The organism is Nocardia sp. NPDC004604, assembly GCF_040609795.1.
GTDB lineage: Bacteria > Actinomycetota > Actinomycetes > Mycobacteriales > Mycobacteriaceae > Nocardia.
The window spans coordinates 1-55,656 of the sequence record NZ_JBEXLC010000026.1 but is presented as its reverse complement, the minus strand read 5'-3'; the positions used below and the strand labels follow the sequence as shown (position 1 = coordinate 55,656).

General features: G+C 66.4%; 54 protein-coding genes and 4 pseudogenes. 22 read left to right on the top strand and 36 right to left on the bottom strand.

Features of this window, described 5'->3' with window-relative positions:
• Positions 1-303 precede the first annotated feature (303 nt).
• The gene (locus ABZW16_RS12490; RefSeq protein WP_354955135.1) at positions 304-570 is read left to right on the top strand and encodes a hypothetical protein; all 267 of its coding nucleotides are present in this window, start codon (positions 304-306) and stop codon (positions 568-570) included.
• A 452-nt stretch (positions 571-1,022) separates the two neighbouring features.
• On the opposite strand, the gene ABZW16_RS12485 is transcribed toward ABZW16_RS12490, so the two are convergent.
• Positions 1,023-1,352 carry a hypothetical protein gene (locus tag ABZW16_RS12485; RefSeq protein ID WP_354955133.1) on the bottom strand — a complete coding sequence of 110 codons (330 nt, stop codon included), beginning with the start codon at positions 1,350-1,352 and terminating at the stop codon, positions 1,023-1,025.
• A gap of 507 nt (positions 1,353-1,859) precedes the next feature.
• Here ABZW16_RS12485 and ABZW16_RS12480 point away from each other — a divergent pair.
• Positions 1,860-2,570 (top strand): SDR family NAD(P)-dependent oxidoreductase, encoded by a 711-nt coding sequence (locus ABZW16_RS12480; protein ID WP_354955131.1) that lies wholly within the window; start codon positions 1,860-1,862, stop codon positions 2,568-2,570.
• A 25-nt stretch (positions 2,571-2,595) separates the two neighbouring features.
• On the opposite strand, the gene ABZW16_RS12475 is transcribed toward ABZW16_RS12480, so the two are convergent.
• From ABZW16_RS12475 to ABZW16_RS12465, 3 genes and pseudogenes are all read right to left on the bottom strand, one after another.
• Positions 2,596-3,396 carry a class I SAM-dependent methyltransferase gene (locus ABZW16_RS12475; RefSeq protein ID WP_354955129.1) on the bottom strand — a complete coding sequence of 267 codons (801 nt, stop codon included), beginning with the start codon at positions 3,394-3,396 and terminating at the stop codon, positions 2,596-2,598.
• A 244-nt stretch (positions 3,397-3,640) separates the two neighbouring features.
• Positions 3,641-5,800 (bottom strand): annotated as a pseudogene (locus tag ABZW16_RS12470) (MMPL family transporter); the annotation flags it as partial.
• 553 nt (positions 5,801-6,353) lie between these two features.
• A complete protein-coding gene (locus tag ABZW16_RS12465; protein ID WP_354955127.1) occupies positions 6,354-6,833 on the bottom strand; it encodes a MarR family winged helix-turn-helix transcriptional regulator in 480 nt (159 codons plus the stop codon).
• A gap of 91 nt (positions 6,834-6,924) precedes the next feature.
• Between ABZW16_RS12465 and ABZW16_RS12460 the strand changes: the two genes are divergently transcribed.
• From ABZW16_RS12460 to ABZW16_RS12445, 4 genes are all read left to right on the top strand, one after another.
• Complete coding sequence (locus ABZW16_RS12460) at positions 6,925-7,254, top strand: rhodanese-like domain-containing protein (RefSeq protein WP_354955125.1); 330 nt, start codon at positions 6,925-6,927, stop codon at positions 7,252-7,254.
• Between the two features lie 211 nt (positions 7,255-7,465).
• Entirely contained in the window at positions 7,466-7,639 is a 174-nt protein-coding gene (locus tag ABZW16_RS12455) for a hypothetical protein (RefSeq protein WP_354955123.1), read from the top strand.
• A gap of 434 nt (positions 7,640-8,073) precedes the next feature.
• A complete protein-coding gene (locus ABZW16_RS12450) occupies positions 8,074-10,353 on the top strand; it encodes a molybdopterin-dependent oxidoreductase (protein ID WP_354955121.1) in 2,280 nt (759 codons plus the stop codon).
• 114 nt (positions 10,354-10,467) lie between these two features.
• On the top strand, positions 10,468-10,944 hold the full coding sequence (locus ABZW16_RS12445) for a nitroreductase family deazaflavin-dependent oxidoreductase (RefSeq protein ID WP_354955119.1): 477 nt from the start codon (positions 10,468-10,470) through the stop codon (positions 10,942-10,944).
• A 331-nt stretch (positions 10,945-11,275) separates the two neighbouring features.
• Here the strand turns inward: ABZW16_RS12445 and ABZW16_RS12440 are convergent, their stop codons facing one another.
• Positions 11,276-11,620, bottom strand: a complete 345-nt coding sequence (locus tag ABZW16_RS12440) for a hypothetical protein (RefSeq protein ID WP_354955117.1) — start codon at positions 11,618-11,620, stop codon at positions 11,276-11,278.
• A complete protein-coding gene (locus ABZW16_RS12435; RefSeq protein ID WP_354955115.1) occupies positions 11,617-12,255 on the bottom strand; it encodes an MspA family porin in 639 nt (212 codons plus the stop codon). Before ABZW16_RS12435 ends, ABZW16_RS12440 begins: the two co-directional genes overlap by 4 nt.
• A gap of 144 nt (positions 12,256-12,399) precedes the next feature.
• On the opposite strand from ABZW16_RS12435, the gene ABZW16_RS12430 reads away from it, so the two are divergent.
• The gene (locus tag ABZW16_RS12430) at positions 12,400-13,797 is read left to right on the top strand and encodes an amidase (protein WP_354955113.1); all 1,398 of its coding nucleotides are present in this window, start codon (positions 12,400-12,402) and stop codon (positions 13,795-13,797) included.
• Positions 13,798-13,829: 32 nt separating this feature from the next.
• On the opposite strand, the gene ABZW16_RS12425 is transcribed toward ABZW16_RS12430, so the two are convergent.
• The 4 genes from ABZW16_RS12425 to ABZW16_RS12410 form a co-directional block, all read right to left on the bottom strand.
• On the bottom strand, positions 13,830-14,381 hold the full coding sequence (locus tag ABZW16_RS12425; RefSeq protein WP_354955111.1) for a DUF402 domain-containing protein: 552 nt from the start codon (positions 14,379-14,381) through the stop codon (positions 13,830-13,832).
• 53 nt (positions 14,382-14,434) lie between these two features.
• Positions 14,435-14,614: a DUF397 domain-containing protein gene (locus ABZW16_RS12420; protein WP_354955109.1), complete on the bottom strand. Its 180-nt coding sequence runs from the start codon at positions 14,612-14,614 to the stop codon at positions 14,435-14,437.
• A gap of 94 nt (positions 14,615-14,708) precedes the next feature.
• Positions 14,709-14,924 (bottom strand): DUF397 domain-containing protein, encoded by a 216-nt coding sequence (locus ABZW16_RS12415; protein ID WP_354955107.1) that lies wholly within the window; start codon positions 14,922-14,924, stop codon positions 14,709-14,711.
• Positions 14,921-15,808 carry a helix-turn-helix transcriptional regulator gene (locus tag ABZW16_RS12410; protein ID WP_354955105.1) on the bottom strand — a complete coding sequence of 296 codons (888 nt, stop codon included), beginning with the start codon at positions 15,806-15,808 and terminating at the stop codon, positions 14,921-14,923. Before ABZW16_RS12410 ends, ABZW16_RS12415 begins: the two co-directional genes overlap by 4 nt.
• Positions 15,809-16,070: 262 nt before the next feature.
• Here ABZW16_RS12410 and ABZW16_RS12405 point away from each other — a divergent pair.
• Positions 16,071-16,259 (top strand): annotated as a pseudogene (locus tag ABZW16_RS12405) (hypothetical protein); the annotation flags it as partial.
• A gap of 160 nt (positions 16,260-16,419) precedes the next feature.
• On the opposite strand, the gene ABZW16_RS12400 reads toward ABZW16_RS12405, so the two are convergent.
• The 3 genes from ABZW16_RS12400 to ABZW16_RS12390 form a co-directional block, all read right to left on the bottom strand.
• On the bottom strand, positions 16,420-16,830 hold the full coding sequence (locus tag ABZW16_RS12400; RefSeq protein ID WP_354955103.1) for a nuclear transport factor 2 family protein: 411 nt from the start codon (positions 16,828-16,830) through the stop codon (positions 16,420-16,422).
• Positions 16,831-17,431: 601 nt separating this feature from the next.
• A complete protein-coding gene (locus tag ABZW16_RS12395; protein ID WP_354955101.1) occupies positions 17,432-17,608 on the bottom strand; it encodes a hypothetical protein in 177 nt (58 codons plus the stop codon).
• A 9-nt stretch (positions 17,609-17,617) separates the two neighbouring features.
• Positions 17,618-17,962, bottom strand: a complete 345-nt coding sequence (locus ABZW16_RS12390; protein WP_354955099.1) for a hypothetical protein — start codon at positions 17,960-17,962, stop codon at positions 17,618-17,620.
• Between the two features lie 380 nt (positions 17,963-18,342).
• Between ABZW16_RS12390 and ABZW16_RS12385 the strand changes: the two genes are divergently transcribed.
• The 3 genes from ABZW16_RS12385 to ABZW16_RS12375 all read left to right on the top strand — a co-directional run bounded on the left by ABZW16_RS12385 (position 18,343) and on the right by ABZW16_RS12375 (position 20,542).
• Positions 18,343-18,978, top strand: coding sequence for a winged helix-turn-helix transcriptional regulator (locus ABZW16_RS12385; protein ID WP_354955097.1), 636 nt, complete (start codon positions 18,343-18,345; stop codon positions 18,976-18,978).
• A gap of 153 nt (positions 18,979-19,131) precedes the next feature.
• Positions 19,132-19,983: an alpha/beta hydrolase gene (locus tag ABZW16_RS12380; RefSeq protein ID WP_354955095.1), complete on the top strand. Its 852-nt coding sequence runs from the start codon at positions 19,132-19,134 to the stop codon at positions 19,981-19,983.
• Positions 19,970-20,542, top strand: a complete 573-nt coding sequence (locus ABZW16_RS12375) for a WHG domain-containing protein (RefSeq protein ID WP_354955093.1) — start codon at positions 19,970-19,972, stop codon at positions 20,540-20,542. Before ABZW16_RS12380 ends, ABZW16_RS12375 begins: the two co-directional genes overlap by 14 nt.
• A gap of 72 nt (positions 20,543-20,614) precedes the next feature.
• On the opposite strand, the gene ABZW16_RS12370 is transcribed toward ABZW16_RS12375, so the two are convergent.
• Positions 20,615-21,310 (bottom strand): lysophospholipid acyltransferase family protein, encoded by a 696-nt coding sequence (locus ABZW16_RS12370; protein WP_354955091.1) that lies wholly within the window; start codon positions 21,308-21,310, stop codon positions 20,615-20,617.
• 225 nt (positions 21,311-21,535) lie between these two features.
• On the opposite strand from ABZW16_RS12370, the gene ABZW16_RS12365 reads away from it, so the two are divergent.
• Positions 21,536-21,865, top strand: a complete 330-nt coding sequence (locus ABZW16_RS12365) for a hypothetical protein (RefSeq protein WP_354955089.1) — start codon at positions 21,536-21,538, stop codon at positions 21,863-21,865.
• Between the two features lie 387 nt (positions 21,866-22,252).
• Here the strand turns inward: ABZW16_RS12365 and ABZW16_RS12360 are convergent, their stop codons facing one another.
• The 3 genes from ABZW16_RS12360 to ABZW16_RS12350 form a co-directional block, all read right to left on the bottom strand.
• Positions 22,253-22,777, bottom strand: a complete 525-nt coding sequence (locus tag ABZW16_RS12360) for an AAA family ATPase (protein WP_354955087.1) — start codon at positions 22,775-22,777, stop codon at positions 22,253-22,255.
• 371 nt (positions 22,778-23,148) lie between these two features.
• Positions 23,149-24,006: a type II CAAX endopeptidase family protein gene (locus tag ABZW16_RS12355; RefSeq protein WP_354955085.1), complete on the bottom strand. Its 858-nt coding sequence runs from the start codon at positions 24,004-24,006 to the stop codon at positions 23,149-23,151.
• 679 nt (positions 24,007-24,685) lie between these two features.
• Positions 24,686-25,687, bottom strand: a complete 1,002-nt coding sequence (locus tag ABZW16_RS12350; protein WP_354955084.1) for a helix-turn-helix transcriptional regulator — start codon at positions 25,685-25,687, stop codon at positions 24,686-24,688.
• A 138-nt stretch (positions 25,688-25,825) separates the two neighbouring features.
• Between ABZW16_RS12350 and ABZW16_RS12345 the strand changes: the two genes are divergently transcribed.
• Together ABZW16_RS12345 and ABZW16_RS12340 are read left to right on the top strand one after the other, a co-directional pair.
• Positions 25,826-26,731: an MBL fold metallo-hydrolase gene (locus ABZW16_RS12345; RefSeq protein WP_354955082.1), complete on the top strand. Its 906-nt coding sequence runs from the start codon at positions 25,826-25,828 to the stop codon at positions 26,729-26,731.
• A gap of 21 nt (positions 26,732-26,752) precedes the next feature.
• Complete coding sequence (locus ABZW16_RS12340; protein ID WP_354955080.1) at positions 26,753-28,192, top strand: carboxylesterase family protein; 1,440 nt, start codon at positions 26,753-26,755, stop codon at positions 28,190-28,192.
• Positions 28,193-28,378: 186 nt separating this feature from the next.
• Here the strand turns inward: ABZW16_RS12340 and ABZW16_RS12335 are convergent, their stop codons facing one another.
• Positions 28,379-29,104 (bottom strand): helix-turn-helix domain-containing protein, encoded by a 726-nt coding sequence (locus ABZW16_RS12335; protein WP_354955078.1) that lies wholly within the window; start codon positions 29,102-29,104, stop codon positions 28,379-28,381.
• A 103-nt stretch (positions 29,105-29,207) separates the two neighbouring features.
• On the opposite strand from ABZW16_RS12335, the gene ABZW16_RS12330 reads away from it, so the two are divergent.
• Positions 29,208-30,332 (top strand): FAD-dependent monooxygenase, encoded by a 1,125-nt coding sequence (locus tag ABZW16_RS12330; RefSeq protein WP_354955076.1) that lies wholly within the window; start codon positions 29,208-29,210, stop codon positions 30,330-30,332.
• A 75-nt stretch (positions 30,333-30,407) separates the two neighbouring features.
• Here the strand turns inward: ABZW16_RS12330 and ABZW16_RS12325 are convergent, their stop codons facing one another.
• The 3 genes from ABZW16_RS12325 to ABZW16_RS12315 form a co-directional block, all read right to left on the bottom strand.
• Positions 30,408-31,616: a site-specific integrase gene (locus ABZW16_RS12325; protein WP_354955074.1), complete on the bottom strand. Its 1,209-nt coding sequence runs from the start codon at positions 31,614-31,616 to the stop codon at positions 30,408-30,410.
• An 86-nt stretch (positions 31,617-31,702) separates the two neighbouring features.
• Complete coding sequence (gene fetB, locus ABZW16_RS12320) at positions 31,703-32,479, bottom strand: iron export ABC transporter permease subunit FetB (protein WP_354955072.1); 777 nt, start codon at positions 32,477-32,479, stop codon at positions 31,703-31,705.
• The gene (locus tag ABZW16_RS12315) at positions 32,476-33,123 is read right to left on the bottom strand and encodes an ABC transporter ATP-binding protein (RefSeq protein ID WP_354955070.1); all 648 of its coding nucleotides are present in this window, start codon (positions 33,121-33,123) and stop codon (positions 32,476-32,478) included. Before ABZW16_RS12315 ends, fetB begins: the two co-directional genes overlap by 4 nt.
• A gap of 274 nt (positions 33,124-33,397) precedes the next feature.
• On the opposite strand from ABZW16_RS12315, the gene ABZW16_RS12310 reads away from it, so the two are divergent.
• A complete protein-coding gene (locus ABZW16_RS12310) occupies positions 33,398-34,288 on the top strand; it encodes an RNA polymerase sigma-70 factor (protein ID WP_354955068.1) in 891 nt (296 codons plus the stop codon).
• Between the two features lie 85 nt (positions 34,289-34,373).
• Here ABZW16_RS12310 and kstD read toward each other — a convergent pair whose 3' ends face one another.
• Together kstD and ABZW16_RS12300 are read right to left on the bottom strand one after the other, a co-directional pair.
• On the bottom strand, positions 34,374-36,089 hold the full coding sequence (gene kstD / locus ABZW16_RS12305) for a 3-oxosteroid 1-dehydrogenase (protein WP_354955066.1): 1,716 nt from the start codon (positions 36,087-36,089) through the stop codon (positions 34,374-34,376).
• Between the two features lie 47 nt (positions 36,090-36,136).
• Positions 36,137-36,733, bottom strand: coding sequence for a helix-turn-helix domain-containing protein (locus ABZW16_RS12300; protein ID WP_354955065.1), 597 nt, complete (start codon positions 36,731-36,733; stop codon positions 36,137-36,139).
• Positions 36,734-37,002: 269 nt separating this feature from the next.
• Here ABZW16_RS12300 and ABZW16_RS12295 point away from each other — a divergent pair, with 269 nt between their 5' ends.
• From ABZW16_RS12295 to rox, 3 genes are all read left to right on the top strand, one after another.
• Positions 37,003-37,617, top strand: coding sequence for a TetR/AcrR family transcriptional regulator (locus tag ABZW16_RS12295; protein WP_354955063.1), 615 nt, complete (start codon positions 37,003-37,005; stop codon positions 37,615-37,617).
• 203 nt (positions 37,618-37,820) lie between these two features.
• Complete coding sequence (locus ABZW16_RS12290; protein ID WP_354955061.1) at positions 37,821-39,002, top strand: acyl-CoA dehydrogenase family protein; 1,182 nt, start codon at positions 37,821-37,823, stop codon at positions 39,000-39,002.
• A gap of 407 nt (positions 39,003-39,409) precedes the next feature.
• Complete coding sequence (gene rox, locus ABZW16_RS12285; RefSeq protein ID WP_354955059.1) at positions 39,410-40,837, top strand: rifampin monooxygenase; 1,428 nt, start codon at positions 39,410-39,412, stop codon at positions 40,835-40,837.
• 229 nt (positions 40,838-41,066) lie between these two features.
• Here the strand turns inward: rox and ABZW16_RS12280 are convergent, their stop codons facing one another.
• From ABZW16_RS12280 to ABZW16_RS12255, 6 genes are all read right to left on the bottom strand, one after another.
• A complete protein-coding gene (locus tag ABZW16_RS12280; protein WP_354955057.1) occupies positions 41,067-42,212 on the bottom strand; it encodes a sigma-70 family RNA polymerase sigma factor in 1,146 nt (381 codons plus the stop codon).
• 6 nt (positions 42,213-42,218) lie between these two features.
• Positions 42,219-42,626 carry a YciI family protein gene (locus ABZW16_RS12275; RefSeq protein ID WP_354955055.1) on the bottom strand — a complete coding sequence of 136 codons (408 nt, stop codon included), beginning with the start codon at positions 42,624-42,626 and terminating at the stop codon, positions 42,219-42,221.
• Between the two features lie 403 nt (positions 42,627-43,029).
• Positions 43,030-43,524 (bottom strand): carboxylesterase family protein, encoded by a 495-nt coding sequence (locus ABZW16_RS12270; protein ID WP_354955053.1) that lies wholly within the window; start codon positions 43,522-43,524, stop codon positions 43,030-43,032.
• A gap of 380 nt (positions 43,525-43,904) precedes the next feature.
• A complete protein-coding gene (locus ABZW16_RS12265; RefSeq protein ID WP_354955051.1) occupies positions 43,905-44,846 on the bottom strand; it encodes a sigma-70 family RNA polymerase sigma factor in 942 nt (313 codons plus the stop codon).
• A 10-nt stretch (positions 44,847-44,856) separates the two neighbouring features.
• Entirely contained in the window at positions 44,857-46,047 is a 1,191-nt protein-coding gene (locus tag ABZW16_RS12260) for an FAD-dependent oxidoreductase (protein WP_354955049.1), read from the bottom strand.
• Positions 46,048-46,126: 79 nt separating this feature from the next.
• Complete coding sequence (locus ABZW16_RS12255) at positions 46,127-46,366, bottom strand: hypothetical protein (protein WP_354955047.1); 240 nt, start codon at positions 46,364-46,366, stop codon at positions 46,127-46,129.
• 242 nt (positions 46,367-46,608) lie between these two features.
• Between ABZW16_RS12255 and ABZW16_RS12250 the strand changes: the two genes are divergently transcribed.
• Positions 46,609-47,001 carry a DoxX family protein gene (locus ABZW16_RS12250; RefSeq protein ID WP_354955045.1) on the top strand — a complete coding sequence of 131 codons (393 nt, stop codon included), beginning with the start codon at positions 46,609-46,611 and terminating at the stop codon, positions 46,999-47,001.
• 70 nt (positions 47,002-47,071) lie between these two features.
• On the opposite strand, the gene ABZW16_RS12245 is transcribed toward ABZW16_RS12250, so the two are convergent.
• On the bottom strand, positions 47,072-47,665 hold the full coding sequence (locus ABZW16_RS12245; protein ID WP_354955169.1) for a helix-turn-helix domain-containing protein: 594 nt from the start codon (positions 47,663-47,665) through the stop codon (positions 47,072-47,074).
• A 76-nt stretch (positions 47,666-47,741) separates the two neighbouring features.
• On the opposite strand from ABZW16_RS12245, the gene ABZW16_RS12240 reads away from it, so the two are divergent.
• Complete coding sequence (locus tag ABZW16_RS12240) at positions 47,742-48,635, top strand: NADP-dependent oxidoreductase (protein ID WP_354955043.1); 894 nt, start codon at positions 47,742-47,744, stop codon at positions 48,633-48,635.
• 178 nt (positions 48,636-48,813) lie between these two features.
• On the opposite strand, the pseudogene ABZW16_RS12235 reads toward ABZW16_RS12240, so the two are convergent.
• From ABZW16_RS12235 to ABZW16_RS12210, 6 genes and pseudogenes are all read right to left on the bottom strand, one after another.
• Positions 48,814-49,011: pseudogene (locus tag ABZW16_RS12235) on the bottom strand (MerR family transcriptional regulator); the annotation flags it as partial.
• Between the two features lie 35 nt (positions 49,012-49,046).
• On the bottom strand, positions 49,047-50,423 hold the full coding sequence (locus ABZW16_RS12230; RefSeq protein WP_354955041.1) for a serine hydrolase domain-containing protein: 1,377 nt from the start codon (positions 50,421-50,423) through the stop codon (positions 49,047-49,049).
• 1,831 nt (positions 50,424-52,254) lie between these two features.
• Positions 52,255-53,490, bottom strand: a complete 1,236-nt coding sequence (locus tag ABZW16_RS12225; RefSeq protein WP_354955039.1) for a DUF6596 domain-containing protein — start codon at positions 53,488-53,490, stop codon at positions 52,255-52,257.
• A 2-nt stretch (positions 53,491-53,492) separates the two neighbouring features.
• Complete coding sequence (locus tag ABZW16_RS12220) at positions 53,493-53,822, bottom strand: YciI family protein (RefSeq protein ID WP_354955037.1); 330 nt, start codon at positions 53,820-53,822, stop codon at positions 53,493-53,495.
• 43 nt (positions 53,823-53,865) lie between these two features.
• A complete protein-coding gene (locus tag ABZW16_RS12215) occupies positions 53,866-54,732 on the bottom strand; it encodes an alpha/beta hydrolase (protein WP_354955035.1) in 867 nt (288 codons plus the stop codon).
• A gap of 176 nt (positions 54,733-54,908) precedes the next feature.
• Positions 54,909-55,532: an LLM class flavin-dependent oxidoreductase gene (locus ABZW16_RS12210; protein WP_354955033.1), complete on the bottom strand. Its 624-nt coding sequence runs from the start codon at positions 55,530-55,532 to the stop codon at positions 54,909-54,911.
• A gap of 31 nt (positions 55,533-55,563) precedes the next feature.
• Here ABZW16_RS12210 and ABZW16_RS12205 point away from each other — a divergent pair.
• Positions 55,564-55,656, top strand: a pseudogene (locus ABZW16_RS12205) (methionine gamma-lyase family protein); the annotation flags it as partial.

Here is a 55,656-nt window from a genome sequence, read left to right as displayed (position 1 = left end):
GTGCCGCCAGCTTCCCAGCAACTAACCACGCTGTCGCCTGTGCCTTGGATTTCGTTACCGTTGTACGGTGGATTGAGACCGCCACATTTGGCGTAGGCGTGAATGCGGAAGTCGCAGGTGTTCTGCCGGACATGGAGGGTGAAGGTCATCGTCCCGGGGCTACCATCCGCGTCGATGCTGCATTGCCTGGCTGCCTGTGCTTGCGGGAGCCCTGGGCCCCACATAGCCAGGGCACCCGTCAATGTTGTAGCGGCGAGGGCGGCGACGGCGAGGGTTCTGCGCGCGGACTGGAACATCTGATTGATGAGCATGCCGTCGATCGTTTCCTGCGTCGGTCGTCGTACGCGAGATCGGCATTCCGATCTGCCGCAGTTTCACCTGATCATGGATGGTTTTCACGTGCGATGGCGGTTCGACGCGATGACCGACGTCCTTGAACTCGATCGGGAGCGGGCGAAGGCGTGGACGCTGGGGCGTGTATTGCAGGACTCCCTCTGGGAAATCCAGGACAGCCGCCCCTTGGTGCCAGACCATCTGGAAGTGGCTCGACAGTTGTTGAGTGGCAAGTAATTAGGTAGGTCGCCGCAGCATCTTCGCCATAGGCGCTCGAAGGTGGCGTCACCGCACCCTGAACCTCGACATCCACGGCAAGAGCCTTAGCAGCTCGCTACTCGACCTCGAACTGCCGGGGCGACCCGCATAACACCTGGAAAGGCCTGACCGACAAGGTATCCGGTCGACCCAACACCGGGTGCCTACGTGGGGCCGCCGCAGACGGACACGTCCACACCTACCTGTTCGCCACGGAACCATTCGGCCCGGAACTCGGCGCTTGCCACGGCGCCGATCTCACTGCGGTGTTCGACACCTCGGCCAGATCGGCGCCGCCACTCCACAAACGCTCCGCGCACCACCGCCAGCTGACCCCACCTGTGCACACGAGTGCGGACATCGGTGCAGTCGACTTCGAAAATCGACAGATATGTCTGCCGCACCTGCCACGATCGCGCACTTATGGGCGGTCAGGAAACGAGCGGATATTCGGTAATCTGACGGCCGTGCGTTACGAAGTCCACCGGACCGGGGTGCCCGGAAGCCTTCCCTGTCGGGTGATCGCAAAACTGCAGCCACTGAGATGGCGTGTGATCGTGGGTGACGGCGTCGGACATCTCGATGGGGGCGTCGAGCAGGACTGGTTGGATGACGAACTGCCGCTCGAATTCCGCAGACCGAATGCGGTTTTCTTCGCCACTGGCCCCTACTGAGCCAGGGGCGTGCGAGCCGATCCGCGCCGCGCCGCTGTCGCCACCGACTACCGGTGCTCGCGCCGCAGATGCGAGGACAAGCTTCATGCCCGTCGTCTCTGCACTCGCTGCCCGCCCGGTTGTCGCCGATGCTCTCGGCTACCACCACGTCACCACAACCAAGCTCGCAGCCGCCTGGATCCGCTACGTCACCGCCCCGCGGTTCCGGTCACCCGCCGGCTGCATCGACCACCCGCGACAGTTGAATACGCGACCTCACCAGTCCGGGGACCCCCGTGTTGGGGGGAGTGGATGTAGCGGGGGACTTCTGGAGCAGGCGGGGGAGCGGGCGTGGACGCGAGGGGGGCGACTATCCGAAGGGGGAGCGGGCCAACGGGATTCGCATCCGACACATGGGTGCTGGGTGGACAAGGCCCATCGAATTTGGATTCTAAACATTATGTTAGGTAGATATGCGCATCTATGCATGCTATCTTTATACAAACCGATCACCACAAATCACCTCCCAACATCCACGCAAGACTCAAACAATCACCAACAGCTCAGAGGGGAAAGCCTTGACTTCGAGCGCGCTCTAAAACCTAGCGTGAAGGCATGACAGCAACATTGATCACCGGAGCGAACAAAGGTCTCGGCTTCGAGACCGCCCGCCGACTCGTTACCGCGGGCCACACCGTCTACATCGGCAGCCGCGACATCGAACGCGGTCGCCGGGCCGCCGAGCAGTTGGGCGCGCGGGTGGTTCAGCTCGACATCACCGATGACGCGTCCGTGGCGGCCGCGGTCGAGACCATAGCCGCCGAGGGTGGGCTGGATGTGCTGATAAACAACGCGGGCATCCAGGCAGAGATGAGTGAGAGCCATGAAGTGGTCGGTGCCGCGGACGTGACGGCCGACTTGATGCGAAAGACATTCGACACGAACGTCTTCGGCACGGTGCGCGTCCTACACGCATTCCTTCCGCTGCTCCAGCGTTCCACCGCCGCGGTCGTGGTGAACGTCAGCAGCGGTCTGGCCTCACTGACCAGAGTCGCCGCTGCGGGCACCCCGGCGTACGCCTACCCCGGCGTGGCCTATCCCGCGTCGAAGACGGCGGTCAACATGATCACTGTCCAGTACGCGAAGGCATTCCCGAACATGCGGATCAATGCGGTGGAGCCGGGCTTCACGAAGACCGATCTGAATGTGAATACCGGCATCCAGACCGTCGAAGAGGGCGCCGAAATCATTGTGCGCATGGCGCAGATCGGGCCCGACGGCCCCACCGGCGGCTACTTCGATGCCGAAGGCGTACTGCCCTGGTGATGCGAAACCGGCTGCCGCGTCGCGACTATTCCGGCTCGACCACGGCCGTTGCGACTATGTAGCCCTTCGGATCGCGCCACGTGTGTCCCGGATGATGGGTGAACCAGTCCTCGACGTCCTCACGCAGATCGGTGAGGATGGCCTGCCGCCGTGGGTGGTTCGGTGTCACGCCGTACAACGTGAACAGTGCCTCGGCGAACCGCACCAGCGGTTCGGGCGTATCGAAGACGAGAGCGTTGTCGGACCGGTGGATCCGGACATCGCCGAAGACCTGGGTCATCATCTCCGGCAACGTATCGGAGTCAACGGTCATGGTGACCGCGGAGCCCACGCCGTAGGTCGTGGCATGCGCGGCCACGAGTTCGCTGGTGTGCGGGTAGGTTCCGGGATGATTGACGACCACGCTGACCGACCCGCCGGGTTTGGTGATGCGCCGGAAGTCCCTGAGTGCGGCGGTCGGATCGGGCACGTGGTAGAGCATGTGGCGCGCGGTGACCACATCGAAACTGTTGTCATCGAACGGGATACGCTCCGCACTGCCGAACACCCCGCGTACCCCGGGTATCGCATCGGCCGCGGCGACCATGGCGGGGGAGGTGTCGATGCCGACGAGGGGACCCTGGTGACCGCTGGCGGCGAGCTGGGCGAGAAAACGCGCGTCTCCGCAGCCGATATCGGCTAGCTGTTCGGTGCCGGTGAGCGCCAGTGCGGCCAGGACGGCGGCGGCCGGCTCGTCGGGCCGTTCGGAGTAGCGCTCATGCGTGTCGATGCGCACCTTCAGCGGTGTCGGATCGGCGTATTCGGCATCGAGGCGGTAGCTGCACATCGCGGTCGTCCTTCGGTCCAATGGCCGGTGGTTGACCAGGTCGCCAAGTCCGGCGATCGGGTCCGCGGGCTTTCCGGCGGTGAGCGTACCTCCCGAGGCGGCGCGTGGCGTCCCTTTCGCGGTGCAGTCGGTTCTGCTAGGAACCCTCCGACCGTCCTGCGGTGGCGGCCGGAAGCTTCGCTGGGACGGTGTCGGTGATCGGCGTGGCCTCGACCAGGTGACGCATGTCCTCGGTGCCCGGGCGTTCATCGTCCAGAATAGGTTCGCCGAGTCCGATTTTCTCCTGGAGACGTTTCATCCAGGCCGGTGCCCACCAGCAGTCGTCGCCGAGCAGTTTCATGACGGCGGGCACGAGCAGCATGCGCAGTACGGTCGCGTCGATGAACAGTGCGGCGATCATGCCGTAGGCGATGTACTGCATCATCACCAGATCGGAGAATGCGAACGCACCGGTGACCACCAGCAGGATGAGTGCGGCGGCGGTGATGATGCGTCCGGTGTGCGCGGTGCCGGTGTGCACCGCATCGGTGGTGGTCGCGCCCTTGGCCCTGGCTTCGACCATGCGGGAGAGCAGGAAGACCTCGTAGTCGGTGGACAGGCCGTAGATGATCGCGATGATCAGAACGAGCACATTGGATTGGATCGGCTGTGGCGTGAAATTCAATAGCCCCGCGGCGTGTCCGTCGACGAAGATCCAGGTGAGGATGCCGAGGGTGGAGCCGAGGCCCAGTGCGCTCATGAGCGCGGCCTTGATCGGTAGGACGAGCGAGCCGAAGGTGAGGAACATCAGCAGCGTGGTCACCAGCAGTACGAGGGCGATCATCACCGGGATTCGGTAGAGCAGTGCGTCGATGCTGTCCTTCTGCATCGCCGGGATGCCGCCGACGAGCATGGTGACGCCCTCGGGCAATTCCATCGAGCGCAGGTATTCGATGGTTTCGCCCGCCTCATTGGAGTTCGCCAGTGTGGCCTTGGTGCGGTAGACGTTGTCCTGGGTAAGGGATTTGGACGGCATTTCGAATGGACTGGCCAGGCCTGGCGCATGCCCGGCGGCGCGCCAGGCATCGCCGACCGGAGCGCTGGTATCGGCGACGAAGACCAGTTCGATGGGGTCGGATCTGCGCTGCGGGAAGTAGGTGTCGATCTGTTGCTGTGCGACGCGAGTCGGGTTGTCCGGTGGCAGATATCGTTCGCTGAAACCGCCGAAGATGAGGTCTTTGACCGGGATGATCAGCAGGAACAGCACAATGACCAGCGGAATCGCGACGGTCAGTGGGCGCTGCATCACCCAGCGAGTGGTCTTGCCCCACAGACCGTCCTCGACCTGTTCGGCGGTCCTGGTTCTTCGGATTCGCTTGAACCCCAGCATATCCACGCGCGGTCCGAGGATGGCCAGGCTCGCGGGCAGGATGGTGATGGCAGTGAGGGCGGCAAGCAGGACGGTGGCGATGGCGCCGTAGGCCATTGATTTGAGAAAGCCCTGGGGGAACAGCAGCATGCCGCCGAGGCTCGCGATGATCATGGTCGCGGAGAACACGACGGTGCGGCCCGCGGTCATGACGGTGCGGCGCACTGCCGAGCGGGTGTCGTAGCCTGCGGCCAACTCCTCGCGGAATCGGCTGACGATGAACAGCCCATAGTCGATCGCCAGGCCCAGACCGATCATCGAGAGCACCGATGAGACAAATGAATTCACTTCGGTGAAGCGCGTCAGGAACATGATGATGCCCGATGCGCCGATCACGGTGAGCCCGCCGACCATCAGCGGCAGCGCGGCGGCGACGAGGCCGCCGAAGATGAAGAAGAGGAGGACCGCGACGGCGGGAATGGCGAGGACTTCCATGCGGTGGACGTCGTCGGCCATGGTGTCGTTGAGTGTGCCCGCCACCGCTTGCAGCCCGCTGACCTGCACGTCGATACCGGGTATGGTGAAGGCGTCCTTGACCTTTCGGAAGTTGCGCACGGAGTCGGTGTCGTTATCGCCCGCGATGGCGATGGCGGCCACGGCGCGCTTCTTGTCCTCGGTTGCCGCCTTTGCGCCGCTGATCTTGGCGTTCTCGACGCGCCAATAGGAGGCGTTGATGCCGGTGATCTCGTCGGGATACTTGTGCGGCAGGCTATTGAGGTTGTCGATGATCGGCTGGCTGAATTCCGGATCGTCGACCGTCTTGCCATCCGGTGCGGTGTAGAGCACGACGACGTCGAAGTCGTGATTGCGTCCGAAGGCGGCGTCGGCGAGGCGTGCGGCCTGCGCGGATTCCGAAGTGGGGTCGTCCAGGCCGCCGGAGCTGAGATGGTCGTCCAGGCCGAAGCCGTATCCGCCGAGTGCCAGTAGCGCGCCCACCACGATCCCGATGACGGCGAAGCGCAGCCGGTATACGAGATCCCCCCAGCGCGTGAACATCAGCGGGCTCCTTGCCGCGGGGAAGATTGTTGTGCTGCTCGCTCTGCCGCGCCGATCGCCAAGGGGCTGCATCCTTTCCGGGGTGCACGCTCGATGTGCCTGTAATCAAAGGTACAGGCCAATGTGAAGTGGGATTGTTTCAGAAATGATGCCGCGAATGTGCCAGTGTGACCTGAATTGCATTGACTGCGAAGGTGTATCGGATGACCCCGATGGATCGGGGGGTGCGGCACCAATGGCGCAACAGACAACAAAGTAACCCTAGTGTCCCGTCCGAATAGATTGCTGCGCTACGCACGTCGGCTGCTCGTCGAGCGTAGTCATCCGGCAGTCGAATCCAGCCTGGGTGACCACCATTCGACTACCTTCGGCGCCCCCTGGACCCAGGGGCGATACGGCAGGAGCTATCTGGACGGGGCGGCACTAGTTCCGGTCGGCGGGGCTGGACGGATATAAACGCGCCCGGCCGATACCGCGCCTAGGCGGCCTGACCGCAGCATCGACCGGATCGGATTGTCTACCAAGTGAATTGCACGCTGTGCAGTGTTGCGGCCTATGAACTGCGCGGGCGCCGCGGCGTGAGCGCGATATCGGTCGGGCCCAGGATCTTGCCGAGAGTCGCAGCGAGCGTACGCAATTCGTTCGGGTCGAGCTTGTCGGCGAAGCATTCTTGGATGCTCGCAAGGTAGCTGGGTGTTGCCGCATGCAGGCGCTCGCGCCCCGCATCGGTGATGGCGACGAATGCGGATCGGCCGTCGTCCGGATTTGCTTCACGCGCAACCAGACCCGCGGCCGCCAGTTCGGTGACGAGCCTGCTGACCCGGGTGCGGCTGAGTACGACGCGTTCGCCGAGGTCGGTCATGCGCAGCGGTTCGACGCCGTCGAGTTCCAGCAGTACGTCGTACCACGCGAGCGGGAGTCCGAAGTCTCGGCGCAGCTCGGCGTCCAGGCGTGGGACCAGGCTTGCGTGCACCCGCAGCAGGGCCGACCATGCGCTGCTGGCCGCGTGGTGCTGCTTCTCCGATTGCGTCACGGACCGATTCTAGCCACTTGCGTGCACCCGCACATATATAATAGCGTGTGCACGCACATAAATTTTTCGTGCGCCGTTAGGAAGGAATCCCATGACCACAGTCATCGCCCGTGAAGAGTTGGCGGCCGCGATCGAGGCCGGTTCGGTAACGGTCCTCGACACCCTCGGTGCGGGCTATTACGAGAAGGCGCATCTGCCCGGTGCACTCACCCTGGTGGAAGCCGATGTGGAATCCCGGGCCGCCCAGCTGCTTCCGGACCAGCACGCACCGATCGTCACCTACTGCTCCAATAACGCCTGCCAGAACAGCGAGGTCGTCGCGGTGAAACTGCGCGCGCTCGGCTACACGAACGTCCGCGCCTATCGCGCGGGAATCCAGGACTGGACCGAGGCGGGTCTACCGGTCGAATCGGAGTCCTGAGTCGGGTAGGCCGCGGTCGGGCGGTGCACCGCCCGACCGCGCATCAGGGCTGGTAGCGCCGTCGACACGGTCCGTCAGTGGCGCTCGGGCTACGCCGACGCATGTCCGACGAGTTGATGCGGGCTTGTGGTCGCCCAGGGATCGGCGGATGATTTCAAGAGTAACTATTTCTGGTCGGGGTCTCATCATCGTCGAGTAGCAAGGGGTTGAAATGACCACCAGAATTGCTTCGGCGTTCGCTGCGATCGCCATCGCTCTCTCCGTCGCCGCTCCCGTAGCGTCGGCCGCACCGGAAGCACCCGCGCCGACTGCCGATCCGGTGGGTTCGGTGGCCTTGTGTTTCAACATCCCGCTGGGCTTCTTCAGCTTCAGCATCTGCATCTGAGGTTGCCGAGCAGGCAAGCAGTCGCCGACCTGCAGGAGTTCGCAGTCCGCAGCTCGTCGAGGTGAACATCGAGCGCGCTCACCGCACAGCTGGGTCCGCGCCGCAGATTGTGCTGGTACTCGTGATCGCCGAATTGGTCAGGGGCCCAGCGCTTTCCTTCGTCCGGTCGCCTCGGACTGGGGCGTCTACCCGACGGCGACTGTCCACAGATCGCTGCCTCACCGCGCCGCAATACTGCGTCACCGACGACCGGCCGCAGTCGACCGGACATGGGTCCTGTCGACGACCAGCACGGTCGAGATCCTGGTGCGACCCGGGCACCACCGGAACCCTGCCAGCAGAGCGAGCGCCAGCTCGGAATCCATGGCTGGCGGCCCGCCACTGGCGTTCATAAAGCGGTGAGCATTGTCGGTGGGGCGGGCTACGGTGGGGTGATGACCACGCATCTGACGCATTGGGGAGTGTTCGAGGCCGAGAGCGATGGGGAGCGGTTGACCTCGGTGCGGCCGTGGCGCGGGGATCCGGAGCCGATGGCGTTGATCGAGAATGTGGCGTCGGCACAGCATCATCCGACGCGGATCGACCAACCGTATGTGCGGCAGGGGTGGTTGGAGCGCGGCCCGGGGGCGTCGAGGCGCGGCGATGAGCCGTTTGTACCGGTGTCGTGGGACAAGGCATTCGAGCTGCTGTCGGGTGAATTGAGCCGGGTGTATCGCGAACACGGTGCGGAGTCGGTGTACGGCGGATCCTACGGGTGGGCGAGTGCAGGGCGGTTTCATCACGCACAGAGTCAGGTGCATCGGTTCCTGAACTGCCTCGGCGGTTATGTGCGGCATGTCAACAGCTACAGCCTCGGTACCTCGGAGGTGTTGTTGCCGCACGTGATCGGCTCGATCGGGTTGTTCGACAGGCATGCGACCGCCAAAAGCGTGCTGGCGAAGCACGCGGAGTTGGTGGTGGCGTTCGGCGGTCTGTCACCGAAGAACTCCGCGGTGTCACCGGGTGGAGTGTCGCGGCACAACACCAAGACCTGGATCGCCGCGGCGCGGGCGCGCGGCTGCCGGTTCGTCTCGATCAGTCCACTGCGCGATGACATTCCGGCCGAAGCCGAGGCCGAGTGGATCGCGCCGCGGCCGGGCAGCGATACCGCGCTGATGCTCGCGCTGGCGCAGGTGCTGGATGCGGATGGGTTGGCGGACAAGGAGTTTCTGGACCGGTACACCGTCGGGTACGAGCGGTTCGTCGGGTATGTGCGCGGCGAAACCGATGGCGTGGTGAAGGATCCGGGGTGGGCGCAGTCGATCACCGAGATACCGGCCGAGCGGATCCGGACGCTGGCGCACGAGATGGCCGCGGCGCGCACCATGATCAATGTCAGCTGGTCGCTGCAGCGCGCCGAGCGCGGTGTTCAGCCGCTGTGGCTCGGAGTGGTGTTGGCGGCGATGCTCGGCCAGATCGGGCTGCCCGGTGGTGGATTCGGGCACGGCTACGGGTCGACCGCGCATGTCGGCGAACCGGCGCGAGCTGCCGCGGTGCCGCGGCTTCAACAAGGTAGCAATGGTGTGGCAGCCTTCATCCCGGTCGCCAGAATCGCCGATATGCTGCTGAATCCGGGACAGCCGTTCGATTACAACGGCGCGCGGTTGGTCTACCCGGATATCAAGTTGGTGTACTGGTGCGGCGGGAATCCCTTTCACCACCACCAGGATCTGGCCCGGCTGCACGCGGCGTTCACGCGGCCGGAGACGGTGGTCGTGCACGATGCGTTCTGGACCGCCACCGCACGTCACGCCGATTTCGTGCTCCCGGCGACCATGAGCATCGAACGTGACGACTACGGCGCCGGGCAGAACGACCGCGACTTCTTTCCGATGAAGGCGCTGACCCGGCCGCACGGTTCGTCCCGCGATGACTACGCGATTTTCGGCGAGTTGGCCGAACGTATCGGTGTCGGTAAGGAATTCACCGAGGGGCGCACCGTCGAGAAATGGTTGCGGCATCTGTACGAGGAATGGCGCGCCGGGACCAAGGATCCGGCGGTGCCGGATTTCGACGAGTTCTGGGACAGCGAGTCGCTGGCACTTCCGGTGCTGGATCCGGAGCCGGTGCTACTCTCCGATTTCCGCGCCGATCCGCACCGTTTCCCGCTGACCACGCCCAGCGGCCGGATCGAGATCTTCTCGGCGACGATCGATGGTTTCGGATACGCCGATTGCCCCGGACATCCCGTCTGGCTCGAGCCCGAGGAATGGCTCGGCGCTACCGCTGCGGTGCGGTTCCCGCTGCAGCTGGTCGCGAATCAGCCGCGGACCAAACTGCACAGTCAACTCGATATCGGCGCGCACAGTCGGTCGGTGAAGATCGCCGGGCGGGAACCGGTGCGGTTGCATCCCGACGATGCCGCGGCACGGGGGCTCCGGGATGGGGATATCGTGCGGATCTTCAATGACCGGGGGAGTTGTCTGGCCGGTCTGGTCGTCGACGACGCGGTCCGGCCGCAGGTCGCGCAGTTGTCCACCGGCGCCTGGTATGACCCGGATCCGGCCGACCCCACGTTCTGCCGTCACGGCAACCCGAATGTGCTGACCGCGGACCGGCCCGCGTCCACTCTCAGTCAGGGGTGTGCCGGGCAGCTGGCCCTGGTCGAGATCGAACCCTACCGTGGCCCGCTGCCGGAGTTGGCCGTCGATCACCCGCCCGCGATTGTCCAGTAGCCCAACGCTTTTCGTGACTCGCGGCACACTCTTGTCAACCCTGCGGGTGAGGCTGGTCTCAGCCCGCGGTCCCGGCCGGTCTCCAGTGCGCGATTTCTGTCAGGATTTGGGATTATGGTGTCGAATCCGCTGCCCGCGCTAGCTCGCCGGATCGCGCAGAAACGCTGGGTCATGCGCACAGCGCCGATCGTGCTGTGGCTGGAGCGGTTCGTGCGGTGGGTCAGCCGCGGGCGGCACGGGGTGCTCGATCTCGCGGGTCTGCCATCGATCGAGATCACCGTGGCGGGGCGCAAGACCGGGATTCCGCGTACCACCTCGCTGCTGTACGTTCCGCGCGGTAACGACTTCTTGCTCGTCGGCTCCAACTGGGGCAGCCCGAAGCATCCGATGTGGTCGGCCAACCTGCGCGCGGCGAGCACCGCCACCGCCCGGCTGAAGGGCGAGGCGTTCGAGGTGAGCGTCACCGAGGTCACCGGCGTGGACCGCAAACGCGCATGGGACCTCGCCGTCGAGTTCTGGCCGGGCTACGAGATGGAGTACGAGCTGTCCGGCAGCCGGACCTTCCGCATTTTCGAGCTGCGCCGCAGCTGATCGTGGCGATTGTCGAACCCGCCCCACCACCCCCACCGAACCAACAAACCCCCAATCCGATCGGTCGAGAATGCGCTGGTGCAGGGGTGCTCTCGGCGTTTGCCAGCATCAGCGCATGGTGATCGCTTGTCCAATATTTGGGGGTGTCTGGTGGGGTATGGCTGGCCGTGCGCGGACCTGCTGGCGACGGCAGGGGCGTCGTGCACTGCTAGATCGCCGCGCGTTGGCAGGCTGCTTGCTGGCCCGCCGGATCGCTGAGCCGCCGGTTACCTCGCGGCTGTCATCGTGGTCAGGCTGAGGTTGCGGCATGGTCGCGGGCGGCCCACGGTGGTCACTGGGCGGCGGGCACGATCGGCGCGCCTGGATTCGGGCCGGGCGCGGGCGGCGTCAGCGCGGCCGCCGGTGAACTCGGCTTGGCGGGCGGAGGGGGCATGGCCGGTGTCAGGAGCGGTGGCCCCACGGGCGCTGGCACGATGACCGGGGCGGGCGTCTTACCCGGCTCGGTGCAGTCGGGATCGGCGGCGCGGTCGCAGGTGGTGGCGGGCACGATCGGTGCCGCGAGCGTGGCGGTGCCGGTCGTGATGGCGCCGGTGACCAGGATGCCAGCGGCCGCGACCAGCAGCGCGGCGGCGGCTGGTCGCGGGCGGGACGCGATAATGGTGGGCACGGCGATCACAACCAGATCGGGTCGCCGTAGACCGCGACCGAATTGTCCGCAGTGTTGGTGGAGATACTGGCGATCACATACGAGCGCAGGCTGACCGGCCCCATACAGGCGTCGATTTTGATCTGCACCTGGTCGGTGGTGATCGAACCGTGCGGTCCGGCAAGGGCTTTGGTGCCGAAGGGGATAGTGGTGATGGTGCCCGGCTTGAAGGTGGTGGACACGCTGGGCATCGCCATGGCGCCGACGCCGCCGCCGAGCCCCGGGGTCGGCGCGACCATCACATTCACATTCGGTCCGACCGAGGCCGCGAGACCGATCGAGATCCCATTGGACACATCGATCTGGCAGCCGATCTGGTAGCCCAGCGTGAGCGTCCCGGAGTTCACCGACGCGCTGCCCGCGCCGGTGATATCGGCGACCGCGCGCAGGCTGACGAATCCCTCCCGGGTGAAGGCGGTATCCGCGAGATTGGGCACTCGATCCAGGTTTTCGGCGGCCTTCCTGACGGTCAATTCCCAGCCGTCCTCGGTGGTGACGGTACGGGTCTGATCCGGTAGCGCATCCGCCGAAGCCGATTGTGCTGGAACGATACTCAGCACACCCGCGGCCAGTAGGCATAGCGGGACGCCGGTCGAGCTATTCATATGTCAGGTCTCCTCGGTGTGTTGCTCGTCGAACGATATCGAAGCCCGGAGCCATCGCCCGCACCGCCACCAAGATCGCCGCACCGCATAGGACGATCGTCCAAAACGACACATTGTCGGTATCGGAGCGAGCAGAATCCGGATATGTCGACACAGCGATTACATGCCTTCACAGACGATGTGCTCGCCGACCACGACGCAGTGGCCATCGCCGACCTGGTTCGTCGTGGTGCCGTCAGCGCCTCGGAGGTCGCCGCGGCAGCGCGGGCACGGGCGGCGCGCGTGGATCCGACATTGCGCGCCGTCGTGATCGAGAAGAACGGGTCGGTCCCCGGCGATACCGACGCACCGCTGTTCGGTGTGCCGACCTATGTCAAGGACAACACCGATGTGCGGGGACTGCCGACCAACCACGGCACCGCGGCGTTCGTCGCGCGACCGTGCGCCAAGGACGGGCCGTACACAAAACAGCTGCTCAGCACCGGGATGACGGTGCTGGGCAAGAGTCGGCTGCCGGAGTTCGGTTTGAACGCGAGCACCGAATTCGCCGCGGCCGAACCGACGCGCAATCCGTGGCATACCGACTATTCGCCGGGCGCGTCATCGGGTGGTGCGGCCGCATTGGTCGCCGCGGGCGTAGTGCCGATCGCGCACGGCAATGACGGTGGCGGGTCGATCCGCATTCCCGCCGCGTGTTGCGGCATTGTCGGATTGAAGCCGAGCCGGGGGCGCCACATCGACGGGCCGCAGGCGCGCTCGATGCCGATCAATCTGGTGTCGGAGGGGGTGCTCACCCGTTCGGTGCGCGATACCGCGACGTATTTCGCAGCCGCCGAACGCTATTGGCGCAATCCGAAGCTGCCGCCGGTCGGTCTGGTGGAAGGTCCGGCGCGTCGACGGCTGCGGATCGGGGTGATCGCCGATTCGGTCACTGGCACCGAAACCTGTCCGCAGACCCGCGCGGTACTCGATGACACCATCGCCGTGCTGGAGAAGATGGGCCACGAGGTGCGGCCCGTCCCGCCGCCGGTCGGGCGAGGCTTCGTCGACGACTTCACCATCTACTGGGGGTTGTTGGCGTTCCTGGTCGCGGTGGGCGGGAAGTTCGCCATCGATCCGCGGTTCCGGGCAGGCGGACTCGATAAGTTCACCCGTGGACTCGCCGGGTTGTATCGGAAGTCGATGGTGCGCACTCCCGCCATCCTCTACCGCCTATCCCAGGTGCGGCGCGCATACGCCAAGATGTCGCGCGATAGCGAATTGATCCTGTCACCGGTCCTGGTGCACACCACCCCGCGACTGGGCTATCTGAACCCGACGGTCCCCTTCGACGAGCTGTTCGAGCGTCTGATTTCCTGGGTCGCCTTCACTCCGTTCAACAATGTCGCAGGCACACCGGCGATCTCGCTACCCATGGGCACCTCGACCGAAGGGCTCCCGATCGGCATGCAATTCTCCGCCGCCTACGGCGACGAACGCACACTGCTGGAAATCGCCTTCGCGCTCGAAGCCGAACGTCCTTGGCGCCGCATCCAAGACTGAATTCGCCTGCACTACAATTGAATTCGCCTGTACTACAAGGGAAGTGAGGTCCAGTCCTCGGCGAAGGGGCCTGTGCGACGCTCGACCATGGTCAGCGCCTCGGTGCGCGCGGCCTCGATCTCGCGCTGCCACTCGTCGGACACCAGTCCGAGCCGAATGGCCAGCGCGTACTCGTCTTCGTCCTTCCAGCGGTAGCTCAGATCGGGTGCGACGACGAGGTCGATATGCAGGTCGCTGGTATCGACGCCCGCGGTGGTCCGGATGAACGGCAGCTGGAAATTGACATACCAGCCCAGGAATTCGCCACGCTCGTCCCATATCGGCGCAATGGCGAAGTAGCGGTCGGTGTACATGATCGCCAGCCGCGTGTTGCGCTGCCAGGTCCAGTTCGCCATCGCCCATTCCCGGCGGGCATACGCCTCGAGCAACTGCCCGCGGGCCGCCGGGTCGTTCTCGCGCATCGACTTGATCCACAGTTCCGGACCGAGGCCGACCGTGCCGGGCGTCAGCAGCACCCGAAGTTCGTCGCCGCCATCCTCGATGACCCGCTGCGGCCATTCGGTGAACGACCTGCCGTAGATCATGTCTCGAACGAGGATGGTTCGACCTGTCGGGAAGGGTGTCACGTCAGCAGGATTCACTGTTGGGAGAACTCGCCGTCGATGAGCCCGGCGGTGAAGGCGTTCCACTCGTGGGCGGTGAAGACCAGAGCCGGGCCGGTGGGGTTCTTCGAATCCCGGATTCCGACCAGTTCACCATCGAGGAACGCGACCTCGACGCAATCCCTGCTCGCCGAGCTCCTGGCACTCTGCGCCACTGGGCGCGAGAGAGATCGACTCCGTACTCGTTGATCACGAGGCACCCCCTATGGTTCCCGCCTAGAGTTCCGTGCCCAGACTGGACGAGTTCGGCTACGGCGCGAGATCGCCGTCAATGACGCTGTGTGTGAAGGCGTTCCATGTACGGGAGGTGAAGACCAGAGCGGGGCCGGTGGGATTCTTGGAGTCCCGCACGCCGACCAACCCGCCGTCGAGGAATGCGACCTCGACGCAATCCCTGCTCCCCGAGCTGCGGGTGCTCTTGCGCCACACGGCGTGCGATAGATCGACATGGTGGTTGTTCGTCACGAGGCGTACTCCCTAGCTACCTGTCGAATCAGGTTCCTGCTCGCGAATTCATCCAGCGCGATGTGGTGGATGGCTTGGTACGACTCATAGTAGCTCCGGACATCGTCGTTGTGCTCGAGATACAAACTGCCCGTGAGGTTCTCAAGGTAGACGACGGATGGCTCTACTCGCTCGCCATGGTCATCCACCGCAAAGTCGATAATCGTGAACAGCCCCGCTGGTTGTCCGAGGGGGATTCCGGCCCGCAACGGCAGTATCCGGAGGTCCACGTTCGGCAGCGTGGACATATCGGCCAAGTGGCGAAGTTGTGTTGCCATGACCTTGGGTCCGCCGACGACACGATGCAGTATGGATTCGAGTAACACCACATTCAGCTGAGCAGGCTGGCGCTTGCGGGTGATGAGCCCTTGACGTTTCCGTTTGAGTCCCAAGCGTTGGTCGATCTCGTCGTCGGCATCATTCGGGTAGGTACCTCGTACCAACACACTGGCATAAGCTGGTGTCTGCAACAGCCCGAGCACAACATCGGGCGTATACGAAGTGAGCTGGCGCGCAGCCGCTTCCAACCCGAGATACACATCGAAGTCCTTCGGGATGAGATCGCCATACCGGTGCCACCACGACTTCACCGACGCTTGCTGCGCAAGTCCGATCACCCCGGCAGTAGTCGTTTCGTCGGCGTTGTACATCGTGCACAGCTCCCGAACATCCAGCAGCCGAATTCGTTCCGCGTGCCCGGTCTCGAGCCGCTGCAGACTGCTGGCACTGCGCTCGATCAATCGCGCCGCTTCGTCCAACGTCAACCCGACCTGCTGCCGAAGGTCACGCAGATACCGCCCGAGCTGCCGCCGCGGCAACGTACTGCCGGTGTTCGACACGTTCATACCCCCAATCCCTGTGATGTGGCTTCGGCATGACTTTGTCATCGGGAACGGATCGCTCCGCGATCTTCACCCCGAATCCGTTCGAACACCCCGAAATCCCGAGTCGAAACCCGAATTCCCTGCTCGGACCGCCCCGACACAGGTCCCGGCAGTACTGGGCGTCCGGGTCGGACAGGATCGCCTGCATGCTGCCCGTGGCGGTGGCATGGTTGGCGGAACAGCTGAATGTCGATGCGGCGCAGCTTCGTTCGGACGGCCGACGGACGGGCTGGACATGTCGGTGCTGCCCGCGGAGCGGCGGCGGTTCCTGGCCACGATGGCCCTGCGCGCGCTGGAAGCCCGTGACCCGCAGCGGCGGTATCCGATTCTGCCTACGCTGTTGGCGCTGTCAGTCACCGACGTGCTCAATGAGGTGTCGGCGCTGCTCGATCGGGCGATCTCGAAGAAGTTCAGCACGCTTTTCGATATCGCCGTCGATCTCGATCCTCGATTGGACTTCGGCGACGACGGCCCCTGCAGCCCGACGCGACGACGCCGAGGCTGGCCTCGAAATCCTCTGACAGCGCCCCGAGTGCTTGTAACTCCGGGCGTTACAAGCACTCTGGCAGAGATCAATCCTTGCGCATCCAGGCGAGCATGGTCCGTGTCTCGCTGATGCGCCAGCCCGCCGCCGTCCGTACCACTGTGCAGGCCAGTCGCAGACCGCTTGTTTGATGCGGCGGTTGGCCGTCGCGGTAGAAGTACACCAGTGAGTTCGCCGAGGCCGCGGCCTGGTCGCCGTTGACGTTCACCAGCAGGTCGTTGGTCATATGCTGGGCGTGCTCGCCCGCGACCTCGGCCTGTCGCATGTAGTCGACAACCTTGTCGATGCCGCGGAGTTGGGCTCGCGGCGAGTGGACCGCCACATCGTCGGTGAAGATCGTGTCGACATCATCCCATCGCTTCTCATCGAGCAGGCGGGCGTAGCGGGTGAACAGGTCGGCGATCTCGATACGGTCGGCGACCAGAGTATCCGTGGCCATGACATTCTCTTTCGTTGGCGTCACCAATATTGGAGTCGCCAACTATACATGCATTCGTTGGATTCACCAACGGTGTATGGTGGCCGCCGTGGAGGCGCCCGAACGCCTGACCGTGAAGTTGGGTTGGCTGCTCGCCCGGCTGGCAGTGCACGCTCATCGGTTGGCGTCCAACGGCTTCGGCGCGATGGGTGCGCGTGGGTACCAAGGACGGACAGAACTTGATCCACCTCCTCACCCGGCTGCTCACCCGCCTTCAACGGGGATGAGCAGGGCTCGGTCCGTGCCTCGGTGACGCGCCGCGACGTGACGGCTGGCCATGACGCCCGCTCTGCGGCGCGCCCACTCGAGCGTGCCCACGAATCGCCGCACCCGGCGGCCCCAGCGGTAGTGATGTAGCCGAGCGAGATGCGGCGCTGAGTCGATGGTTGAGCGGACCGATTGTTTCGATTCGGTCGGCGCGCGGAAACCGTGAGCGTGGTTGTGGCGCTGGTGGTTTCATATGTGGCTGGGAATGTTGAGGACGCGGCGGGGTTCGGCGTGCATGAAGTCCTGCATCGAGCGGGACGGGACCGAGCTCGAGCACGCCTGGGAGCGCTCCAGATCAGGCCGCGAGAAAGCGCAGCGCACGGGCTTCGGCCGAATTCGGTTGGTGCTGAGCGCTTCTCGCTTGTGCCGCGGGCAGTTGCCAAGTCCGGTCGCTGGGGCCGGGAGTTCGGCGCGCCGATGCCTTCGCCGCCTTCTTGGTGACCATTCCGGCCGTGAACACCCGCCGCGGCACCGCGACAGTCTATTTTCCGACGTTCGCCGACTTGACCTCAACGAGAATCACGTTTACTTCGCCCGCCAGCAACTCCCAGGCGTGATCGAAAGCGTCTTCCTGCCAGACGACCGCACCGGGGTTCAGATCCACGATCTGCGTCGCCCCATCCGCCCAGGTCACTTTCTGTCGCCCGGAGCCGAGGTTGACCACCAGCATCGGCTGGTGCGAGTGCATCGCACTTTCCCAACCGTGCGATGCGCGCGCATGGATCACCCGAACGTGTTCATTCTCGAACAAGACTTGGTGCGCATCGGGATCCACGATCGTTGCATGCTGGGGCTTCTGAGCTGAGGTAGGGGTCGAAATACTCATTGCAGGCTCCTATCTGCCGGGTTGTTCGCACGACCTTGGCGCTGGCTGCATCACCGGATCGGTCCGGTGATCGCGGAGTGGGCCACTGGCGGTCGCATGGATCTGTCCTTCCGAGCGCCATCGTCGCCATCCGATCTCGCTGGTTCCGCCAGGTCGGCTGCTAAACAATAACCATGAGGAGTTGTAAAAAACAACCTCCATGAGTGGCTATTTTGAATCGAAGCAGAGGGGGGTAGCCCTGCCGACCGGCCGTAGCCATCAGGGCTCGCATGGGATGGCGCGGGCTCTCAACGTCGCCGGACGATCAATGGCAACGAGTTGTGAAAAGCAACTAATATGAGTGGCAGTTTCGGATCAGAGTGGACGAGAAGGGAGTAACCATGCCGACCAGCCGTAGCTATCGGGACTCATGTGGGATAGCTCGGGCTCTGGACGTCGTCGGGGAGCGCTGGGCGCTGCTGGTTGTCCGGGAGCTGCTCTTGGTGCCTCAACGCTTCTCCGAGCTGCGGCACGCTCTGCCCAACGCCAGCTCGAACCTGCTTGCCGATCGACTTCGAGAACTCGAACATCACGGGGTGATCCGTCGCCGCAAACTGGCCTCAACGGCAGGCCCGCAGGTCTACGAACTGACAGAGTGGGGTCGGAAGCTGGAACCGATCGTCCTGGCCCTGGGCGATTGGGGGATCGATGCCCCCAACCCCCCAGAGCCCACCTCACTCAGTGCCACTTCGGTGCTGATCTTCCTGCGAGGTGCCGATCGTCCCGACCCGGCGGCGCCGCCGATCGTTTGTCGCCTCGATCTCGACGGCTCGGTCTGGACGGTCTGCGTAGAGGCTGGAAAGGTTCAGGTGCAGAGCGGTGAACCCGCCACGGCGGACATCTCGCTTCGCACGGACCCCAAGACGCTCGGCAGCCTGCTGGCCGATCCGGCCTCGCTCGACGCTGCGCTCGCCGACGGGAGCGTGGCCCTTGTGGGCGACCTTCCAGCCCTCAACCGGCTGCTATACGGGGGTTAGCGCGCCCTACCGCTCACGACTACGCCAAATCCGTTGCCTTCTCGGTGATTACCACCGAGATCTCGAAAGTTCGGGAACATCGCTTGACGTCTGTAGCTAATTGGATTAGCTTTATGGCTATCAGCATTAGCTACTCACGCTTTGGAGTTCGACATGACCGAGTACCTGACCATCGACGGTGGACAGATCGCCTACGAAGTGGCTGGCAACGGCCCGCTGGTGGTGCTGTCGCACGGGATCGGTGACCGTCGCCAGGCTTATCGGTTGCTGGCGCCGAAGCTGGTAGCGGAGGGCTTTCGGGTCGCATCGGCCGACCTGCGTGGGCACGGGGAATCCAGCATGAACTGGACCTCCCATGACGGCAGTGCGGCCATCTCCCGCACTGATATCGCGGGTGATCTGCTCGCCCTGATCCGCCACCTCGGCGGGCCCGCGGTCATCATCGGCCACTCCATTTCCGGTGGTGCCGCCACCATCGCTGCCGCGCAATCGCCCGAACTCGTCAGCGGCATCATCGAACTCAACCCGTTCACCAAGACCCAGCAGTTCTACGCCGGTGCGATGTTCACCGTCGCGCGCTACCGCAAGGGCATGACTCGGCTGCTGGGCGCGATGATGTTCAAAAGCCTCGGGCTGTGGATGAGCTACCTGAATGTCGCCTACCCGATCAAGCCCGCCGACTACGACCAGTACATGGCCGAGCTGGCGCAGCTGCTGGGTGAACCGGGCCGGTTCGCGGAGTTCCTGAAGACCGGCAAGTCCACTCCCGCCGACGCCGAAGCGCAGCTGCCCAACCTCAGCGTGCCCGCACTGATCGTCATGGGTACCGCCGACCCCGACTTCCCGGACCCCAAGGCCGAGGGCGATGCCATTGTGGCGCTCATGCCCGAGGGCCTGGGCCACGTCGAATTGTCCGAGGGCTCCGGGCATTACCCGCACGCGGACGCGCCCGACCGGATCGCCGAACTCGCCCTGGCCTTCCTGCGAGAGCATGCCCGTGCCTAGGGTCGGGCTCACCAAGGCCGACGTCGTTCGAGCGGGCGCGGAGCTCGCCGACGACGTCGGCTACGGCAATCTCGCGATGGCGCCGCTGGCCCAACGGCTGGGTGTTCGAACGCCTTCGCTCTACAAGCACGTCGCCAACCTGGCCGACCTGCAACACGGCATTGCGGTCCTGGCCATGACCGAACTCGACCGCGAGATCCGCGATGCCATGCACGGACTCTCCGGCGTCGACGCCCTGGCGGCCTTCGCCCGCGCATTCCGCGCGTATGTGATCGCCCATCCCGGCCGGTATACCGCCACCATCGGCGCCGAGTTCGAGGGCGCCGATGATCCGTTGCTGGAACCCAGTACTCGCCTGTTGGATTCGATGGCGGCGGTATTGCGCGGATACCACATTCCGGAGGCCGAAATGGATCACGCGCTACGCGCACTGCGCTGCGCGTTCCATGGGTTTGCATCCCTGCAGGCCTCCCAAGGCTTCCAATGGACCGGTGACCCGGAGGTCAGCTTCGATTGGATGATCGACTTCATCGATCGCGGATTGCGCGCCGATCGGTGAGCTCATCGATTCCGGTGCGAGCTCGGTGTGGCCTTGGCGGTTCAGTCCACCAGGTCCGGGATCGGCTGTGGTTCAGGCTGATTCGGCGCGCAGGGATTCGATATCGGCGCGTAGCTGGTCGAGGAGTTTTTCGGGGGAGTCGAAGTCGGTGGGGTCGATCGGTGTGCCGAAGCGAATGGTGACCGGATGCGAGCGGTCGAAGCCGCGATGCTCGCCGCCCTTGGTGCGGAGGGGTAGGACATTGTCGGTGCCGGTGGTGGCGACCGGAATGATCGGAACACCGGTTGCCAGCGCGAGTTTCGCGACGCCGGGCTTGTACGGTTCGGATTCGCCCGGCGGCACGCATCGGCCCTCGGGGTAGATGAGCATCACGCCACCGTGGCGCAGAATCCACTCGGCGTGCGCGAGGGCCTGCTGCCCGGATTGGGGGTCGCGTCGTACCACGGGCACATGTCCGAGCCGCCGCACCAACCAGCCCACCATCGGCCACGACCACAACTCCGCCATGGCCACCGCCATCGCTCGCCGCCGCAACGCGCCCCACAGGAATACCGCATCGAGCATCGAAATGTGATTGCTGGCCACCAGAACCGGCCCGCGGGCCGGAACGACCTCCCGGTTCACCACGGTCACGCGAACGAACCGCGACCAGGCGAGAAATCGCAGCAGGCGGCGCACCACCTTGGTCGTGAGCCAGGCACGCTTACCCAACCCGACCGGGCGACGCCGACCGCGACCAGGATCGGACGATGACGCATTGTCTGTCATATTCGCTGCCCCGTGTACTGCCGCGCCCATCGCGTCGGCCTTCAATAGCCAGACTATGGCATGGGCCCGACAAACTCCGTCACGTTCAATACTTGCTGGTGCACAGCCTTTTTTGCGCGATACTGGCACAGATATCGGGCTCGAGTACACCGGCAGTCGGGAAGCCGAAATTGTCAGTGGTGCCGGGTATCCTGATCGCAGAACATATCCGTGGGGGAGGTTTTGATGTTGGTAATGATGGCCGTGGTCTTCGTACTCGCGGGCGCCGTACTCGTCCAGTTCTACCCGATCGCCGCCGCCGTGGCATTCGCGGTCGCCGCCGCACTCGTCGGAGTCTCGCTCGTGCGTTTCCTGCGCCAACGCCGCCGTGCCGAACTGTGGACCGCCAGCGCCCGCACCCGCGGCGCAGCCGCCGCAGGCGGCGTCGGCCTGAGTTCCTACATCAACGGTGGCGGTTGCAGCGGCAGCGATTCGGGAAGCGGCGACTCCGGCTGCGGCGGTGGTGGCGGTTGCAGCGGCGGAGGCTGTGGTGGAAGCGGTTGCGGCGGCAGCTGATCGGGTCACCGGCAGGCCGCGGCGATGCCGTCGAGCCAGTCGCGGATCGCCTTTCGTTGTTCGGGGGGTGAACGGGGATTCCAGTTCGGCTTCGCGGCGGTTCACGGCGATGCGGGCCTCGGCCAAGCGAGTGCGGCCGAAGGCTGCCTTCGTACTCGTCGCACTACGCACCCGTAGCCGAGTTTCGATCCACGACTACTCGCCCTGCGCATGTTCGGTGGCGGCAAAGCGGCACTCGGATTGCTGCTGTTCGCCATGACCGCGGCCGGTTTCTACAGCGCGTTCTATTTGCAGGGCGCACGCGGCTTCTCCCCGCTGCAGGCGGGCTCGACCAGCTCGCCGGCGGCGCGGCGTGATCGTCGGCGGGCCGCTCGGCTGGGACGGGTGTCAGCCGACGGCTGTGCCCGTGCAGGTCGCGATGAGGGTTGCGACTTGACGCGGTCGCAGTGCGGTGGTGTCGATGACGTGGGCTTCTCGGCTGTGCCATGAGCGGGCGGCGTCGTAGTCGTCGAGGTGTTCCAGCCGCCATTGTGAATTCGGTTTGCTGGGATCGGTTCGGATGCGGCGCAGGAGTTCGTCGTGATCGGCGTGCAGAACGAAGTGATGCAGTGGGACGCTGGCCTTTTCGAGCCCGGCGCGGATTTCTTGCCAGTATTGGTGGACGAGGACCGACTGAGGCACGATCAGAGTGCCGCCGACGTAGTCGAGGATCTGCATCGCCGCAGCCACAACCAGTCCGCGCCAGGGTTGCCAGTCCTGGAAGTCCCGGACGATCTCGGAGGCGAGGACGTGGCGGAGCATGAGCCCGACCTCCTCGGTGTCGAAGATCCGCGATCCGGGGAGTAGTGCGGTCAATTCTCCTGCTGTCGTGGTCTTTCCGGCTCCGAAGGTTCCGTTCAGCCAGATGATCATGCTTCGAACGTATCGGGTTGGTGCGAGATGGGGGTCGAGGAACAGATCCGGCGCGAGTGAGCTGCCTCGGTGAACAGCGTTGGCCGGCGGGTGATTTCATGTTGCGGTGACGGATGAGGGTTTCGGCTGGTTCGGGTCGTGAGCGTCCCCGGCCCAGGTCGCAGCCGCAGCCGCAGCCGCGGACGCCGTAACCCCGCACGCCGCTGTCCGCCGCCAGATGTCATGGCGCAGTTGCGGAGTGGTGAGCTGCGGTGCGTCAGGCATGTGGCGGATCGTGGCGTCGCGACTCTGCTGGATTGTTGACCCAACGTCGTTCGGGGTCAGCGGCGGTCTCCTTGCTGCGGGTTCGCGCTACTCGTGTTCGGCAGCGCCTAGCGTGACGGATTGACGGCGCGTGTGCGCTGCTCGTGATCCAGTCCCGGACGGTGCTGCTTACGGTGTTGCAGAGCGCGGACCGTCATTGTTCCTGCGGCGATGAGCACGGCAGCAATTGCGGCGAACACGATCTGCGGCCGATCCAAGGTGTTGTCACCGGCGAGCAGATACCAAGCGATATTGATCAGCCAATGTCCGATCGACGCGACCAGCACACGCTGGCCGAAACTCCCGTTGCCCAGGTATCCGAGCACGATGGCGTACGCCATCACCGAGACGAAGAAGCAGGCCGCGGTCACCGGGCCCGCCGCGAATACCTGGACATGCCACAGTGCCCAGGTCACCCCGGTCGCACAAATTGCCGCGAACCTGGTCATTCGAGATTCCAGTATCGGCTGCATCAGGCCCCGCCAACCGATCTCCTCGCCGCCCGCGCCGAGGAGTTGGAGCAGCACGAACACTGCGAAAGGAAGACCTCCGACTGCCGCGGGACCGACAACGGCGGTGCCTGATACGACAGCCGCCATCGTGCTCAACAGGCAGAAGAACACGCAAGCCGTGACCACCGCCGCGACACTCGCGCCTACTCGCCGGGAGGAGACTGCTGTGGGCAGCAGTCCGGCGACGGTCGTCCTGAACGTCAGCCAGGTTGCCAGCACGCCCAGCGCCGGGCCGAACTGGACCAGTGACAGCGCCGACGGGTCAATGCCCGAATGAGGTTGCACCACAAGTAAGACACTCGAGGCGGCAAGGGTGGACAGCACGTAGACGGCGAGTGTGGCCCAGACCCTTGCAGTGGTCGGTGACTGCATTGCGGGGCCGGGCTGGGTGCTGCTGGTATCGGTGAGGCTCACGCTACTTACCTTGTCCGTCGATATCCGCCCGCGCATCGCCCAAAGGTCCAGATCATCTGTGGTACTGGGGTACTAGGCGCGACCGGTCTCCGCGGGGCAGGCAAACTCCAGCCCGCAGTGGTCGACATGGCGAGCGCAGCGAGTGCTCCACGACTGGACATGGACGCAACGATTGCCACCGAGGGTCGCGCCTTGCGGAGCGCCGCCGCGTAGTTCGCATGGGTCACGGTGATCGTGGCGAGGTATATCCGCACCGCGTCGGCCGATCGCATACTGCTCGGCGTCGGAAGTATCCGAACCCGACCCATCGGCCGACCTCCGACCGCTACCGCAGATGGTTTCCCGAGTCGCACCGGCATGAAAGAGGTATCACGCCAGGACGAATCCGAGGCCGCACATAGTGTGCGGCTATATGCGGTAATCGCTGAGCGCCGGATTTCTCGAACATGTTCCTCGACCCCGAGGTCTGCTCGGACTGCTGGCCTAGGTCCAGTTGTGCGGCGACGCGCCGAAGTCGAGTGGCTTGTCGCGAATGTACACCGCGTCGACTTCGGCAGGGCTGAGCCGCAGCTGCGGGCCGACCGCTGATCAGGGAGGTCATCCCGAAAGACTGGTGACGTAGCGGTACTGCGGCCGTGCAGTATTCGTCGTTCGTGGGCTGGCGCTGCTGGTCGATCTCTCAGCGGGGTCCCGGTTCGTTTGCGGCGGGGGATGCTGGTGAATTGCAGCGGGTTCCTGACGAATTCCGGCGTCGTTGGTCCCGCTCGGGCGCTCGTTCGGCGGTGAATCCCGGCGGGGTTGTCTTGATGCCGTCCGGGTAGGGCACGCGGGGGCCACTTGCCTGTCGGAGTAGTGCGAGGGCTTCCTCGGCGGGGGACCTGGCGGGGGTTGTGCACACGATCAGTACTTGTTCCGGGGCGCGGGCGATCGACAGGGTCTGCTGTGTCACTGTCACCGTGCCGACGACGGGATGGTGCAGTTGGTAGGACGCGGCGTCGCAGGGTATTACGCGGTGGTCACCCCAGAGCGCGACGAACTCGGGGCTTTTCATCGTCAGCTCGCCGATCAGTTCCGCGAGCAGCGGGTCATCCGGGTGCTTGCCGACGGCGATGCGCAGGTTGCCGACTACCGCGCGGGCCTTGCGCTTCCAGTCCGTGTACAGCTCGCGGCAGTGCGGGTCCAGAAACAGCATCCGGCTCATATTCGGCCGCAGCGCCGGGTCCTCCGGGCTGCGGAAGTCCAGGTGCCCGGCCAGCAGGGCATGCCCGAGTGTGTTCCATGCCAGCACGTCGGTACGCCGGCCGAGCACCATCGCCGGGACGCCGTCGACGACGCGCAACAGATCGCGCGTGTCGTCGGCGAGTTTCTCGGGCCGTGGACGGCGCCCTCGGGGCGTGCGGCGGGCGGCATTGGCGAGCCGGTCGAGGTGTTGGCGCTCGTGGTCGTCGAGCAGCAGAGCGCGGGCGATCGCGTCGAGTACCTCGGCCGAGGCCCCGCGGGACAGTCCTTGCTCCAACCGCGTGTAGTACGAGACGCTAACGCCCGCCAGCTGGGCCAGCTCCTCGCGACGCAGCCCGGCCACCCGCCTGCGAGGTCCGGTTTCGCGCAGGCCGAGGTCCTCCGGTCGTAGCCGCGCCCGTCGGGCTTGGAGGAAATCGCCGAGTGGTCCGGGTCCGTCCATTTCTCCAGTATCCGGAGGGCGGCCCGACCGCAGCCACACCCTGCCAGGGGTAGGACAACGCGGGAGTGGTTCGTGCGAATCCTCGTGGACAGACTCGATCACATCGGGCCACGTGCCCCGAATCCGAGGACGGATCACATGGAGCAGATCACCCTGGGCGACGTCACCGTCACCCGCATCAAAGAGTTCTACGGTTCGGTCGAGATGACTCCGGGCCAGTTCTTTCCGGACAGCCCTGACGGCTCGTGGGACGAGCATCGCGGCGAGCTGGCTCCGGACTTCTGGAACCCGGAGACCGACGAGTGTCACTCGGCCGTCCAGTCCTGGCTGTTGCGCAGCGAGGGCCGCACGATCCTCATCGACACCGGCGTGGGCAACCACAAGGATCGGCCCTACGCGCCGGTGTGGAGCCGCCTGGATACGAACTATCTCGACAATCTCGCGGCCGCCGGCGTTCGGCCCGAAGATGTCGACATCGTGGTCAACACCCACCTGCACATCGACCATGTCGGCTGGAACACCCGACTCGACGGCCGAACCTGGGTGCCGACCTTCCCGAACGCCACCTATCTGATGACGCGACGGGACTTCGAGTTCTGGGACCCGGCCAACGGATACAAACCCGTGCTGGGCCGCGGCAACCAGAACGTTTTCGAGGACAGCGTTATCCCGGTCCACCAGGCGAGGCAGACCTGCCTGTGGGACGGGTCGTACCGGATCGACAAGAACTTGCGGCTCGATCTGGCTCCTGGTCACACTCCTGGCTCGTCCGTGCTCACCTTGCAGTCCGGCGGCGATCGGGCTCTGTTCGTCGGGGATCTGGTGCACACCGCGCTGCAGATCGTGGAGCCGGAAACCAACTCCTGCTTCTGTGAGGACCCGGCCGAGTCCCGGGCAACCCGGCACAAGCTGCTCGGCCGCGCCGCCGAAAGCAACGCGCTCGTCTTCCCCGCGCATTTCGGCGGTTCGGGCGCTGTGGAGGTCGAGCGCAATGGGTCGAAGTTCGCGATCAAGGGCTGGGCGGGCTTCTCCCGCATCGCCTGATCCCAGAAAGGAAGCATTCCCGTGTCCCAGCACATATACCCGGTTGTCGAAACACCGGCGGGTTCCGTACGCGGACGCCGCGACGGATTCGGTGAGCTCTACCGCGCCATCCCCTACGCGGCGGCCCCGACCGGCCCGGCCCGCTTCGCTCCACCCGCGCCGCACCCGGGCTGGCCCGGCGTCCGCGACGGCACGCAGCCATCGCCCACGGCCCCCCAGCCGGCCCGCAACTTCGGCCGCCTCGACATGACCCCTTACTTCGGGCCCGGCTGGGTACGAGGCGAGGAGTACCTGACCGTCGACGTCCGTACCCCTGCCGCCGACACCGGCAGACGCCCCGTCATGGTGTTCGTGCACGGCGGCGGGTTCGTCACCGGCTCGACCCGCGCCGCGCTCTACGACGGCAGCGCCTTCGCCCGCGACGGCGTCGTCCTCGTGACAGTGAACTACCGCCTCGGTATCCCCGGTTTCCTCGACCTGGCGGGCGCGCCACCCAACCGCGGGCTGCTCGACGTGCTCGCCGCACTCAACTGGGTGCGGGACACGGTCGCAGTGTTCGGCGGTGACCCGGAAAATGTCACGATCTTCGGACAGTCCGCGGGAGCCACGCTCACAGGTGCGCTACTCGCGACACCGGAGGCGAAAGGTCTGTTCCGGCGGGCGATCATCCAAAGTGGCAGCGGCACAGGTGCTTTCATTCCGGAACAGGCGCAGCGGGTCACCGCTGCGGCGGCCGCCGCGCTGGGGGTCGAACCGACCGCCGAGGCGTTCGCCGCGATCCCGGACGAGCGCTTCCTGGAGATCCTGCCCGCATTGGGCGGCCTCGACCTTCGCACCAGCACCGCCACGGACCCGCTGGTCGGGCTCAGCCCGTTCAGCCTGGTCCTGCCGGTCCAGCCCGCCGACGGACTCGCCGACGGCCCCGCCGCCGACGTCGACCTGCTCATCGGCACCAACACCGAAGAGGGGCACCTCTACCTCGTACCGCAAGGCAACCTGGAGCCCTCCACGGAGGCCGACGTGCTCGCCATCGCCGCACGGGTGCACGCGGACCCGATCACCGCCATCGCCGCGCACCGCGCAGCACGGCCCGATGCGACAACGGGCGAACTACGCTCCGCCATGCTCGGGGAGGCCCTGTTCGGGGCCGGAACGGCGCGCATGGCGCAGGCCCACGCGCGGATCTCGGGCGGCCGCACACACGTCTACTCGTTCGGGTACCGCTCGACAGCCCTGAACGGACGACTCGGAGCCGCCCACACCGTCGAGCTGCCTTTCGTGTTCGACATCGCCGACAAGCCGTGCCTGCACAGCGACACGGCCCTGCTCGGCCCCGGCCCCGCCCCGGCCGGTCTCGCGGCCCAGATGCACGACGCCTGGATCGCGTTCGCCAGAACCGGGGACCCGGGGTGGTCCACCTACGATCCGCAACGACCAGTGGTGCAGATCCTCGGAGGCTGATCCTGCTGACCGGACCGAAGAGGCCGACGACGTGAAAGCAGAGGCGGACGCCGAGCGCACTGGAAAGCGGCACCGGCAGTTCGTCCGGGACCGGCTCGGCGTGAAGTACACGCCGGCGGCGGTGCGCGCGGTGACCGAGGCAGCGATTCGCAAGGTCGGCACCATGTGGCCACCGCATGCCGCAGGTCAACCGGATGCGGGCCGTAGATTGTTCGTGAGCAGGCCGAGGGTGAACTCGAAGCGGTCGGGTCCGGTGCCGGAGATCAGCTCGGCGGCGTGGCGTCGAGTGTGTGGGAATTTCTCGGCGGGCAGTGCGGTGAAGCGGTCCAACAACTCCTCGTGGCTGAGTACCCATTCCTGATCCTGGTGCCGGCGCCGTTGCTGGACCAGCGACTGCTCCAGTGCGTAGGCGCTGACGTAGAGGGACAGCGCGTCGCGGGTCCATCCGGCCGTCCTCGGTTCGATGCCACCCGCGAGCAGGATCGCCAGGATTCCTTCGCCGACCCGCAGCGTTTCCAGGTTGGTCGACACCATGGCCAGCGCGGCCCGCGAGACCCCAGGGTATTTCAGATACAGGTCGCGGATCTGCGTGTACACCCCGAGCAACTGCTCACGCCAGGCAGCCGGGTCCGGTTCGGGGAGCACGACCTCGGCGTAGAGCCTGCCGATCAGCAAATCGTCGATGTCGTCCTTGTTGACGATGTGCGCGTAGAGCGACGACGGACCGGTGCCCAGCGCGGCGGCGACCCGGCGGATGGTCAGCGCGTCGTAGCCCTCGGTGGCGACGACCTCCAGGGCGGCGTCGGTGATCCGTTCGACGGTGATGGGCTTCTTGCGTGGTGCCGACACGGCAGCCTCGGCTGCGGGTTGGGCGTGGCGAGCTGCGCGGCGTTGGCGGGGATCGGCGGACATACCGGCCACTATAGCTTGACACGATCTAAGTTCGTTGGATAGAACTAAGATCGTCATAACGAACTAAGTTCGTTTTCTTGTTTCGATGTTGCAGGAGTGCGTGATGCGAGTTTCCGTTGTCGGAGCCGGTCTGGGAGGTCTGGCTCTCGCGCAGGGTCTGCGTGGTGCCGGGATCGAGGTCGACGTGTTCGAGCGCGACCCGGGGATCGTCGCGCGGTTCCAGGGCTACCGGCTCGTGCTGGACCCGACCGGTTTCCAGGCGGTGCGCGACTGCCTGCCGACGCGCTGGTACCCGCTGCTCGACGAGATCGTCATGGACGCCTCCGCCGAGCAGCTGATCCTGGACCCGTGGCTGAACGAGATCGGCAGGCTCGGCGCGGGCCGGACCGGCATCGTCGTCGACCGGCAGGTGCTGCGACACCTGTTGCTGACCGGTCTCACCGTACACACCGATGCCGCGCTGACCGGCTACGACGTGCTGGCCGACGGCAATGTCCAAGCCCAGTTCGCCCGCCGCGACCCGGCCACCGCCGACCTACTCGTCGGCGCGGACGGCGTCACCTCCGCGGTCCGCGGAGTGTTGTCGCCGCAGACCACCCCGACCGACACCGGCGTCCGGTTCGTCATCGGCCGCACCCCGCTGACCGACGAGTTCGCCAGCCTGTCCAAGGCCTACGGCTCGAAGATCACGGGCGACGGCGTCAGCCTGCTGCTCGGCGCGATGCGCTTCCGTACCCCGCCGAAGCAGGCCGCCGAACAACTGGCCCCCGAAGTCACGCTGCCCGACATCGGCGACTACGTGCGCTGGGCCATGATCCTGCCGCCGAACGGCTCGCTGGAGGACCTGACCGCGCAAGACGCCGTGCTGTCCAGGATGGAAGGTTGGCACCCGGAGCTGCGCGCGCTGATCGAGCAGGCCGACCCGGACAACAGCACGCTGCTCTCGATCCGGGTGGTCAAGCCCGGTGCGCGCTGGGCGTCCGGCCCGGTCACGCTGCTCGGCGACGCGATCCACGCCACCTCCCCCACCGGCGGCAACGGCGCGAACACCGCGCTACGCGATGCCGACCTGCTGCGCCGGTGCCTGATCGACGCCGACGAAGGCCACCGCGATCTGCGTAACGCGGTCGACGACTACGAGCGGCAGATGTTCGAATACGGCGCCGAGGCCGTGCGCAGCAGCCTCGAGAAACTGCCCGCCTTCGCCCCCGAAGCGAAACTGTCCTGAGGCCGAAACTCACCTTGCGCGACCGACCGGACCCGCCCGGTCGTGGACATATCCGGTAATGGCTGACGACTCCATCTAGAGGCCGAGTTTGGTGACGGCGTTGTCTTCCAAAGGGTTCGCGGTGCGGATGTAGTTGTGCACAGTGCGCGGGTTGGACCAGCGACCCTGCCGCATGATTTCGCGGTCGCTGGCGCCGCCGAGTGCGGCTTGGGTGGCGAATCCGGCGCGCAGGGAGTGACCGGAGAACAGGTCCGGATCGAGTCCGGCGCGGGCCGCATAGCGTTTGACGAGTTCGGCGATGGCGCGCCCGGACATCGGTTCGGTGCCGATGCCGCCGTGGCGGGTGATGGTCGGAAACAAAGGGAGCGCGGCGTTTTCGGCGAGTGCGGTGCCCCGGTAGCCATGGCAGCGGTGAATCTGCGGGGATATCGCGGGGGTGTCGTCGAGCCAGGCCCGCACATCGCCGCGTGCGCAGTGAACTTCGAGCAGCTGGATCCAGTCGGCGAACGCGCAGACGGGGCAGGTGTGTGGACGCTGGCCGCGGGGGAGTGCGACGCGCTGTTCGGTGATGCCGGTGGGGTCGGTTTTGGTGGTCGGGAGTTGTACGAGCAGCAGCGGCTCACCGGTGCCGTGGTCGAGATCCACCCGCACATCGGCGATCCGCAATCCGGCGAGTTCGCTGCGGCGCAACGCTCCTGCGAATCCGACGAGCAATGCCAGGGTGTCGCGGCGGCGCGCGGGTTCGGTGGGCCACCGCGGTTCGGGCAGTCCGGCGAGCAACTGTTCGAGGGTGTGCAACAGCACCGGGCGCTTGCGCTTTGGCTGTGTGCGGCGGGTCCGGCGGATACCGCGCAAGGTCAGGCGGACCACATCGGAGCGGGTGGGCGATGGTAATCCGTTGGCGGCGTGGACCGCCGCGATTGCTGCCGATTTGCGTTCGAGGGTGGCCGCGCTGAACGCCCAACGCTGCGATCCATCGTCACTGTGACGCAACGCATCCGCTGCCGCGGCCAGATACACCGCGACATCGAGCGGGTCCGCGGGCAGTGCCTGCCGCCCTTCCGTGGCACACCATCCCGCCCATGCGATCCAATCGGTTCGATACGCCCGCAACGTATTCGCCGATTGCGACGCCTCCAGATACCGGCGCAATGCCCCGGCCTGCTCATCATCGAACCGCTCCCGCACCAACCGCAGTGCGACCGCATCCACCAGCACACTGCGCACCCCGCGCCGCAACTCCGTACGCACCGACTCCGGCACCGCGACCACCGCATCGCCCACTCGCTCGCTCCCATCTGCCCCGGCTCGAAGTTCGACAGCCAAAGCCTATGCGTTCTGCGGCGATTCCCGTCCGGTCGCGACACGCATCAGTCCCGCAGCGCCAGCAGTCGCTGTGCACCATCGAACAGATAGGACTCCGCGACGCGCGCGGCGGTCAGCGCGGCGAGGGCGGTGGCCGCGAGCAGCATGTACATGACCACGATCTGGTAGCGGATGGCGGTGAGCGGGTCGACGCCAGCGAGGATGAGTCCGGTCATGGCGCCGGGCAAACTGATCAGGCCGACGACCTTGGTCGCGTCGATGGTCGGGATCAGTGCGGTGCGCAATGCGGATCGGCGATGCGGCAGGAAGGCTTCGCGCGCCGAAAGGCCCAGGCACAGTCGGGCTTCGATGGCGGGGCGCGCATTGCGGGCGTCCTCATGGAGTCGGCGCAGCGCGATGCCGGTGGCCTGCATCGAGGCGGAAACGATCATGCCGCCGACCGGGACGACGACTCGGGCCTGTGTCGAGATGACACCGAGCAGGATGAGTGCGCCGAGCGTAATGGTCGAGCCGATGCCGACGCCGATGGTGGCGGCCCGGCGCGCTCGCGGCAGACCTTTGCCGCGTCGGCCCGCCACCTGTCCGGCGATCAGCACCATGAGGACAACCCACGCGAGTGCGCCCGGTAGTCCGGTGTGCCGGAACAGGATCAGTAATATGGCGCCGACGGCCACCAACTGGGCCGCGGCGCGGGTGGCGGCGATGAGCAGTTCGCGGGTCAGGTGCAGTTGCTGGCGGTAAGCGATTGCGGCGGCCACTGCGACCAGCACGAGCGAGGTCGCGACACCGGGCCAGCCGGGTATGGAAAGCTGTTCTGTCACTGGGGTTTCCGTTCATCGCCGGGGGACAGGTGCCCGTCTCGCAGGGTCCAGATGTCGTCGGCAACGTCGGTTACGAAGGTGGTGTCGTGGCTGACCAGGATGACACCGCCGCCGCCCGCCGTGTGCTCGCGAATGAGAGCGCCGACCGCCGCCGCGGATTCCGCATCGAGGGCAGAGGTCGGCTCGTCGAGCAACAACACCTCGGGTTCGACGGCGAGCGCTCGAGCCAGGCACACTCGCTGCGCCTGGCCGCCGGACAACTCGAGACAGCGTCGGTCGCGGAAGTCCGGCAAGCCGACGCGGGCGAGCAGCATGTCCAGGCGATCGGACGCGAGATCGGCCCGGCCGACTCGAATCTCCTCGGCGACGGTATCGGTGAGCAGCGTGGGGTGCTGTGGCACCAGCCCGACACGTCGACGCAGATCCGGGGCGTGGAACCGGGTGATCGGGACGTCATCGAGAAGAATCCGGCCGCCGCTCGGTTCGTCGAGCCGATTGAGCAGCCGCAGCAGCGTGGTCTTCCCCGTGCCGCTCGGGCCGACCACCGCCGCACATCGACCCGCGGGAAACGTCGCGGTGATAGCGCTGAGTATCGGCGCATCCCCGTGACTCGCACTGACCGCATCCAGACTGATATTCGGCACCGTCCCACCATTCCCTATCTGTGGCAGCGGTGTCCGGTCGGAGCCGACGAGCGGCGACTGTGCGGGTCGCGCTGGGGGCCGTGATTGCCGGGCAAGGCGGCGACTGTGCTCTCGAACATGTATCGACTTGCGGGTGGTGAGTGCTGGACGACCACGAAATGCTGGCGCATGCCTGTCGATGTGACGTGCGCCACTGTCCGTGGGTGTCACAAAGCGGTTTGGACCGGCGTCTTGTGCGTGACACAGTTCGATAGTGAACAGATAGGAGCAACCGATGAGCGAGCGCAGGGATCCCGCTACCGAGGCATTCCTCGCCCACCGCAACCTGCTCTTCACCGTCGCCTACGAGATACTGGGCTCGGCCGCCGATGCCGAAGATGTCCTGCAGGAGACCTGGTTGCGGTGGGTGGATGTCGATCTCGACACGGTGCGGGATCATCGTGCCTACCTGGTCCGGATCACCACCCGCCAGGCGCTCACCCGGCTGCGCACGCTCGGTCGTCGCAAAGAGTCCTACGTCGGTCCCTGGTTGCCCGAGCCGCTGCTCACCACACCCGACGTGGCCGAGGATGTCGAACTGGCCGACAGCGTCTCGATGGCGATGCTGCTGGTACTGGAGACACTCGCGCCGACCGAGCGGGCGGTATTCGTACTTCGCGAGGTCTTCGATCTGGCCTACGACGAAATCGCCGAAGCCGTCGACAAAACCCCCGCCGCGGTCCGTCAGATCGCCCATCGGGCACGCGCACACGTCGCCGCACGACGACCACGCGGGACCGTCTCCCCGGCCGAGACCCGCGGCGCGCTGGACGCATTCCGACGGGCGATCGAAACGGGTGATCTGCAAAGCCTGTTCGACATGCTCGCGCCGGATGTCGTACTGCTGGGTGACGGTGGCGGAGTCGTGCAGGCCGTGGTGCGACCCGTCGTGGGGGCGGCCCGGGTGGCTCGCTTGCTGGCGGTCGGCTTGCCCAAAGTCAGCGGCGCGGTGTCGGTCGAGCCGGCACAGATCAATGGCTGCCCGGCGCTGATCATCCGGATCGACGGGGAGATCGACAATGTCGTAGCGGCGCGGATCGACGACGGCCTGATCACCGGGCTCTACATCGTGCGCAATCCCGAGAAACTGTCGCGTGTGGAACGGGAGACCATGGTGAGCCGCTGAGTCCGAAGCTCGATCTCACCGACGCCGCATGTGAGCAACGCAGTAATCCCGCATGCGATGGCTTCGAAGGACGCGGGCGTCCGTATTACTGATCCGCAGCGGTGGTGGTCGGTGCGCGGTGTCCGGTGGTGGCGATGTGGTGGGCGGCGAGGTAGGCAAAGACGATGGCGGGTCCGATGGTGGCGCCGGGTCCGGCGTAGGTGTGGCCCATGACGGGTGTAGCGGTGTTGCCCGCGGCGTAGAGGCCCTCGATGACGGTGTGGTCGGCGCGCAGGACGCGGCTGTGGGTGTCGGTGACCAGACCGCCTTTGGTGCCGAGGTCGCCGGGGACCAGACGGGCGGCGTAGTAGGGGCCGCTGGCCAAGGCGCCGAGGTTGGGATTGGGGTGTTGAAGGGGGTCACCGTAGTAGCGGTCGTAGGCGCTCTCGCCGCGACCGTAGTCCTCGTCGATGCCGGTGCGGGCGAAGGTGTTGAATCGGGCCACCGTGGCGGTGAGTCGGTCGGCGGGCACGCCGATCTTGTCGGCGAGTTCGCCGATGGTGGCGGCGCGGGTGAGCGCGCCGCTGTCGAACCAGCGTCGAGGCAGGGATTGTCGTGGGGGCAGGCCGGCGAACAGGTAGCGGTTGCGGTAGCGCTGGTCGAAAATCAGCCAGGCGGGCAGGTTTTCCGCAGGGCCGTCGCCTTGTCCGTATTCGCCGCCGTACATGCGGTGCACGGCATCGACATAGGGCAATGATTCGTTCATGAACCGCAAGCCGCGGTCGTTGACGATGAGGCTGCCGGGCAGGTTGCGTTCGGCCAGACAGAACCAGGGTTGGCGGGGCAGCGGGATCGACGGCCCCCACCAGGCGTCATTCATGAAACCGGTGGCCGCGCCCACAGCTGCACCAGCCGCGATACCGTCGCCCGTGTTTGCGGCGGCCCCGACGGTCCAGTCCGAGCCGATGGGTGCGCGCTGGTGCTGCCTGCGTAGGGCGTCGTTGCGTTCGAATCCGCCGCACGCCAGGATCACCCCGGAGCGTGCGCTGATCTGTTGTTCGGTGCCGCCGCGACGCACGGTTGCACCGGTGACCCGGCCGTCGGTGACGGTCAGTTCGACCAGCGGAGTGTCGAGCAGCAGCGGGATTCCGGCGTCCAGCATGCCTTTGCGCAACATGGCGCTCAACGCTTGGCCGCGGGCGAGCAGATGCCGGCCTCGGATGCGGGCGGTAAGCCAGCGCGCGGCGATACGGATCGCGTGCCAGGGCGCGCGGGGGTTGCGCAGACCGAGGTGGATCTGACGGAAATCAGCCTGGGTGAGAACGAAGTTCCGCGGGGCCTTGGAATAGTCGGGTTCGAGTGTGGCCAACTCCGCACCCAGCACTCGGGCATCGAAGGGGACAGGTTCTACGGAGCGGCCGTGGGCGCGTCCGCCTGCGGCTTCGGGGTAGTAGTCGCTGTAGCCGGGGACCCAACGCATCCGCAGCGGGCTGTGGGCGGTGAGGAAGTCGAATGCTTGCGGTCCGTGGTCGATGTAGATGTCGATCTTGTCTTTGTCGACCACCGGGCCGATTATGCCGGTCAGGTAGGTGCGCGCGGTTTCGAGGTCATCGTCGGGCGCTTCCCTGCGCAGCACGGTGTTGCCCGGAATCCATACCCCGCCTCCGGAGCGGGCGGTGGACCCGCCCCAGTGGGGGGCTTTCTCGATGACGAGTACAGAAAGCCCGTGGTGGGCAGCGCTGATCGCGGCGGTCATCCCGGCGGCGCCGGAGCCGACCACCAGCACGTCCACGGTGTCGATGTCGCTGTGGTCTTGTCGCATGACTCGTGCAGATTCCTATCCGTGAAACACGTTGGGGGCCAGGGAGATCAGGCTGTGGCGTTTCGCCATCGCCGGTTCTGGACTGCGGTCAGGGCGGCTTCTACGCACACCGGCAGCGACGCCGCCGGGTCCTGGGCGCCGCGCAGCCATTGCAGGAGACCGAACTCCGCGGCCGCGAGCATCAGATGCACCAACAGTCCCGGCGTGGGATCGGTCTCGGGATCGCGTGCCATCCGGTGGGCGACGAGTTCGACCAACCGGACCCGGTGATCGGGCGGGACCAACGCGACCCGCTCCAGCAGATGCGGCGCGGTCGTGAACGCCGCCCGCCACTGCTCGAGTTCCTTGACCGCCAACGACGTCGAGCGAGCCAGGATCGCCCCCGCCAACGCGACATCGGCCGGTTCGCTTCCGGGGCGCGCCTCCAACAAACCGGCGATACCGGCGCCACCCTCGCGCACCGGCTCCAGCAACAAGTCCTCCTTGCTGCGTACATGCCGGAAATACGTACTCGGCGAAACCCCCGCCTCCGCGGCGATCTGCTCGGTGGTCACCGCCTCGAACCCCGACCGCGCGAACAAACTGTACGCCGCCCGCTGAATATCGTCGCGAACCCGACGACGCTGCCGATCACGCAAAGACACCCCCACCACCCTTCGAGAACCGCACGGCGAACCATCCGCCGCAGCCTAGACGAAAGTCTCACCCGAAATGATAGATACTGTCAATATGGGTTGAGATGTCACGTTTCGCGGCCCGAATCAGGTGCACATACACAGCGACGCCGCGCCACAGCAAGAGTGCTGTCTCCGGCGATTTCGGTCCGACGGGAGTGGTGGGTGTCCTCTCGTCCCCGGGTCGGCAGGGCAGCCGCTATCGTCGAGTTCAGGAAGCGACGAGAAAGGGCGGGTCGATGGGGCGAATCGCGCAGCAGCGCCCCGCCGCGACCCCGGCGTCGGCTGGTCAGGTGGCCCGGCGGGTCGCCATCCTGCGGGCGGCTGCCGAACTCGGTGCCGAAGCGGAGTTCGACCGGGTACAGATGGCCGATCTCGCCAATCGGGCGGACGTGGCGTTGGGCACGCTCTACCGGTACTTCCCCACCAAGACCGAGGTGTTCGCGGCCCTGTTCCAGGAACAGATCGCCAGTTTCGTCAACGACCGATGGCAGCTACCCGAAGGTGGCGATGTCTTGGAGCACATCGGGCGCAACCTGGCCGCGCTGAACACGACACTGCTGCGCAGCCCTCGGCTGTGCTCGGCGATGCTGCGCGCCACCGCCGCCGCCTATATGCGCGAGCCATCGCCGGAGCAGTTGTGGCTGGAATCGGAATCGACACTGACACAGGCGATTCTGGACACGCTCGGAATCGAGCAACCCGGCGCGGCCGATCACGGCACCACACTGCTGCTGATCTACAGCTGGTGGGGCGTGCTCACCTCGAGTCTGAGTCGACGCATGTCCCCCGAACGCGCCGAACGCGAACTGTGTCGCGCAGCCTCGCTGATCCTCGCCCACCACATTCACTGAGATCGACTATCCGCTGTCGGTCGCCCAGACCGGATCGATCTACGCCTCTACTGTCCGACGTCGACACCTCCCGCGAGCGCCGACGCGTGTCGCACGTAATCGAAGCCGAGTATCAGCACAAGTCTTGACGCCACGGCAAACTAGAATTAATTCTAGTTCTTGGCAAGGTCGCGCCACGGCGACCGTCTCGAGAGGTGAGGTGCATGACGGACAAGGTTTTGGAACAGGTGGAAGCACTGGGCGAGCGGTTGGCCGCCACCGCCGCCGACAGCGAAGCACTCGGGAGGCTGTCCGACGACAGCGTCGCCCTGATCCGCGAAGCCGGGGTGATGCGGCTGCTGCAACCCGCCGATTTCGGCGGTCACGCCGCCCACCCGCGTGTATTCGCCGAAACTGTCATGGCGGTCGCACAACGCTGCGGCTCGACCGGCTGGGTCTGCGGCGTCGGCGGTGTGCACCCGTGGGAGATGGCGCTGATGGACCGACGACTGCAACAGGAGGTGTGGGGCGAGGACCCCGACACCTGGATCGCCTCCCCGTACGCCGCCCAAGGGATCGCCACACCGGTCGACGGCGGCTACCGACTGCGCGGGCGCTGGAACTTCTCTTCCGGCACCGACCACTGCGACTGGATCTTCCTCGGCGCCACCCTCGGCGACGCCGACGGCCATCCAGCTGAACCGCGCACCACCCTGCACGTGGTGCTGCCCCGCGCCGACTACACCATCGTCGAGGACACCTGGGACGTTGTCGGCCTGTGCGGCACCGGAAGCAAGGACATCCTCGTCGAGGACGCCTTCGTCCCCGCCTACCGGACCGTCGACGCGCAGGAGATGTCCGAAGGCGCGCGGGGCGTGCTCGTCGGGCGCGACGAAACCCTCTATCGGCTGCCGTTCTGGGCCATGTTCCCCCTCGGCATCACCGCCGCTGTCATCGGCATCGCTGAAGGAGCGCTGGCTGTGCACCTGGCCTATCAGCGTGACCGCACCACCATGACCGGTGTTCGTATCGCTGAGGATCCCTACACCCTGTCCGCGATCTCCGAAGCCGCCGCCGAGATCGCCGCCTCCCGCACCCAACTCCTCGACGGCATCGAGCGCCTCTACGACCTCGCCGACGCGGGCACCCCGGTCACATTCGCCGACCGTGCTGTGACCCGACGCAACCAGATCCGCTGCGCCTGGCGCGCTGTGGATGCCGTGGACGACATCTTCGCCCGCTCCGGCGGCAACGCGGTTCGCCGTAGCAACCCGGTGCAACGCTTCTGGCGCGACGCCCACACCGGCCTGCAACACGCGATCCACACCCCCGGTCTCGTCTACCACGCCACAGCGCTGACCACGATGGGTATCGAACCCCAACCGCGACAACGGATCATGATCTGAGTCACCCATCGGCTTGCGCGCCCCTGACACCGACAAGGCCGACGAGTTGGCTGGATCCCAGGTGTGCTCAGCTGGCGGCATCGCCGTACGCGGCGCATTACCGCTGGAGAGGACTGGCCACAACGGGCGAGAAATAGCGAAAGCAGGGAGGTCATCGACTCCCCTCACTTTCAACATATAACGCACCCGGGGCCTTGCGGCAAGACCCCGGTCGTGCTGCAAAATCTCCAGCCGAAGCCAGAACCTGCGGAAATCAAGGGTCGCGAAGTACGTGCCCCCTTGTCGACGTGTGTGTCTGCAAGGACGTCGAGCCGCCGGTGCGGTCGGCGCCCAGATGCCGGGGTGCGCGCCACCGAACCGCGCGGAGCAGCTGGCCGATATGCAACGTTGTCGAATGAGGGGTTTTCATGATCGACGTGATCGTTGCCGGCGGTGGACCGACCGGTTTGATGCTGGCCAGCGAGTTGCGGCTGCATGGCGTGCACGCGCTCGTGCTGGAGAAGGAGGCCGAGCCGACCGGGCATGTCCGGTCGCTCGGCCTGCATGTGCGCAGCGTCGAGGTGATGGACCAGCGCGGTCTGCTGGAGCGGTTCCTCGCGCTCGGCAAGCAGTACCCGGTCGGCGGCATCTTCGCCGGCATCAAAAAGCCGCGGCCCGACCGGCTGGACACCGCGCATCCGTACATCCTCGGCATCCCGCAGCCCGTCACCGAGCGCCTGCTGGCCGAGCACGCCGCCGAACTCGGCGTCGAGATCCGGCGCGGCTGCGAACTGGTCGGATTGAGCCAAAACGAGGACGGGGTGACCGTCGAGCTGGCCGACGGCACACAGCTGCGCTCGCGCTACCTCGTCGGTTGCGACGGCGGCCGCAGCACGGTGCGCAAGCTGCTCGGCGTCGGCTTCCCTGGCGAGCCCGCCACGGTCGAGTGGCTGCTGGGTGAGATGGCGGTGGCCGCGACGCCGGAGACGCTGGCCGCCGTGGTGGCCGAGGTCCGCAAGACCCACAAGGGGTTCGGCGCCGGGCCCTCCGGGGACGGGGCGTACCGCATCGTCGTGCCGGCCGAGGGGGTGGCCGAGGACCGGTCGGTCCCGCCGACCCTCGAGGAGTTCAAGCAACAGCTGCGGGTGTTCGCCGGCACCGACTTCGGCGTGCATTCACCGCGTTCGCTGACCCGCTTCGGCGACGCCACCCGGCTGGCCCAGCGCTACCGGGTCGGCCGGGTGCTGCTGGCCGGCGACGCGGCGCACGTCCACGCTCCGCTGGGCGGGCAGGGCCTCAACCTCGGCATCCAGGATGCGTTCAATCTGGGTTGGAAGCTGGCCGCCGAGGTCAGCGGCTGGGCACCGGAGGGGCTGCTGGACAGCTACCACACCGAACGGCACCCGGTAGCCGCCGACGTGCTGAACAACACCCGCGTGCAGTCCGAGCTGATGTCCACCGAGCCGGGTCCCCGGTCCGTGCGCCGGCTGCTGTCGGAACTGATGGATTTCGAGGAGGTGAACCGGTACCTGACCGAGAAGATCACCGCGATCGGGGTCCGCTATGACCTCGGCGAGGGGCACGAACTGCTCGGCCGACGGCTGCGGGACATAGGGCTGAAGCGGGGGCGCCTCTACGAGCTCATGCATGGCGGCCGCGGACTGCTGCTCGACCAGACCGGTCGACTCTCGGTGGCGGGCTGGGCCGACCGGGTCGACCACGTCGTCGACGTCAGCGAGGAACTGGACGTGCCCGCGGTGCTGCTGCGGCCGGACGGCTACATGGCGTGGGTCGGTGATGATCAGCAGGAACTGCTCACCCAGCTGTCCAGGTGGTTCGGCACGGCCGTCAGCTGAGCGCGCAGTTGTGGCGCCGAAGTGTGCGGGACCTATCTCCAGCCGGCGCGGCGCCCTCGAGGTCCAGGTCGTACTCGGTTGGTCACCACGGCGGTGCACGGGATGGGTTCGTCTCGTGGTGAGTGCCGGGACGGGCTCCTCGAGGTCGAGGACGTGCTCCGACCAGCTGACAGGCTGTGCGGGCGATCCTTACCGTCTGGGTGAATGTGCCTGTCATTTGTCCAGCAGCTCAACCGCGGAGCTTTGCGTTGAGCCGTGCGGCCTGACGCGTGAGGTGGTCGCGTTCGGGGAGATCGGGCGCTAGTCGGGCGGCTTCGGTGTAGAGCCGTGCTGCGGTCACCAGGTCACCGTCACGCTCGTGCAGGTATGCCGCGGCGGCGGTGTAGCGCGGTAGGGAGGGGTCGAGCTCTGCCAGGGCGGCCAGTCCGGCACGTGGGCCGTCGGCCTCGCCGACCGCGACGGCGCGGTTGAGGCGGGCGACCGGGTTGTCGGTGAGTCGCAGCAGTTCGTCGTACCACTCGACGATCTGCATCCAGTCGGTCTCCTCGGCCGTGCGGGCGTCGGCGTGCAGCGCGGCGATGGCGGCCTGGGCCTGGAACTCTCCGAGTCGGTCGCGGGCGAGGGCTGCCTGGAGCACATCGACGCCCTCGGCGATCAGGCGGGTGTCCCACTGGTCGCGGTCCTGCTCGGCGAGTGGCACCAGGCTGCCGTCGGTGCGGGTCCGTGCCGGGCGCCGTGCGTGATGGAGCAGCATGAGCGCGAGCAGACCCGCCACCTCCTCATGCTCGGCCATGGCGGCCAGTTGGCGGGTGAGCCGGATCGCCTCGGCGGCGAGGTCCACGTCGCCGGAGTAGCCCTCGTTGAAGACGAGGTAGAGCACGCGCAGCACCGTGGCGACGTCACCGGGTTGGTCGAACTGGATACCCGAGACGGTTCGCTTGGCCCGGCTGATGCGCTGGGCCATGGTTGCCTCGGGCACCAGGTAGGCCTGCGCGATCTGCCTCGTGGTCAGACCGGCGACCGCGCGCAGCGTCAGCGCGACCGCCGAGGCCGGGGTCAGGGACCGGTGCGCGCACAGAAAGTACAGCTGCAGCGTGTCGTCCACCGCCTCGGCCGGTCCGGGCATGGGCTCGATCTCGACGAGCTCCTCGCGCCGCCGCCGGGACGTATCGGCGCGGGCGGCGTCGAGGAACTTGCGCCAGGCCACAGCGACCAACCAGCCCTTGGGATCTCGCGGTGGGTCGTTCGGCCACACCCGCACCGCTTCGATCAGAGCGTCCTGCACGGCGTCCTCGGCCGCCGCGAAGTCGCCTCCGCGGCGGACGAGGATCCCGATGACAGTGGGGGTGAGGGTCCGGAGCAGGGCCTCATCCACCGTGCGTCACTCCGTCACCGTCGGCAGCGCGGTCAGGAACGGGCGCACCTCGAGCCACTCGTGAATCGGCTTCCCACCTGCACCCGGCGCCGCGGACAGCTCGCCGGCCAGCTCCAACGCCCGCTCGTAGGTCTCGACGTCGATCACCATCCAGCCGGCGATCAGATCCTTGGTCTCCGCGAACGGGCCGTCGGTGACCGGCGGCCGCCCCTCGCCGTCGTAACGGACGAATGTGCCCTCCGGGGACAGCGCCTGCTCGTAGACGAACTCGCCGGTGCTCTCGAGCCGATCCGCGAAGTCCCGCATGTACTGGATGTGAGCCGAGATCTCCTCCGGCGTCCACTGATCCATCGGCACGTCGTTGACCGATGCCGGGGCACCACGGTAGTGCTTGAGCAGCAGATACTTGGCCATCATGTTCTCCTTGATGCGGTACGGCCCATTGTGGTCGTGTTCACCTCGGGGACGGAGCCGCGCTCGGGATCTCGACATCCCACCGCGACATTCTTTCGGCGATCTTCCATGGCACCGCGCACTGACGAGCCGCTTCGTGTCCGAGGCACGAAGCGGCTCCTGGTCGGCCGGACCCGCCCACGCCGTTGCTCGATCGGCTTGCGACACCGTCTGGGCGACCAGCATGACCTGGGGTGCATCGATGGAACGACCTTGTCGGCCGGTTTGCTCTGCCAACTCGACGATGATCCTTCTGTACTGCGGATGTAGCAAAGCCGGTAGCTGTCCTAGTAGCGCTCCGGTTCGCCGAAGGATGCGAGGCTGCCCGTCGAGTCCAGGCAACTCTTACTCGGCATGAGGTAGGTCAAGGGTGTCGAACTGGGAGGATGCCGCGGTTGTCCGGGGCGCCGGCGATGCGGGCGAAGCCGTCGACACCGACGCGATAGTTCATGCTGACCACCACCACCCCGGACCCGGCGATCGTCGCACCGTCGTAGTGCGGGTTTTCGGAGTGGTTCTCCAAGTATGTGCCGCCCTGGATCCACGCCATCACCGGCAGTCCCGCGGCCCCGAGGTCGGGTGACCAGACGTTGAGCGTCAAACAGTCTTCGGAACCATCGCCGACGCTGCCGGACACCGACGACATCACCGAACCCGTATGTGCCGCTTGGGGAACCGGTGGACCGAATTCCAGCGCGTCGCGGATGCCATCCCATCGCTGGACCGGAACGGGCGCCCCGAAGCGCCGTGAGCCGATCGGTGGCTCGGCGTAGGGGATACCCCGGAAGACCGCGATGGCATTCTCCCACCTGCCACGCGCGACTCCGGCAGTCGTGCGGATCTCAGGGGCGATTGTCATGCGGGCCACTCACTTTCCCTCGGTAGGTCACCTACTGCGCGGCCATGAATCCGTCGACGTGCCTGCCACCTGCGCTGTCGCTCGACCCCCGGCCACGAACCCGACCTCGAACCGTCAGTCTGCACCATCGGCCCTGAATCTCACTGGTGCTCAACAATATTCAGCACAGGTACATCCTTGCCGCTTCAGGCTATCGGCACGCCGCGTTCGACAGATCAAAAGTCGATGGGCGGGTGATGGGACATTGTCGGCGTTCGGGCACACCGACGAGCGCATGGTCGGCGCGATCCGCGACGCCTTGGACGCGGAGACGAAGCGGTCCACCGGGAGTCGGTGTTGCCGTTGAGAGGCGAACGTGAGATCGAGTGTCGGACGACCGGTTACCACGATTCGATCAGCGGGACATCGTGTTCCTGCCGCTGCCATTGTTCGGTGAGGCGACCGAGTCGGTGCGGGGCGGCGATGCCGCGCACGCCTGCGATCTTGTCGTCACGGATCTCCAGAATCGCGACGCCCACGACCCGGTCGTCGAGCGTGGCGAGCATGGCTGGGCAGCCGTTGACCACGGCGGCATGGAACGAGGGCGAGCCACCGGCGAGTCTGCGCTTGACCGGAGACGGTTTGAAGCCGGCCCGCACCGCGATGGCGATCCGCTCCGGGGTTGAGTACCGGATCAGCTTCTCGGCCAGCCCCAGCCCGGCGCCGTCGGCGATGCCGGTCGCGTCGTCGGTCAGCAGCGCCACCAGCCGTTCGGTCCGGCCCGAGGCGGCGGCAGCGACGAACGCCTCGACGATTCGACGCGCGGAGGCATGGTCGATGTCAGTGCCGTTGCCGGCGGCGGCGATTCGACGCCGGGCACGGTGGGCGTGTTGTTGACTCCCGGACTCGGTGATGCCGAGAATCTCGGCTATTTCGGCGTGGCTGTACGCAAAGGCCTCGCGCAGCACATAAACGGCCCGTTCGACCGGCGACAGACGCTCCATGAGCGTCAGCACCGCCAGGGTCACCGATTCGCGCTGCTCGACGGTGTCGGCCGGGCCCAGCATCGGGTCGCCGTCGAGGAGTGGTTCGGGCATCCAGGTGCCGACCGCGCGCTCGCGCCGCACCTTCGCCGAACGGAGCCGGTCGAGCGCAAGGTTGGTGACGATCTTGGTCAGCCACGCCTCGGGCACCTCGATGTACTCCCGGTCGGCGGCCTGCCACCGCAGGAACGCGTCCTGCACCGTGTCCTCGGCGTCGGCGGCCGAGCCGAGCAAACGGTAGGCGAGCGAGGCCAGCCGATTCCGGCTGGCCTCGAAACACGCCACGGTGGCAGTGTCCATGAGCACGACTCTATGCGGCGACCACGTTGGGCGAGTGCTCTCGGGTGGCGGCCAAGCGGTACTTGTGACTCGGCTTTCCGAGGTTCGGGTGGTACAAGGCCCAGGCGGCACCGTCGAGGATCGACGACTTGACCCGCGCGGCCGTCCGGCCACGCAGGGGCCGCGGCTTCGTTTGCGCGGCTTTGTCGACCAACTGGTAGATCGCGTCCTTACGGCCGAGGCTGATGTGGTTGCCGGCATACGACATCGTGATCGTCGGGATCTTGCGCCCGGTCAGGTCCCCGATGATTGCGGCCGTCGCCTGCTTGGCGGTCGGTGCCGTGGACGCGCAGGACATCGGCAACGGAAGACCGCTCTCGGCAATGACGAAGGCGCTGTCACCAGCAGAGTAGACATCCGGGTGCGAGACCGACCGCATCTGACGGTCGACCGTGATCTGGCCGTTGGTTTCCACCGCGAGGCCGCTGGCGGCGGCGATCGGGTGGACGGCGAAGCCAGCGGTCCACACGGTCACGTCCGAGGCGAAAGCGGTGCCGTCGGCGGCGACCGCCGCCGCCTGCTCGACGCGCTCGATGGCGGTGTGCTCATGGACCGGGATACCGAACCGGTCGAAGGCACGCAGCAGGTGACGGCGCGCCTTCGGGCTCAGCCAGCCGCCCAGTTCGCCCCTGGTGACAAGGCTGACCTGAAGTCCTGGACGGGATTCGGCGATCTCTGTGGCAGCCTCGATCGCGGTCAGGTTGCCGCCGACCACCACCACCTTCCCGTCCTCGCCCAGCTCATCCAGGCGTGCGCGCAGGCGCAGCGCGGCCGGCCGAGCGGCCACGTGGAAGGCGTGCTCGTCGACGCCGGGAACGCCGTGGTCAGCGGCGGTGCTGCCGAGCGTGTAGAGGAGGGAGTCGTATTCGAGCCGGTCGATGCCCGCGCCGTCGGCGACTGTGACAGTCCGGTGCTCGACGTCGACGTTGGTTACCCGCGCCACTCGTAGCCGGATGCCGGTGCCCGCGAACACCTCCGCCAGCGGCCGGTGGCGCAGATCCTGCCCGGCGGCGAGCTGGTGCAGGCGCAGCCGCTCGACGAAATCGGGTTCGGCGTTGACGACGGTGATCTCGAAGTCGTCGGCGTGGAGTTGGCGGGCCAAGTATCCGGCGGAGAAAGTTCCGGCGTATCCGGACCCGAGGACGACGATGCGGTGCTTCATGGTTCGCTCCTGTCTGGTTCGCGTGTTCCCTGAACGAGACAGCCCCCGAATTCCTGACAGCATCGACCGGTGACGTGGATCACCCCCAAGGATCGTTCAGCGGACGAACTCCACGCATTCGCTGCGCCTCCTCCAGAGTGGCCAGCGGATAGGCGAACTCGGCCGCTCCCTGCACACGCGTATCGGCGCTGCCGCTGCCCACCGCGTAGACCAGGTGGTCGTAGCCGACCGTGTCGCCGCCCGCCGACACCATGCTGCGGTTGTCAGCGTCGATCCGGGTCACGGTGTCGACCACCAGCCGGACATGCTCGCCCAGCACGTCTCGGCAGTCGATAACCGTCCTGGGTTCCGGCCACCAAAGGGCAGTGCGTGCGGTGGCGCACGTCACGCCGGCGGGGTGTCACAGGCTCAGGGCCGGCGGTGTCTGATGCCCGACCAGTTACACGATCGGGAAGCCAACAGGGATGCCCGCGAACGGCATCGTCCGGCAGCCCGTCGGCGACGAACGGCTCGGCCAGATCGAGGACGAGCCCGAGTCGCCCGCACCTGAAGGAGAAGCTCATGAACCTCGCCCTCTGGACCGTTGCGGGGCTGCTTGCCGCCCTCGCCCTTTCCGGTGGAGCCACCAAAGCGTTCATGCCCAAGGCCAAGCTGGATGAATTGGGCGCGAAGTCCGGTGGGGGGTGGACCGAGCACGCAAGCGCCGGTTTCGTCCGAACCCTCGGGGTCCTCGAGATCCTCGCCGCGGTCGGCCTGATCCTGCCCGCCGCGCTCGACATCGCACCGGTGATGGTGCCGGTGACCGCCGTCTGCTGGATCCTGTTGATGATCGGCGCGATGATCACCCACGCCCGCTACGGCCAGTACAAATACGTCGTGCTGAATCTCGGCTACCTCGCTCTGGCGGCCTTCGTGGCCTGGGGCCGCTTCGGCCCCGAGTCCTTCACCGGCTGATTCGGGGAAGTCGCCAGCAGGTCGCGCCATAGAACCGCAGCGTGGCGGCAGGGTCGAGTCCTGGCTACGGTCAGGCCGTGTCGGTGGAGTTTCTGGAGGGGCGGGTGACGGCCCAGGCGGCCTCGATCATCTGGAAGATCTCGTCGATCGCGGTCTGCGGATCGGCCGCCTCACGGGCCAGCGAATAGGCGTCGATCACAAACCTTGCGATCGTCCGGGAGGCCGTTGTGGTCTGTGCCAGGTCGGGATCGGCGGCGATGGCCGTTGCCAGCGACTCTGCATGGCGCAGCCGCATCGACTCCTCGTACTCCCGCAGGGCAGGTGATTCGTCGATCATGCGCCAGAGCGGGGCGGCGCTGCCCGCCGTGCAATGTCGCACCTGGGCCTGGATCTCGCGGCGCAGCGCGGGGATAAGCGGCTCATGCGGTGCCCGGCTGGTGACCGCCTGCGTGAGGCGTTGCTCGAAGTCTTGATCCTGCTCGAACACCAGGGCCTCTTTCGAGGCGAAGTGGGAGAAGACCGTGGTAACGGCGACGTCGGCCTCGGCGGCCACGTCGCGGATGCCCACCGCGTCGTACCCCCGTTCCAGGAAGAGCCGCAGGGCGGTTTCGGCGATCTTCTGGCGGGTCGCAGCCTTCTTGCGCTCGCGTCGTCCGGTCGGCATGGTCACGCCCAAACACTAACAGGTGCGAACCCGAAGTTGTTCCAAAACACTAACTGTTAGTGCTATGGTCCATCGCATGAAGAAGGTGAGCTTCGCCGAGTTCGGCGGTCCGGACGTCCTGCAACTCGTCGACGCCGAGGAGCCCCACGCGGGCCCCGGTCAGGTACGCATCGCGGTGCGGGCGGTGGGCGTGAACCCCGTCGACTGGAGAATCCGTGAAGGCCAGATCCTCGGGGCCCATCCGATCGAGTTGCCCTCCGGAGTCGGGCTGGACGCCTCCGGGGTGGTGGACGAGGTCGGCGAGGACGTCGAAGGCGTCGAGGTCGGCGACCACGTGTTCGGCGAAGGCTCGAGCACCTATGCCGAGTTCGCCGTGCTGTCGGCCTGGGCCCGGGTGCCCGAGGGACTGGCCTTCGAAGAGGCGGCCGGTTACCCCTCCGTGGTGGAGACCGCGCTGCGCATCATCCGCGAGGTCGGCGTGCAGGCCGGGCAGACGCTGCTGGTCAGCGGTGCGTCCGGGGGAGTCGGATCGGCGGTGCTGCAGATCGCCCGCGACCGCGGCATCACGGTGATAGGCACAGCCGGTGCCGCGAACCAGGACTATCTGCGCAGCCTGGGTGCCCTCGCCACGACGTACAGCGAAGGCTGGGTCGAGCGGGTGCGGCGGCTCGGCCATGTCGACGCAGCTCTCGATCTGGCCGGCTCGGGCGTGATCCGCGAGCTCGTCGAGCTGACCGGGGATCCGCAGAAGGTGATCTCCATCGCCGATCTCGCTGCGCCGGAGTTCGGTGTCCGATTCTCTGGCGTGGCCGGAAGCGTGTCGGAAGCGCTCGCCGAAGCCGTCGGCCTCATCTCGCGGGGAAAGCTCCACATCCCGGTCGAGAAGTCGTACACGCTCGCCGAGGCCGCGGCGGCGCACATCGACAGCCAGGCCGGTCACACGCGCGGGCGCCGGGTCCTGGTCGTCTGAAAACCGGCTGCGCGTCGTCGATCACCACGCCGTTGCCATCACGGCGGCGCGCGAAGAAATCCGGTGCGTGTGACCGCGGCCGCAGCTCATCGGACCAGAACAGCCACAACGGCTGCGCTGCATACCCGGTCACCTCGGCGATCGCAGCAGCGAACTCGTCGGAGTTCGCGGCCAGCAATTGCCTGACACGCGCCAGGGGCACACCGGCCCGTACCAGTGTCTTGATCTTGACCAGCTCGATGGCGTCTTCAGCGCGGTAACGGCGATAGCCGGACGAGTCGCGCTCCGGTTCCGGGAGCAGGCCGCGCTCATGGTAGACGCGCACGGCCTTGATCGTCACTCCCGCATAGCGTGCGAGCTGCCCGATCGTGATCATGCGCGTCTCCCTTCCCTGATGTGCACGGCCAATCATCACACCCGGGCGAACAACCGGCCGGCGAGATCGATTCCGGCCACCGCACCGGACTCGTCACGGGTGAAAAACCCGCGTTGCCCTTGCAGACCGCCCTCGATAACGATGTACTCGTCCGTGTCGCCGGGCAGCAGGCCGAGGACAGCCGGCGGCAGGTCGGGCGGCATTTCGGTGTCCGCGGCGGCACGGACTTCCGGCTTGATGGCACATCCGATCGTCAACACTGCCCCGTCGGCGTCGAGGGTGAGCCGCATCATCTCGTTCTCGTAGTACCCGGCGATCTCCGCTGCCCGCACCGCGTCGTAGGGCAGCGGTTCCGGGTCGGGTTCGACCACGCCGAGATAGTGTTCGAGCACCCAGTTCACCAGAGTCCGGTTGAACATGAGGCCGGCATCCGGGCCCGCGTTCGACGTCACGGCGACGGCGAAGTTCCGCTCCGGCACGATGAGCAGGTCGGCGAACTGGCCATTGCCCGACCCGCCGTGCCCGATGGTTGCGACACCGTCCACCTCGCGCAGGAACCAGCAGATGCCGAATGCGTCACCCAAGGTGCTGCCGCGCAGTTCTACGGTGTGCTCCCGCATCCGGTGCAGCAGTTCGGTAGGCAGAACGCGCTCGCCTTCCTCGGTCCGGCCGTCGCCGAGATGGAACCGCGCCCAGCGCAGCAGATCGCTCACCGACGTCGCCACACCGCCGCCGGGGTTGTTGGCGCGGTTGTCCTTCCACTGCCGGGCCACCGCGATCACACCGTCCGCATCGGCGTTGTGGCCCACCGCGAATCGCCGGGTCATAACCTCGTTGACCCCGTAACAGCTGTGTCCCAGCCCGAGCGGTTCGAACAACAGTGACGCGACAGCCCTTTCGAAGGTCGATCCGGTGACGTTCTCGACGATCCGGCCGGCCAGGTTGAATCCCGCCTGACTGTAGGACGCTCGCGCTCCCGGTTCCGAGATCAGCGGCGACTCGGCCAGTTTCGCCGCGTGCCGCGCCAACGCGTCGTCTCCTTCGCCGGTGTCGACGCCGAGCTTCCATTCCAGCCCTGCCGTATGGTTGAGCAGCCGCAATACGGTGATCTCGTCCGCGGCCGCATCGGTGGGGGCGAATTCGGGGACATACCGCCGCACCGGCGCGTCCAACTCCACCCGGCCCTCGGCGACCAGCCGCATCAACGCGGTCGCGGTGAACGTCTTGCTGACGGACCCGACAACGAACATCGTGTCCCGGTCCACCGGAAGCGGATTGTCAACACTCGTCACCCCGTGGCACGCGAAGTCTTCTCGACCATCGGCCAACACCCCGACAGCGACACCCGGTAGGCCCAACTCCGCAGCCGTGGCCGCGACGAATTCCGACAATTGCTGTGTCATCTCGTTCATGCCACCATGCTCGAACCTTGCCCCAGGGGCAAGGTCAAGCCCTTGATCGAAACTCGCCGACCGCGAGATCGACCGGGTTCGGATTCCAACGCCCCTCGAGGTGTCTCGTCAACGATCGCTTTACGACACCTCATTCGAGGCTGGATTCTGCAACCGCCGCCCCAGGTCGCCACTCTAGATGGCGCGATGCATGGCCGTTCGTGAGTCTAGTCGGGATCCGGAATCGCCTTGCCGCACAACAAAATCGAAAACAAGAGGTTTCGGTAGGCGATGGCATGCTTCGCGGCCGTGACTCATCAGGTGCGTGCACATCTACGAAATGGGCGCCCCGTTCGGGCGCATACCCGAGGCTCACGGGGGCGTTCAGCGTCCCACCGGGATTTTCTCGCTCTCGGAGGTCGCCCCTGGAAATCGGCCGGAGCCGTTGTGCGGGTAGACATCTCAGGAAGTTGTCTCCGCCGATCCGCGGGACCCCGTCGGGATCAGCGCCGGAAGAGCCGCCACCAGGGTTTGTCGACGATGATTTGGCGGGTCTGCCGCCACCAGGGCGGGCTCGTCTGCGGGCTCGACGGTCTCCCTAGCCTGTGCCGCTCGGTCCAGACACCGGTGGCGGTGTCCCTGATCGAGCCCTCACCGACAGTGCGGGTCGCGATCGTCCAGACCGCCGGGCTCCCAGTGAGATCGGACTCGTGAGTGCGGTGCAGGCCTGCGCCGCGGCATTGATGCTCATGTGCAGCGACAGGTGCAGTACCGTGCCTTCGCTCGTCGTCACGACTGTCATGTTCGTCTACCGCTCCCGCTCGTGCCGAGACTCCAGCGCCCGGGTCAAGGGGTTGCCGGTCACGCCCTCGAGCACGCTCCTGGGAACGCTTCGGGATAGCTTCTGTTCCAAGGCTTTTCGCTCACGCTCGGCCTCGGCCAGTTCCCGGTCAATCGCCTCCAGCCGTTCGGCGCGTTCGGCCGCGTGGCGCTGCCGAGCCACGGCGGCCGCGGCGACGTCGGATTCGATCCTCTCGTGGTGCAGGACGTTGCGGACCTTCGTCAGCGCCTCTGTCCGGATCGGATACGGCCTCGGTGATATTCGGCCCCAAGCCAGGACAGCGATGCTTTCTCTATGTGACGTGGTACGGGCCGATGGCGGTGTTGGATCCGTGGCTGGGATTGACCGATGAGCAGCGCCGAGCGATCAGGGGCGGCACGTCGGTCCCGATGAGTGTCATAGTGAGTTGTTACGACGGCTGACGGATTGATCGAGGCAGGCGCCGACGTCAATGGCAGATTCACGCCGGTGTCCCTCCGAACAGGATCGTGAGGTCTTCGGTTTTGTAGCCGATGCTGACTTGGGACGCTGGCCGGGTTGGATGTTGTTCGCGGTCGATCAGATGGCGACGGACGTGGGCGGATCACCTCGGCCTCGTTCTCGACGAGGTAGATCGAGGCAGTTGTGCTCAGATGCGCTTGGCTGAGGATGATCTGAACATCGCGAAGGTTCAGATGCTCGTCTCGAGACATTCGCAGCGCTGCGGTATGCCGCAGGTCGTGCATGGTCCAGTTCGTGCCGAGTGTCGTTTGCCCTGGTGAGTACCTTGCGCAGAGCGTCGTAGCTCAGTTTCTGGCGCTGAAGCCCGCCACCGCGGTCGCGATGCTGCCATTACCGGGGCATCGTCTGCGCACTCGGCGTCGCGAAATGCGTACTCGCGACCTGGCATTCGAAGCTCGGACGAAGCGCAACCCCGCCGCTGTCGCGACAGGTTGCGGAATGCCTCGGCGGGGCGCCCGGGGTCGGCCGCTGCTGCGCGCGGAGTTTCGATCGGGATCTGATCCATGGGTGCTACCGCAGTTGGTCGCGGCGGCGGGTCAAGTAGGCGGTCTCGGCGGTGTTGCCTGCCAGTTCGATGGCCTTGTCGTAGGCCACGCGTGACTGCTGGCTTCGGCCCAGCCTGCGCAGCAGGTCGGCGCGGGTGGCGTGGTAGGCGTGATAGCCGGCCAGCTTGTCCTGGAGACAGTCGACTGCTGCCAGTGCCACCTGCGGGCCGTCGAGTTCGGCGATCGCGATGGCCCGGTTGAGGGCGATGATCGGTGAAGGGTCGAAGCGGACGAGTTGGTCGTAGAGGGCGAGGACCTGGGACCAGTCGGTGTCGCGCATGTCGCGGGCGGAGGTGTGCACGGCGTTGATCGCGGCGAGGATCTGGTAGCGGCCCGGAGCCACCCCGGCGGCGGCAGCGGTGAGGCGCTCGCGCACCAGCCGGTGGCCTTCGGCGATGAGCGCCGCGTCCCAGGCCCCACGGTCCTGCTCGACGAGCGTGACCAGTTCGCCGCCGGCCGAGACACGAGCGGTGCGGCGGGCCTCGGTAAGCAGCATCAGCGCCAGCAGCCCGGCCACCTCACCGTCGTCCGGCAGCAGGGCACGGATCAGGCGAGTGAGCCGGATCGCCTCAGTGGTCAGGTCGTGCCGTAGGGGATCGGTGTCGGGGCCGGTCGCCAGGTAGCCCTCGTTGAACACCAGGTACAGGACGGCGAGCACGCCGGAGATTCGTGTCGGCAGATCCTCGGCGGACGGCACGCGGTAGGGGATGCGAGCCGCCTTGATCTTGGCCTTCGCGCGGGTGATCCGCCGCTCCAAGGCGGTCTCGCGCACGAGGAAGGCGCGGGCGATCTCGGGCACGGTCAGACCGCCGACCATGCGCAGCGTCAGCGCCACGCGGGTCTCCATCGCCAGCGCCGGGTGACAGCAGGTGAAGATCAGCCGGAGCCGGTCGTCGTCGATAGCACCGACAGGCTTGGGCGGGTCGTGGTCGTACACCATCTGAGCCTCCTTGTGCTTGTCGTCGCGCTTGTGCTCACGCCGGATCCGGTCGATGGCCTTGCGGTTGGCGGTGGTGGTCAGCCAAGCGCCGGGGTTGGGGGGCACGCCGTCGGCCCGCCACCGCTCGACGGCGGTCGCGAACGCCTCGGCCGCTGCCTCCTCGGCGATGTCGAGGTCACTGAAGCGCCTGGTCAGGGAGGCAACCACCCGAGCCCACTCCTCGTGGTGGGCCCGGGTGACCGCCTCACGGATGTCGACCACGCTCACTCCGCCAGGAACGGCCGCACCTCGATCTTCCGATCGCAGACCTTCGACGCCTCGGTGGCGAGCCTGAGCGCCACATCCAGATCGGGGGCCTCCCACACCCAGACGCCGGCGAGGTACTCCTTCGACTCCACGAAAGGCCCGTCGCTGAATACCGCCTGCTCGCCCCGGTTGTCGATGACCGTGGCCGCGTCGGTGTCCGCGAGCCCGCCCGCGAAAACCCAGTAGCCCTCGGCGATTAGTCGTTCGTTGAACGCGCTGATGGCAGGCCGCCTGTCCGCGCTGCCGGGATTGCTCTTGTCATCGATCACGGAAACCAGGTACTGCATCTGAAGATCCTCTCCTGTGGTTCAAGACAGCGTGGTTCGGTGGTCAGGCCAGGGCGAGCATGGCGGCAGCGACCTGGTCGGCCGCGGCGTGGCGCAGAGCGGTACCCATGTCGTCGAGGACGAGCAGTCGTGCCCCTGGGATTTCGGCGGCGAGGACCTCGCCATTGCCGACCGGGAAGAACGGGTCGGCGCGACCGTGCACCACGAGTGTGGGCACGTCGAGCTCACCGAGCCGGCCCCGCCAGCGCGGGGCGCAATCGATCCGGGAAAACACCATCCCGAGCTGGTTCGCCTGGTGCACCGCGGGATCGCTCGACCGCGTCCGATCCCAGATCTGGGCCGCCGTCGCCCACGCGTCCTCCGGATCGTTGCCCATCGGCTCGGCCCCCGATGCGGCGAACGCCGCGACAGCGTCCCGGTCGGTCCAGTCCGGCAGCGGGCGGGAGAACAGCGCGCCCATGACCTGGAGGTCGTGGTCCGGCAGGTCCTCGTCGACCGGGCCCGGCGCCACCGGCCGAGTGCCGACGAGGGTCAGTGCTGAGAACACGTCCGAGTGGTCCAACGCGGCGACCTGAGCGACCATCCCGCCGACGCCGACTCCACCGAGATGGGCGGTCCCAGCTCCGAGCACCTCGACCAGCGCGGCCGCGTCTGCGACGAGATCCCGCAGGTCGTAGCCCGGACTCTCCGGGTCGAGGGTCGTCGACGCACCGGAGTCGCGCAGGTCGTAGCGGACCACTCGCCGGCCGCCTGACGCGAGCCGCTCGCACAGCGGGTCGGGCCAGGACAGCATCGTTGGGCCGCCGACCAGCAGGACCAGCGGATCGTCCTCGTGGCCGAAGCTCTCGATGCCGAGATCCACACCGTTCGCCGGTACCGAGGTCATGCCAGATCGATACGGTCTCGTCATGCTGGGACTCCTGTCATTCGGTGTACGTATGGGAATCGACGACGGATTCACCCGAAACTCATCGGTGCAGCCGAAATCGAGTACACGCTCCTGTGAACAGCCTGAACTCGGTTAGCTGCGGACGTTCCTGCGCCGCGGTCGAGCCGTGCCGCCAGGCTCGCGTTATCGCCGCCAAACTAATGTCCGGCGAGCTCGGCGACGACCGGAGCGAACCTGTCGGCGCAGTCGGCGCCGAAGATGAAATAGGAGAAGCCGATCTCCTCGCGTCGCCGCTGAATTTCCTCGGCGGCGGCCGCCGGGTCATCCGGAAGTACGGTCATTGCGTCCGCCGCGCGCAGCGCAGCAGGGTCGGTGTCGGGAGGCGCCATGTGCGGCGCGACAGTGTCGCCGATGACCGGCACGGCGAGCGCGAGCTCGACGTCCGCGACAGCGCGGAAATCGCGTGCCAGCCGCGCGACTTCGCCCCGAGGCTGATCCCCCAGCACGAAGGTGACCGTGTCGGCGACCTCGGCCGCCAACGCCCGGGCCTTCGGACCGAGTACGGCCATCGCCACGGGCGTGTGCAGGTCGGGGCCGTCGAGATCTCGCAGCGTCTTGACGGTCTCACGTACCTGTGCCAGCCGCGCGTACGGCGGCGGTACGTCGGGCATTCCCTTGTCGCGGAGCTCGTCCTCGATTCCCGGTCTGCCGGTGCCGATGCCCATCTCGAAGCGACCCTCGGTCAGAAGCGACAGCGAGTGCGCTTCCCACGCCGTCAGCCAGGCCGGGCGCAGCGGGGAGGCATACACCCAGGTGCCCACGCGCAGGTCGGTCAGGGCCGCGACGGTGGTGCCTGGTTATGAAGATGATGTCATCATGGCAGCAGGAACATTTGTGCAAGGCTCCTCTATTGAATTATCAGCAGATGGTCCGATTCGTCCGCCT

Bases quoted from the DNA above. Each gene is read 5' to 3' on its own strand.
- ABZW16_RS12490 (WP_354955135.1), top strand. From the start codon at position 304: ATGAGCATGCCGTCGATCGTTTCCTGCGTCGGTCGTCGTACGCGAGAT.
- ABZW16_RS12485 (WP_354955133.1), bottom strand. From the start codon at position 1,352: ATGAAGCTTGTCCTCGCATCTGCGGCGCGAGCACCGGTAGTCGGTGGC.
- ABZW16_RS12480 (WP_354955131.1), top strand. From the start codon at position 1,860: ATGACAGCAACATTGATCACCGGAGCGAACAAAGGTCTCGGCTTCGAG.
- ABZW16_RS12475 (WP_354955129.1), bottom strand. From the start codon at position 3,396: ATGTGCAGCTACCGCCTCGATGCCGAATACGCCGATCCGACACCGCTG.
- ABZW16_RS12460 (WP_354955125.1), top strand. From the start codon at position 6,925: ATGACCACAGTCATCGCCCGTGAAGAGTTGGCGGCCGCGATCGAGGCC.
- ABZW16_RS12455 (WP_354955123.1), top strand. From the start codon at position 7,466: ATGACCACCAGAATTGCTTCGGCGTTCGCTGCGATCGCCATCGCTCTC.
- ABZW16_RS12450 (WP_354955121.1), top strand. From the start codon at position 8,074: ATGACCACGCATCTGACGCATTGGGGAGTGTTCGAGGCCGAGAGCGAT.
- ABZW16_RS12445 (WP_354955119.1), top strand. From the start codon at position 10,468: ATGGTGTCGAATCCGCTGCCCGCGCTAGCTCGCCGGATCGCGCAGAAA.
- ABZW16_RS12435 (WP_354955115.1), bottom strand. From the start codon at position 12,255: ATGAATAGCTCGACCGGCGTCCCGCTATGCCTACTGGCCGCGGGTGTG.
- ABZW16_RS12430 (WP_354955113.1), top strand. From the start codon at position 12,400: ATGTCGACACAGCGATTACATGCCTTCACAGACGATGTGCTCGCCGAC.
- ABZW16_RS12425 (WP_354955111.1), bottom strand. From the start codon at position 14,381: ATGATCTACGGCAGGTCGTTCACCGAATGGCCGCAGCGGGTCATCGAG.
- ABZW16_RS12410 (WP_354955105.1), bottom strand. From the start codon at position 15,808: ATGAACGTGTCGAACACCGGCAGTACGTTGCCGCGGCGGCAGCTCGGG.
- ABZW16_RS12400 (WP_354955103.1), bottom strand. From the start codon at position 16,830: ATGGCCACGGATACTCTGGTCGCCGACCGTATCGAGATCGCCGACCTG.
- ABZW16_RS12390 (WP_354955099.1), bottom strand. From the start codon at position 17,962: ATGAGTATTTCGACCCCTACCTCAGCTCAGAAGCCCCAGCATGCAACG.
- ABZW16_RS12385 (WP_354955097.1), top strand. From the start codon at position 18,343: ATGCCGACCAGCCGTAGCTATCGGGACTCATGTGGGATAGCTCGGGCT.
- ABZW16_RS12380 (WP_354955095.1), top strand. From the start codon at position 19,132: ATGACCGAGTACCTGACCATCGACGGTGGACAGATCGCCTACGAAGTG.
- ABZW16_RS12375 (WP_354955093.1), top strand. From the start codon at position 19,970: ATGCCCGTGCCTAGGGTCGGGCTCACCAAGGCCGACGTCGTTCGAGCG.
- ABZW16_RS12370 (WP_354955091.1), bottom strand. From the start codon at position 21,310: ATGACAGACAATGCGTCATCGTCCGATCCTGGTCGCGGTCGGCGTCGC.
- ABZW16_RS12365 (WP_354955089.1), top strand. From the start codon at position 21,536: ATGTTGGTAATGATGGCCGTGGTCTTCGTACTCGCGGGCGCCGTACTC.
- ABZW16_RS12360 (WP_354955087.1), bottom strand. From the start codon at position 22,777: ATGATCATCTGGCTGAACGGAACCTTCGGAGCCGGAAAGACCACGACA.
- ABZW16_RS12350 (WP_354955084.1), bottom strand. From the start codon at position 25,687: ATGGACGGACCCGGACCACTCGGCGATTTCCTCCAAGCCCGACGGGCG.
- ABZW16_RS12345 (WP_354955082.1), top strand. From the start codon at position 25,826: ATGGAGCAGATCACCCTGGGCGACGTCACCGTCACCCGCATCAAAGAG.
- ABZW16_RS12335 (WP_354955078.1), bottom strand. From the start codon at position 29,104: ATGTCCGCCGATCCCCGCCAACGCCGCGCAGCTCGCCACGCCCAACCC.
- ABZW16_RS12330 (WP_354955076.1), top strand. From the start codon at position 29,208: ATGCGAGTTTCCGTTGTCGGAGCCGGTCTGGGAGGTCTGGCTCTCGCG.
- ABZW16_RS12310 (WP_354955068.1), top strand. From the start codon at position 33,398: ATGAGCGAGCGCAGGGATCCCGCTACCGAGGCATTCCTCGCCCACCGC.
- kstD (WP_354955066.1), bottom strand. From the start codon at position 36,089: ATGCGACAAGACCACAGCGACATCGACACCGTGGACGTGCTGGTGGTC.
- ABZW16_RS12295 (WP_354955063.1), top strand. From the start codon at position 37,003: ATGGGGCGAATCGCGCAGCAGCGCCCCGCCGCGACCCCGGCGTCGGCT.
- ABZW16_RS12290 (WP_354955061.1), top strand. From the start codon at position 37,821: ATGACGGACAAGGTTTTGGAACAGGTGGAAGCACTGGGCGAGCGGTTG.
- rox (WP_354955059.1), top strand. From the start codon at position 39,410: ATGATCGACGTGATCGTTGCCGGCGGTGGACCGACCGGTTTGATGCTG.
- ABZW16_RS12275 (WP_354955055.1), bottom strand. From the start codon at position 42,626: ATGGCCAAGTATCTGCTGCTCAAGCACTACCGTGGTGCCCCGGCATCG.
- ABZW16_RS12270 (WP_354955053.1), bottom strand. From the start codon at position 43,524: ATGACAATCGCCCCTGAGATCCGCACGACTGCCGGAGTCGCGCGTGGC.
- ABZW16_RS12265 (WP_354955051.1), bottom strand. From the start codon at position 44,846: ATGGACACTGCCACCGTGGCGTGTTTCGAGGCCAGCCGGAATCGGCTG.
- ABZW16_RS12260 (WP_354955049.1), bottom strand. From the start codon at position 46,047: ATGAAGCACCGCATCGTCGTCCTCGGGTCCGGATACGCCGGAACTTTC.
- ABZW16_RS12250 (WP_354955045.1), top strand. From the start codon at position 46,609: ATGAACCTCGCCCTCTGGACCGTTGCGGGGCTGCTTGCCGCCCTCGCC.
- ABZW16_RS12245 (WP_354955169.1), bottom strand. From the start codon at position 47,665: ATGCCGACCGGACGACGCGAGCGCAAGAAGGCTGCGACCCGCCAGAAG.
- ABZW16_RS12240 (WP_354955043.1), top strand. From the start codon at position 47,742: ATGAAGAAGGTGAGCTTCGCCGAGTTCGGCGGTCCGGACGTCCTGCAA.
- ABZW16_RS12230 (WP_354955041.1), bottom strand. From the start codon at position 50,423: ATGAACGAGATGACACAGCAATTGTCGGAATTCGTCGCGGCCACGGCT.
- ABZW16_RS12220 (WP_354955037.1), bottom strand. From the start codon at position 53,822: ATGCAGTACCTGGTTTCCGTGATCGATGACAAGAGCAATCCCGGCAGC.
- ABZW16_RS12215 (WP_354955035.1), bottom strand. From the start codon at position 54,732: ATGACGAGACCGTATCGATCTGGCATGACCTCGGTACCGGCGAACGGT.